Below are 57,671 nucleotides of genomic sequence, written 5' to 3'. Positions count from 1 at the left end.
TTTCAAATACTGATCCCTATTTTCTTCTTCCGGGTAAAAAGCAACTTTTTTCCCGTCTGCAAATCGACACTTTAAATACGTTCCTCTCCAAATTAATAGGTGACTTTGAATTCATTTAAGGATATTTTTTGAAGGTGTTTCTTTATGTATGATGTTATTATTGTAGGTGGCGGCCCATCCGGTGCCTCGGCCGGAAGACGTGCAGGAATACTCGGGCTTAATACATTGCTGCTTGAAAAAGAAGACTTTCCGAGGTACAAGCCCTGCGGAGGAGGGCTTTCGGACCATGCGATTTCTTTTCTTGATTTCGAGTTTCCGGAAGAGGTCATTGAATGGGAAATCACGGGTGCAAGGGTTATTTTCAAAGAGCAGATGATTGAAGCCCACAAGGACCATAGGCTTTCCATTCTTGTTTCCAGGGACGTTTTTGACAATCTCCTGCTCGAAAAAGCAAAAGAAACCGGTATAAAAGTCCATACCCGGGAAAAGGTCCTCAGCTGCAGGGAGACTCCTGAATTTGTGGAGGTAGAAACAAAGGAAAATACCTACCGGGCAAAATTCGTGATTATTTCCGAGGGCTCGCACGGCCTCCTAAAGACCTGTTTACGGCCTGCGGACACGAAAGAAGAGTACGGGGTCTGTGTGGTCGCCGAAGTCCCGGCAGAGGAAAAGGAAATCGAAGAGAGGTTGGGGAAGGCTATTGAACTGCATTTTGGAGTGGCCGGAGGTGGGTACGGCTGGGTCTTTCCACACAAAACTTATTATTCTGTAGGAATTGGCGGAGTCGTTAAAAACCTTCCTCACCCAAAAGAAACCATGCTAGAATTCCTGAAGGAAAATGGTTTTGAGGGTGAATACAAACTTCATGGACACAAGATTCCCTGGGGTGGGATTAAAAGGAAAATAGTCGGTTCGAGAATTCTCCTTTGCGGGGATGCTGCCGGGTTCGTGGATGCTTTTTCCGGGGAGGGGCTCGCTTATGCCATCCGCTCCGGACAACTTGCAGCAGAAGTAATTTCCGGGATCTGCCTGGAATGTGGAAAGGCAAAGGATCTCAAAAAATACGAGTCCCTATGCCAGGCTGAGTTCGGGACACACCTGAAATATTCCCTGATGTTCTCAAAAGTTATGCACCGTTTCCCTGAAAGGACGTTCAGAATTTTCGCCTCCAGCGAGAAAATGGTCGATAAGTACCTTGAGGTTGTGGGTCTAAGTATGGATTATAAGGATTTCCTTCGATGGTCACTCCTGAATTTCAAGTTTAAGTAATGCCCACTCATTAAACTAAATCTAAAACTAAATCTAAAACTAAATCTAAAACTAAATCTAAAACTAAAACTAAATCTAAAACTAAAGCCAAAAATAAAACTAAAAAAGCAGTTTATTAATTTTAGTGCGAGTGAGGTCCGTAAGCTCCCTTCTGTTCCTGCAATGATTCCCGACACCAGGCAGTGAGGGGAACGGTCCTTTAGGACTCTTGCAGTGACGGCATTCGGCTAAGCGTTTCAAAACAAATCGGGTGATTCCGGACTGCTCATATAATCCCGATTTCCAACTTGCACCCACGAGGATTCACCGTTTCATCCGCAGCCCCTGCGACCTCAGCTTTTCGCATCATTGCATTAACAGGGGACGGTTCCGTTTCTGTGCCAGCGCCCGGGCTCTCGCCCGACACCCTTTACAGGTGTTCGTGTGTCCGGAGCGGAGGGGAGACTTTCCTCAGACCCTGGGGTCCGGCAGCCGTCCGACCTCTCTCGCACTTTATTTAATATGGAACTTCTATATACTTTTTGTTAGTATATCTATTTTTTGGCTGTCGGTTGAGTGCCTGTGATCTTTTTTAATGTATTCGGTCTGATCCGCGATATGCTTCCGTGTCCTTCTTATAATATTTGCGTGTTTGACATCTGCCCAAATATTAATATATATGCATTGTAATCGATAATTTGGTTTATTGCTTTAAACCCCTATCCATATTATCAGAAAAAAACGTTATCGTTACTTTAATATGAGACTATAGTTATCATTTTTGTACTTAAGTTCCAGGCTTATTTTTGAAGAGGTAAAATATGAGTGATGATCTGTTCAATCTGCATGTTGGGTATGTCCGTTTTAAAAATCCTATCGCACTGGCTCCGATGGCAGGGATTGCCGACAGTGCGTTTGCCAACAAACATGCAGATGATGCCGGGCTTGTTATACTGGGGGCTTTTAACCTTGACGAAGGTTCCATGAAAGTTGCGTCAGAGCTTGCAGCCCGGGGTAGAAAAGAATTCATTTCCGATGAACCAATGGAGTTTATAAAACAGGAAATTCGGGCGGTTACGTCCGGAAGTGCTGTTGCGGTTAACGTGCGGAGCACTACGCTTGGCCCCCTGATCGAAGCTGCAAAGCTTGTCAAAGAAGAGGGTGCAATCCTCGAGTTAAACGCCCATTGCAGGCAGCCCGAGATGCTTGATGCGGGCCTGGGAGAAGCTCTTCTCCAGGACCTCCCCAGGCTTTCCGAATGGATACGTGCCATCAAGGAAACCGGGGTCGTGCTTTCCGTAAAGGTCCGGGCCAATATCGTGGACGATGTCCAGCTTGCCCGGATTATCGATAAGGCAGGTGCCGATATCATTCACGTTGACGCCATGCTGGAAGGCTTTGGCACTGACCTTGATGCAATCATGACGTACAGGGATTCAACAAGAAAGTTTCTCATAGGCAACAACTCGGTAACGGATTTCGCTGATGCTAAGGATATGTTTTCCTGGGGTGCGGATATGGTTTCGGCTGCCAGGGGAGTTCTGGAAGATCCCGAACTTATCCGGAAACTGGTTGAAAGTGTCACCTCCTACCAGCAGGTCATAGGCTGGTACAACGCCCCGAAGCATGTTTGCAGCAGTGGGGACTTCAGAGGTCTTGCTTTTTGCTGCATGCCCGTGAAACCCTGCCCGGTACATGAAAAATTCCGGAAACTGGGGTACACCGCCGAGGAGTTCGCCAGGACAAAGTTTGAATTTGCGAAAGGTACAATGCTTGAATTCGGGCAGGATACATGTTTCGGAAGCCTTGTGTGGTGCTGCAAGGTTACGAAACCCTGCTGGATCCGGGACGGCGCATTAAATACCCTGGACCTCTCCGATGCCGAGTATATGAAACTCAAGGCACAACTGGCAAAATATATATTGGATCATGCCAAAATCCCGGTAAATGAATCCTGAATACGCTGATCTGCCCGGCTATCCGGCCGGTAGGGGATCTTCTCCCCATGTTTCCGGTCACATTGCCCGCTGTGCCCAGCTTGCTATGCTGCTGGAGGTTTCGGCTTCCCCCAAACCCGGGAACGTGGACAGGGAGCATGATTATTCTGATACTTGTTTTGAACATTTCGTGGCTTCCTCCGTGGGCGTGTACCCTGCCCTCGAACAGGCTGCAAGGAGCAGGGACGGGATCGGTTCTCTCATAAAAGCGGCAGTCTACGAGAGTGCCGCCTGGCAGAATGGAGGCAACACTCATTTCGGGGCTTTTCTTTTACTCATTCCCCTTGCCATGGCTGCAGGGGTTATTCTTGCAGGAAAAAAGCCTGAAAACGGCCTCAAAAAGCTTGAACCAGGGGATTTGGAAAACCTGGTCGATAGGGCTCTTGTTTTTGTCCGGGAGACGGGCTGCGAGGACGCGGTAGAGTTCTACAGGGCTTTCGGGGCTGCAGGTGTCCGGGTAAACAGTGTGGAGGAATTTGACCTTAAAGACACGGAATCCCCCGGGGCTCTTTGTGAAAAGGCCGTAACCCTTTACGACCTCATGGTGATTTCGGAGGGGTACGACATGATCGCAAATGAGTGGACAACAGGTTTCAGGCGCTGTCTTGAGGGAGCAAGAACTATCCTGGGGTTCATGCATGCCCGGAATGGGGATTGCGGAAATCCTTCCCCCGACTGTTCCGGAACCGGGATCAATGAAGCCGTGGTATACTCATTCCTTAAACTGCTTTCCAGGCACAGGGACACCTTTATCCAGACAAAGTTCGATGCCGACACTGCAGACCATGTTTCTTCCAGGGCTCGAGAGATCCTTTCGGAATGGGAGGAAAAAGGATCGGTTTTAGATTCGGTTTCGGATTCAGGATCCGGAAAAAGGGATTTCCTGGCTCTGCTCCCTTCCATAAGGGAATTTGATTCAGAACTGCTTGAAAAAAGGATCAATCCGGGTTCCACCGCAGATATAATTATTGCAGGCCTGTTTATCGCTTTACTCGGAGGACTACGTTTTTGAAGGAATTTAAAAAATCAGGAGATCGCTGTAAACCAGCTATCGACCTCTCTGAATACGGTATTCCGGCAGGTATCTCTGAGACAATCGTAAGTACGGGGCTTGATACCCCCAATGCGGCCCCTATCGGTATTATCAGGAAAAACAAGAAGACCTTTGTCCGGATTTTCAAAGGCAGCCATACCGGGGAAAACCTGGTCCGGGAAAGGGTTCTTGTAGCAAACGTGGTATACGACCCTCTGCTTCTCGTACGCTCCACCTTCTACGACCTCGAATCTTCCGAATTCGATTTTGTGGATATTGGTGGGAAAAAGTTCCCTGTCCTGAAATCGGCGATTTCCTGGGTGGCTTTCAGGTGCACCAACCTCAAGGATACGGAACAGGCCGTGGTATCCGACCTCATCCCGCTCGGGGCGGGCTTTTGTGAGGTTAACAGGAGGGCGATTCCGGCCCCTAACCGCGGCTTTAATGCCGTGCTGGAAGCTACGGTACACGCAACCCGTTACCAGCTTTCAGGGGATGAAAAATACCTGGAATGGATCCGGCACTATGAATCCCTGGCTTCCAAATGCGGAGGCGAAAAAGAGAAGCAGGCTATGGAACTGATTTACGAGGTGCTTGGAATCTGAGGCTCTTGTTTTAGTTCCCGGATTCTCCTCTCTCCTTCTTTGCTCTCTCTAATCTTTTTTTGATTTTTGATTTTCGATTTTTTGATTTTCGATTTTTTGATTTTCGATTTTTTGATTTTCGATTTTTTGATTTTTTTCGCTTTCTGTTTAGAAAATTATATTATCCCCTTTTGGCATGAGTTCTTTACATGAGTTTTCAGAGAATCGCATGGGGCATTACCGGTGCGGGACATTTCTTGGACCGGAGCTACCAGGTCTTCAAGGAGCTCAAGCTCAAAGACAGGGATATTTCCGTGAATACCTATGTCTCAAGGGCTGCCGAGGAAGTCCTGCGGATGTACGGGCTTGAGCAGAAACTAGTTAAGATCTCGGGCGGGGACTACCTGGAAGAGATTTTCCGGGAAAGTGAACAGGGGTCGAGTTCCCCCAAGGTGGGGCGTTTCCTCCTTGAAAGGTACGATGCCCTCTTTATTACGCCTGCGACCTCAAACACGGTTTCGAAGATCGCCTACGGGATTGCAGACTCCCTGGTTACGAACGCCGTTGCCCAGGCTGTGAAAGGCAGGGTCCCGGTCTACGTTGTGCCCGTAGATATCGAGGGTTCTATCGTCTCTGAGATGCCTTACAATATAGACCGGAAGCAGTGCCAGCAATGTGAGGACTGTCCCCCGCGGGATAACTGTCCCCACGGCGCCATCACCGAAAGGAACGGGGCGACGGACCAGATCGATCTCCTGAAGTGCAAGGGCTGCGGGATCTGCAAAGAACTCTGTCCCTATTCCGCGATCAAAGGAGGGCCGGTCGATGTCCTGGTCCGGGACGTGGACATGAAGAACGTCGAAACCGTAAAAAACCTTCAGGGAATCACTGTTCTCGAAAGTCCGGAAGCTATCCTGGAGCTATTTTGAATCAGAAGAATTTTAGCACAGAATGATTTTGGATCAGAAGAATCAAGACCCTCAAAAAAGAAAATAAACGATAAAAATACCAAAATATTTATATATAAATATATTATACTACCCCTCAGTAAAACAAATTAAGTTGATTTTGATTTGTTTGCCAGAGTAAATCTCCACCACCATAATAAAAAACGGATTTCTGCACCACATATTTTATTTTTATTTTTTTCATAGATCTGATGATGAAATCAACTTTTGTTTATTTGAGGGTGGTTTTTAATCAGAAGAAGCTTGAAGGTCCGGGGTTTTCAGTCCTGATGTTTTTACTTTTCGTTGTTGAAAAAAAGGAATAAAGGCTCAGGTGAATTTTCTCACCCGGTCCTTTATTTTATGTTTTTTGCTTGTTCTTACTTGTTTTTACTTTTCTCTTTTCTCTTGTCCTATTTTTTACGCTCCCATTGTTCATTCCCTGTGGGGTGCACAGAGTTCCCCGTTGTTGTACATGTCCAGTATCGTGTACAGGTACTCACCCTGTTCTGCCAGTGGCTCTCCTTCTTCTACTTTCCAGGCGTCTTCCTTTGCCTTCACCCCGCTGCTCACTGGACCGTACTTTTCCATCCATTCATCTGCAGCAGCGACGACGTCGTCAATGCAGGAGTGCGTGTTGCCCGCAAAGATGTTCAGCTTGGTCGAAACAAGAGCCCTGAACATGGTATTGGTTTTGTCCCCGTCGGGAAGTTGCATGTACTCTATTGCTTCTTCTTTTGTGTAGGTCAATCCTCCGATCTCGATTTCATCCACAGGCCATGCCTCAGGATGGTTCTTCCAGTATCCGGGAGTTCCGGTTCCCGGTCCTTCGGTTCCGAAGTAGTGGCTCGGGTCAATGTCCGTTACTGGCATTTCTCCATAATACCCGGTGGCTGTACCGTTGTTTGCATACTGGCCTGCCACTGCAACGCCTGTCGCATTGAAGACCCAGTACTCTCCCGGTTCCAGAATGTCGTCCCCATTGCCCTTGCTGACAGGGTTAGTTATGGCTCCCTGAATGTCATCGCTTATGCTGATGGCTGTCAGGTTCACGTTCCCTGTGTTGGTGATATTATAGGTCCATTCTACTGCATCTCCCACCGAAACTTCGAGCCCGGTAGGCTCGTCGGCGTCAAATCCGTTTGTGGCTTTCTCGATGTCAATTTCAGGGGCTGCCCCGAAGTAGTGGCTCGGGTCAGTATCCGATACCTGCATGCCGTCATAGTTGCCTGTGGCTGTCCCGAGGTTCTCGTACTGTCCTGCAACTGCGACGCCGCTGGCTGTACAGGCCATGGATTCTCCGGGGGCAAGGGTGTCAGTGGGACAGTTGACCTCAACTCCCTGGCTGTCGGTCACAACAATGCCTGTCAGCTGCACGTTTCCTGTATTTGTCACTACATATTCCCAGTTTACGGTGTCTCCAACTGCGAGTACCGGTCCGGTGGGAGTGTCCGCATCTTCACCGTTCGTTGATTTTTCGATGTCGATTGCAGGCATTGGCTCAACATAGTAGTGGCTTGGGTCCTCGTCACTGACATTCATGCCTTCGTAGGTTCCCGTTACATTCCCTATGTTTGCGTATTGTCCAACTTCCGCCGTGCCGGTAGCAGTGCATGTCTCATTTTCTCCAGGCATCAGTTCGGGTATCGTGCATATCTCTCCGAGCTGGTCATCCTGTACAACTATTTCAGTCAGAGGCACGTTTCCTGTGTTTGTTACAACATATTCCCAGGTCACGGTGTCTCCCACTGCAAGTACCGGTCCTGTGGGAGTGTCTGCATCTTCACCGTTCGTTGATTTTTCGATGTCGATTACAGGCATTGGCTCAACATAGTAGTGGCTCGGGTCCTCGTCACTGACAGTCGTTCCGTCGTAGGCTCCCGTTGCATTTCCGATGTTTGCGTACTGCCCAACTTCAGCCGTGCCTGTAGCAGTGCATGTCTGGCTTTCACCCGGCATCAGTTCGGGTATCGTGCAAATCTCTCCGAGCTGGTCATCCTGTACAACTATTTCAGTCAGAGGCACGTTCCCTGTGTTTGTTACGACATATTCCCAGGTTACAGTGTCTCCCACTGCAAGTACCGGTCCTGTGGGCGTGTCCGCATCTTCACCATTCGTTGATTTTTCGATGTCAATTGCAGGCATTGGCTCAACATAGTAATGGCTCGGGTCTTCGTCACTGACAGTCGTTCCGTCGTAGGTTCCCGTTGCATTCCCGATGTTTGCGTACTGTCCGACTTCAGCCGTGCCTGTAGCATTGCATGTCTGGCTGTCTCCGGGCATCAGTTCGGGTATTATGCAGATGGATCCAAGTTTGTCATCAAGCACCTCTATGTCCATCAGAGGCACATTCCCTGTGTTTGTTACTACGTATTCCCAGTTCACGGTGTCTCCAACAGCAAGTATTGGTCCGGTGGGTGTGTCCGCATCTTCACCGTTGGTTGCTTTCTCGATGTCGATTGCAGGTGCTGCCCCGAAGTAGTGGCTCGGGTCTGTGTCTTCTACGGTGACATCTTCATAGACAGCTGTTGCATTCCCGAAGTTTTCGTACTGTCCAGGGGTTGCGTTTCCGTCCATGGTTAGGGTTTCCGTGGCTCCCACCGGGAGGACGGCTATTGTGCCCACGTATCCGAGCACATCGTCATAGACTTCAACGTTTGTCAGTTCCACGTTTCCTGTGTTGTTTACAATGTATTCCCAAGTAACCGGGGCTCCCACCATCACGAAGGGTCCTGTCGGTTCGTCAGCATCGTTCCCGTTGGTATGTTTCTCTATGTCGACTGCAGGTTCTGCCCCGAAGTAGTGGCTCGGGTCCGCGTCAGAAACGGTTGTTTGCCCGTATTCTCCGGTCGTAGTGCCCAGGTTCTCATACTGTCCAGGGATTGCCGTACCTGTGGCGTTACAGGTCATTGATTCTCCCGGGGCAAGTGTGTCAGTCGGGCAGCTTACTGTGACGCCCTGGTCATCGACAACTGCAACGTTTGCCAGGGGCACGTTTCCTGTGTTGGTCACCACATAGGTCCATTCCACAGTTCCGCCTGCCACGATCATGGGTCCGGGTGCTGCGTCTGCGTCCTCCCCGTTAGTGGCTTTCTCGATGTCAATTGCGGGGGTTGCCCCGAAGTAATGGCTCGGGTCTTCGTCTGACACCGGCATGTCTTCATAGTACCCTGTTGCATTACCAAGGTTTGCGTATTGGCCTGCTTCTGCCGTTCCGGTAGCTGTGCATGTTTGATTGTCGCCAGGCATCAGTTCGGGTATCGTGCATATCTCTCCGAGCCTGTCGTCCGTAACAACGATGTTAGTCAGCGGCACGTTCCCCATGTTTGTCACTACATATTCCCAGGTCACGGTGTCTCCCACTGTGAGTACCGGTCCTGTGGGCGTGTCCGCATCGTCACCGTTTGTTGACTTTTCGATGTCTATTGCAGGGACAGGCTCAACATAGTAGTGGCTTGGGTCTTCGTCCGATACCGGCATGTTTTCATAGTAACCGGTTGCGTTACCAAGGTTTGCGTACTGTCCGACTTCAGCTGTGCCTGTAGCAGTGCATGTCTCATTTTCTCCAGGCATCAGTTCGGTTATCGTACAAATTTCTCCGAGCCTGTCGTCCGTGACAACTATGTCAGTCAAAAGCACATTCCCTGTGTTTGTCACTACATATTCCCAGGTAACAGTGTCTCCAACAGCGAGTACTGGTCCTGTTGGCGTGTCTGCATCGTCCCCGTTAGTGGCTTTCTCTATGTCAATTGCAGGTGCTGCCCCGAAGTAGTGGCTCGGGTCCGTGTCTTCTACGGTAACATCTTCATAGACAGCTGTTGCATTCCCGAAGTTTTCGTACTGTCCCGGGGCTGCAATTCCGTCCATGGTAATTGTTTCCGTGGCTTCCACCGGGAGGACGGCTATTGTACCCACGTATCCGAGCACGTCGTCATAGACGTCAACGCTGGCCAGTTCCACGTTTCCTGTATTGCTTACGATGTATTCCCACGTAACCGGAGCCCCGGTCATTATTGCAGGTCCCGGTGCTTCATCGGCATCAAAGCCATTGGTGTGCTTTTCGATGTCAATTGCAGGTGCTGCCCCGAAGTAATGGCTCGGATCCTTATCCGATACCCGCATGTCTTCATAGTACCCGGTTACGGTTCCGAGGTTTGCATACTGTCCTTCTGTTGCAGTCCCTTCTGCCGTGCAGGTCATGGACTCTCCGGGTGCAAGGGTATCAGTCGGACAGCTGACCTCAACTCCCTGGCTGTCGGTCACAACAATACCTGTTAGCTGCACGTTCCCTGTGTTGGTTACGACGTACTCCCAGGTCACAGGCTCGCCAACCGGGATGTATGGGCCTGTGGGTTCATCGGCATCTTCACCGTTAGTGGATTTTTCAATTTCGATTGCAGGCGCTGCCCCAAAGTAGTGGCTTGGATCCGTGTCTGTTACTTCTGTTTGATCATAGTATCCGGTTGCCGTACCGTTGTTTGCATACTGTCCTACTGTTGCAGTCCCTGTTGCGGTACATGTCATTGATTCTCCCGGGGCAAGTGTGTCAGTCGGGCAGTTTACCGTGACTCCCTGGTCATCAACAACGTTAATGTTCTCCAGTGGTACGTTCCCTGTGTTTGTTACAAGGTACGTCCACTCGACTTCATTTCCAACCGGGATGTATGGGCCAGTGGGTTCATCGGCATCTTCTCCGTTAGTGGCTTTCTCGATGTCGATTGCAGGTGCTGCTTCGAATATTCCTGCGTCCCAGGTGGGATCGTTTTCTCCAGGTTCAAGGTTTGTGCAGGCTGCCTGTCCCGTTACGGGATCAGCATCGCTGTCCAGAGTGTCATCTGCACCCTGGTCCTGCGGGCTGAAGACATAGCCTGCCGGAAGCATGAACTCCACATGGTAGTTCCCGGGCACAACTTCGAAGTTATAGTAACCGTTTGAATCCGTGCTTGTGCTGGCAATTGGAGTCGTCCCGTCGCATTCGTAGAGGTTGACGGTTACTCCCGGGATTCCGGGTTCGTTTTCTTCCTGTATCCCGTCCATGTCCAGGTCATTCCAGACAAAGTCCCCTATGTTTGCCCTGAGCAGGTACACCCCGGCATCCAGTGTGAGGTCAGCTTCGCCCGACTCGAGCAATGTGCATGCGGTCTCTCCTGTTGCAGGGTCCGCATCGCTGTCAAGCGCGTCATCAGCTCCCTGGTCCTGCGGGCTGAAATCGTATCCTGCAGGAAGTGCAAACTCTACATAATATTCTCCGGGAGTAAGCCCTGTGAAAAGGTACATCCCGTTTGCATCCGTGGCCGTGGTGGCAAGAGGAGTTGTCCCTTCACATTCGTAGAGGTTTACGGTCACGCCTGCAATGCCCGGTTCGCCGTCATCCTGGATTCCGTCTTCGTCAAGGTCATCCCATACGAAGTCTCCGACGGAAGCCTGCCGGTAAAGGCCTGCGTCCCAGGTAAGGTCGTTTTCACCGGGCTCAAGGGTTGTGCACACGGTCTTTCCTGTTGTGGGGTCTGCGTCATTGTCGAGTGCATCGTCAGTCCCTTCGTCCTGATCTGTGAACTCGTAGCCTTCGGGGGCAATGAATTCTACATAGTAATCCCCGGGACCTGCTGTGAAGCCGTAGTATCCAGTGGCGTCTGTTGTGGTAGTTGTAACGAAGTTATCGGCACAGTCGTAGAGGTTAACGGTAACTCCGGGTATTCCCGGTTCTCCTTCATCCTGGAGACCGTTTCCGTTCAGGTCTTCCCACACAAAGTCGCTGATGGAGGCAAGTTTAATCGATGTTGGGAATCCTGGCAGGAAGTCTTCACCGATCCCCGCATCTTCAAAAGAACCCATAAAAGAGTTAACACTGAAACTGCTCGGGTCAGGATCGCTTCCTGAAGACACCGGCAGAGCGGAGATATTGAGGACGGTGAACTCGATATCCGGTGCTCCTGCAGATGGGCTTGCAAAGAGGCTTCCCGTGTTTGCAGGTAGCGGTGCAGCGAATTGGCCTGCCGGGGGTGTCAGGAAGAGGTTAGCGTGCTGGTTGACAGAGAACCCGGAGGTATCGGCCAGACCGGAAACACCGGCTATTGCATCATATGTTCCGTCTTCGTCGATATCAAGCATCAGTGCAAAGGACTCGGTACCTCCGAAGTCAGGATTATCATTACCTGTGATACCTGCCAACCATGCACTGGTGGCCCCAGGGTCACCGTCCCCGTCGACGTCACCTGCAATTACGTAGGTGTTCATCCCCACGTAAAGGGTATCTGTAGCAGGATCGTAAAACAGGCGGAGATCTTCCATATCATTTCCGCTTGTTGTCCCTGCAGGGGCTGCCGTGGGAACCCCTACATCTATTCCTCCCGGATCAGTAATAGTGAATATGCCTGTTCCGGTAAAGTCTGCCGGGACATCGCCCGTAAATCCCAACCCTGCAGCTGATGGCATACAGAGAAGGAGCGTTATCAAGAGTGTCAAATATGTTAGAGGCCTGATTTTTCTGGGCCTTTTTTGACGATAGCTTACGCTATTCGTGCGGTTCATTTTTCTTAAACCCCTCCGATTTTTTTACCACTAGTTCTCATAGATATGGGGGAGTTTCCGGGTTATCTTCTTTAAATTAATAATTAGTATCTGGTAAAAATACCCGATTTTTATTCTTCAGGTAATCGTAATTTTTGCTGAGATATATACTAAACCCGGAGCTTCATACAGTTTTATCTGTATTCGGCGTCTCCCCCAATCCTAATATTAATTTGTTTTGCAAGTATATAATATTTATTATATCAAAACCGTTTATTCTCTATTATTTATATTATTTGTATTATTTATTTAATTTTTTTGTTTAGATCATCTGAAAAATAATATAATAAACAGAATTTTATTTTTTAAAAACAAATGTAAATAAATTACTATTAATTATGTGCATGGAAATTCAGGGTGTAGTATAGGTCTTGATACGAAGGGGTGGGTTTGAAAGGCAGTCACCCAAAAAACATTCGCAAAAAAAGTCAATAAAAAACAGTTAATTAAAAACTTTCAGCTTCCCGTTTTCAAGCATTCCCATTCTTTCCGACATAAAGCTGACAACGGCTTCGTCATGGGAGATAAGGAGGTAGCCGATTCCCTGCTCAGCCTGAACCTTTTTCAACAGGTGGAGTATCTGGGCCTGGACCGAGACGTCAAGGGCTGAGGTCGGCTCGTCAAGTACAATGTATTCCGGTTCGAGCAGGAGGATCCTACCAAGGGCAAGGCGCTGGAGCTGGCCGCCTGAGAGCTGGGCCGGGTAGCGGGAAAGTACTTCTTCGGGGAGGCCTATGGTCTTTAGCATTTCTTTTGTGCGCCGGATACGCCCGGTTCCCGGGGTGTCGAGCAGCTTCAGGACTTCGAAAATCGAATGCTGAATCCGCTTCCTGGGGTTAAAGGCATCTGTAGGGTCCTGGAACATCATCTGGACGCGGCGGCGGAAAGTTGCGTATTCGACTTTTTTCATCCCGGAAAGCAGGCTCCCCTTGAAATGAATCGTACCCTCAGTGGGACTTTCAAGGCCTGCAATAATTCTTCCGAGCGTGCTCTTTCCTTCCCCTGAGGGGCCCATAAGCCCGAAGGTTTGCCCGGGTTCAAGTTCAAAAGATATGTCCCGGAAAATGCATTTCCCCCCTCCCAGCAGACCGGACCCGTATGTCTTTGAGAGGTTTTCGGCTTTCAGGGACACAAAAAACACCTCACTGCCCTTCCGTTGCTTTCCTTGAGTTCGGGACGTTCCTGCATGCAGCGTTTTTCCTTAAGAGGACATCTCGGATGGAACCTGCAGCCTGCAGGCGGGCTGCTGAGGGGCGGGGACGAACCGGGTATGGGCACAAATCCCCTTTCAGGCAGGCTGTTCAGGAGCCCCCGGGTATAGGGGTGGAGCGGGCTTTCAAAAAGGCTTGAAGGGTCAGCAATCTCGACGATTTCTCCTGCATACATTACGGCGACCCTGTCTGCAAGCCGCCGCACAAAACCGAGGTCGTGGCTTATCAGAAGCAGGGCTGTTTCACTTTTTTCTTTCAGTCCCTTCAGCTCGTTTTCCAGTTCGGCTACGCAGCCCCTGTCTAGCCCTTTGCTGGGTTCGTCTGCTATAAGGAGGACCGGGTCAAGCATGGTTGAAGCCGCAATCAAAAAGCGCTGGTTCATTCCGCCTGAACACCAGGAGGGGTAGTATCCCATGTATTCACGGGGATTTGAAAAACCCACTCGTTTAAGGGCTCTTGCGACTTTTGAGAGATTGGCATTATCCTGTTTTTTCTCTCGTTTTTCTCTCTTCTTCCCCTTTTCTTTTTTCTCTTCCTTTTCCTTCCATCCCATTTCCTGCTTATGAATTCGGAGGGGTTCTGCAAGCTGGTGCCCTATGGAATATACGGGATTTAAAGCAAGAGAAGGGTTCTGGAAAATAATGGAGATTTCTTTCCCCCTAAGCTTTGCCATCTCTTTTTCGCTCAGTTCGAGGAGGTTTTTGCTTCCGAATTCTATTCTCCCCTTAACTCTGGATTCCGGGGGTAGCAGACGCATAATCGCATGTGCGACAACAGATTTCCCACAGCCAGTCTCCCCTACGAGGGCCAGGGTTTCTTTTTCCCTGATAGAAATTGAAAGGCAGGAAACTGCGGTCACGGTTTCGTTTTCATTTTCTTCTTTATTCCCGTTTTTATTTTCTTTTTTATTCTCTGATTTATTCTCGTTTTTGTTCTTGGTTTCATTTCCCTGGAAAGAAACATTGAGGTCTTTTACTTCAAGCAGGGTGTTCATTCCGCATCCACTCCTCTTTTTTCTTTTTCTTTCTCTCTTCCTTCGAACCCGAACCCTATCAGTGCGATGGACATTACACAGAGTGTTATGCAGATCCCCGGAGGCAGGTACCACCACCACATTTCCCTGATAAAGCCACCTCTGGAAAAGGCAAAGGAAAGCATGATTCCCCAGCTTTTCATGCTTATGTCCCCGAGTCCCAGGAAGGAGAGTGAGGCTTCGGAAATCATTGCCGAAGCCGTCGCCAGCATGAACTTGGGGAGCAGGACGTGGAAGAGGTTCGGGAAGATGTCCGAGGTCATGATGTGAAATGAGGAAAAGCCCATGCATCGGGCACTTTTGACATAGCCTGATTCTCTTATCTGCAGGGTTTTTGAGCGGACAACCCTGGCAATTGACTCCCAGGAAAGCAGCCCCAGGACGAGGATCAGGATCCAGATGCTCGGGTGCAGGAAGGCTCCCAGGATTATTATCAGGGGGATTTTCGGGATTATCAGGACAACGTCGGTAAAGCCCATAAGCAGCTCGTCCGGCGTCCCCCTGAAATATCCTGAAAAAAGCCCTATCATGAGCCCTATTAAGGTTGAGATGCAGGCCGAGGCAAAGCCCACCATCATCGAGATTCTGGCCCCGTGAACCAGTTCCGAGAGTATGTCATTTCCGATATCGTTTGTCCCCAGAAGGTGGGCAGTTGATGGTGCTTCATAGGGAATGAAGCGTTCGGTCGGGGGGTAAGGGGCAAAAAGGGCGGGAAAAAGGGCAAGGATGAGGAAAAAAGTAAAGAGAAAAAGTCCTCCTCTATTGAATCTTTTCAGGTTTCTTTCATATTTCCGGAGATCAAGGTTTAAATTAAGGGATAGAAAATCTTTCCATTGCCGGGCACTTTCCAGGATGATATTTTTCTTGATGGCACTTTCCCGTATTTTGTTTTCCTGGATTTTGCTTTCCTGAATGGGGCTTTCCCCTATGTACGCTTCGTCCTGCATCATGCCGGCCTCCTGACTCTAGGGTCGGCAACTGCATACAGCAGGTCCGCAAGCATGTTTGCCAGCAGGACTGCAAGAGCTATTACCAGAAACGATCCCTGGAGGACCGGGTAATCCTTTCCGATTATTGCATCATAGATAAGGGTCCCCATGCCGTTTAAGGAGAAAACGATCTCGGTAAAAAGGGCTCCGCTGAAGAGAAACCCGAAATCAAGGGCAATCAAGGTAATGATCGGAAGGGAAGCATTCTTTATGACGTGCCTGAAAAGAATGGATATGTCATAGAGGCCCTTTGCCCGGGCGTAGAGGGCATAAAGCTGCCCTTTTTCCTGTATGACGCTTCCCCGCATTATCAGGAAGTTCCTGGAGGCGGAAAAGAGGGTCATCACGGTTACCGGCAAGAACATGTGGTGCATAACACTTTCCAGGGTCGGGACGTCATAAAAACCCTTGAAAGGAAAAAGCCCGAGTTTGAAGGCAAAGATCTCCAGGCAAAGCAGGGCAAGGAAGTAGGGTGGCGTGCAGGAAAGTGCAATAAATCCGCAGCATAAGAGGCGGTTTGCCTTCGTTTCGGGTTTCCAGCCCGCGTATGCCCCTAGCAGGGTTCCCAGGGCTGCTCCCAGGAGCACGGATACCCCCACAAAAAGGAGGGTCCAGCCAATCCTATCCCTCAATATCTCGGCAACGGGGCTGTGAAGGTGGTAGGAATAACCCAGGTCAAAGTGGAGGAGGTCTCCGATGTAAGCTGTAAACTGCTCGTAAAGCGGCCTGTCCAGCCCCATCTCGGCTCTCAGTTCCTCCATTACAGCCTCCGAAACGTAGACGTCCTCTCCTATAAGGTTCTTTACGGGGTCCCCCGGCATGAGCCTGGGGAGCGCAAAGTTGAGGGTGACTATGAGGAGAAAGGAGATCGCATATCTGAGCACTTTTTTTGCCACTTCACGCATTTTATCACCTTGCCGTTTTCAAATCTCCTTGCCTTTTTCAAATTGTTTTGTCGTTTTCAAGGTACTGTCATCTGGAAGTTGCACCTTCTTCATACTTGACCTCAGACCTGACTTCATACCTATACGCGTCAAAGAAGATGCAGCTATATGACAAAATAAAAAACATGGGGTCAGGCTCTGCCTCAGACCTCATGTACATTCACGAAGTTTTCCAGGTTATAGGTCCCATAGAGGGGGTCGGCATACCAGCCATCAAATTCCCGGTTGAACGGCGTTACCACGTTGTTCCAGTAGAGGGGAATTGCGGGCAGCTCTTCTGCATAGTAGTCCTGAAGCTCGTGGGCACAGGTTTCAAGCTCGGCAGGGTCCGTTGTTGCCAGGATCTCGTCGCAGAGTTCCAGGAACTCGGGGTCGTCCACGTTGTGCATGACTCCCTGCCCTGTCCTTCTGGAATCGAAGTAGCCGCTTCCCCAGCTTGCGTGCATCAGCATGCCCCAGGGGGTTGAACGGGTGACTGTCAGGTCATAGGCATAGCTGTCCTTGAGGGCAAACCAGGTGTCCTTATCGACTGTCCTCAGCTCAGCGGCAAGACCCACTTCTTCCAGGTATTCCTTGAGCAGTTCTCCTGTGCGGGTATAGTCAGTTCTTATCAGGATTTCAAGTTCGATGTCTTTCCCGTCTTTGCCTTCAAGGATGCCGTTTTCGTTGCTGTCTGCATATCCTGCTTTTTCCAGAGCCGCTCTCGCCTTTTCAGGGCTGTACTCAAGCTTTTCGGTTTCCTTGAAAGCTTCCATGGACGGGGGCACAAAGCCGCGGTTAGGGACGTCTCCGTACCCGAGGATCTCAAGCCTGACGAGCTCCTCGTAATTTATGGCGTAGGAAAGCGCGTCCCTGAATTCAAGGTCCGAGAGGGGGGCTTTCTTCAGGTTCGGGGCTAGGAAGACAAGTCCGATGTTTGTTTTTTCAAGGAAGTCGAAATTCCCGGTCTTTTCAAGCTGTTCGATGTTCGGGTAGGGGTAGGACCCTGCGTACTTGTAATATGTATCTGCATCCCCTTTTTCAAGGGCCAGGGTGGCGACATCCACATTCGAGTAATAATGGACCTCCACGTTTCCGAATGCCGGAGCTTTTCCTTTCCAGTACGGGTTTTTCTCGAAAACAAGTTTTCCGGCATTGAGGTCTATCAGTTTGAGATAGTAGGGCCCGCAGCCCACATAGGGACCTTCGTTTACGTATTCCATGGGGTTCTCTATTGATTCCCATACATGGGCGGGCAGGATATTATAGGTCGCAAATTCCAGGTTGATTCGGGTGTAAGGCTTGTTGAATTTGAGGGTCACGGAGTTGTCGGCATCCGAAACCGTAGAGCTTTCCAAAGTATCGTTGATCCACCTTGCCCAGGGGGTCTCTTTCCCGTAATAGCGGATGGAAAACTCCACGTCTTCAGGGGTTACCTTTTCCCCATCGCTCCAGTAAAGGTCGTCCCGGATGTAAAAGGTCCACTTTGTGTTATTTTCCGAAACCTCATAGCTTTCTGCAAGCTGCCCTACAAGGTGCCCGTCAGCATCCATTTTCATGAGGGGCGGGTTTGAGAGGTGGGCGAAAACCCCAAGGCTGGAATCCCCTATGAAGGATGCGGATTTTATCACGCTTGGGGTCGCTATTTTCAGGACCGAGCCATCGGATTCCGCAGCCTGCTCCAGGTATGAGGCTGCTGCTCCGGCAAGAAACTCCGCTTCAGGCAGTTCTCCTTCTCCTTCTTCTTCTCCCAGGTACAGGACTTTCATGTACAGGATGATGGCATCCGAAAGCTCAGCTTTTGATATCGAGAGGCTTTCTCCCGCATCCCCGGTTCCTGCTGCTCCCGCGGGAAGCACGTTTGCAACGAGCATGAGGATGAGTACGGTGAAGATCATTCCCTGTTTCAATCCCCGTTTTGGTTCTTGCCTCAACCCCTGCTTCAATCCTTTTTTTAATCTCTGTCTTACAGGTTGTTTGATCTCGTCTTTCATCTCACTGCCCCCTCTTTTTTCCGCGTCTCCCATTCCTCGCAACAACAAAAACAGCAGCCAGAACTCCGGCGATCACCGGAAGAATTCCCGCAGGGCTTTTTTCGGCTTCTGCTTTCTGATCTTCCGCAACTTTCGAATCGGGATCTACGGAAACTTCCGCAGCCCGGATCATACCTTCTTCCTGATTCAGGATGTCATTCCACCTGCCTTCGAAAGTCCCGCTTCCTGAGGCCGGGGCTTTTACCCTGTAGACAATTTTCCCGTCGTCAAGCACGGAAAAAACGAGGTCCTGCCCGGACACATCGACCCTTCCGTCTCCGGGATACTCTGTCTCAACGTAGGTGAAACCCTCGGGGATACTTTCCACGATTCCTGCAGCCCTGAGCCCGGAAATTGTGAGGGTAACGTCAAATTCCTCATTCGGCGCCGGATTTTCCGTTGAAAAACTTCTTGTTATACCGCTTTCCTCTGCAAGCGCAGGAAATGTGAGAAGTACAGTAAGTGAAATTATAAATGAAAAAATTATTACCGATCTTAAAATTCTTTTTTTCTCCATTTTATTACACCCGTTAATACTATATGTACAACAAATAGTCAAAAATAATACAAAAGTTCATCTTTTTATGTGTCTGAGTTTTAACAATTTCGTGATATAAACCTTTTGATTTTTTTGTTAAATATGTCCAAAAGCAGATTCATGGTTGACATTTGCACTTTTAAGGTGTAAATAATCCGGGAGAAAATAAGGGAAATTGTCACATCGAATGAAAATTAATTTTTACATTCAGGGATGCAAAAAAAGATTTCAAAATGAGACTTCCAGACCCAGTCTCAAAAATTATTCCAAATGAATTCGTAATAAAAGATTTCAAATAAGTTCTTCCTTATCTCTGTTTCCCCAGCTTAATACCCTGCTTCATGCTTTCCTGCATCTTCTTTGCCAGGGACTCTTCCGAGTGCAAATATAAGAATGCCGGGAGCCCGCTTTTTGATATAAAGTATAGGAGGTTTACGGTTGTCCGGTTGAGTTTGGGGGAGTGGTTTAAAATCCCGCTTGTGGAGACTTTTACCAGGGTGTCTATGGATTTTATCCCGGTAAGGAAGGATTTTCTTTCCTGTCTAGGGCTTTTTTCGAAGATCAGGTCTATCCATTCGTTCATCTCTTCTATCAAAGCCTCCCTGGTCAGGTCTTCAGGGACTATGTAATTTCTTCCTTTTTCGATATTCCCGAAAAATTCCCTGAAACTCTCTCCTTCTGCCAGGGTGTACACCTGCCCGAGCTTTCCGGTATGGGTGTCCGTGGTAGCTGCAACCCCTTTCCCGAACTTTTCCGCAAGGGCTATCGTAAGCTCGTTTTTCGGCTTCAGCTCGTGCATGTTGTACTCAAGCACGGGAAAGAGCTTTGCAAGCTCCATGACCGTTTCAGGATCCGGGTCCTGGTGGAAATCCGCCCAGAAAGGGTGGTTGTACAGGAAAGGCAGCTTGTGCTTTCTCAGGTAGCCCAGGAAGCTCTCCATATTCTGTTCCCTTTCCGCAATCTCCCTGAGTTCGATAAACTCTTCCCTGTCAAAGTCAAAGACGTTCACGTGTACCGTATGCCCTACCTTTTCGGGGTCGTACACCGTCATCTCAGCCCCCGTGACCAGCCTCTCCCGCTCCCAGCCCAGGGCATCGTACGCCCCCACAGTGTCGTGGTCGGTAAAAGTGATGAAGTCCAGCCCCATATCCAGGGCTTTTCGGTAGAGGTTCTCAGGCTTCAGGTCCTCTGCCGGCAGCACGTCAAAGGAACAGGTCGTGTGCACGTGCAGGTCCGCCCATTTCCAGCCCTCAGCCCTGAGCTCCGCTGCCCGCTCAGGTGAAATCATCTTGTCTCTGTAATTCCTTGCCTTACCCCCTAGGCATAGAATCCCGATTTTTTGGAATTATTTAATTACATTTTCATTTCTACCTTAATATATAGGCTTCTTTTCAGGGGTAAGTATTTTATTGAGTGTAGGGAAATATTCAGAGTTTGAATTTTGAGTTATAAGTTAGCTCTAAAGGTCGTTAAATATTAAAAGTACGTCTGAATTTATACTTCTTAAACATTGGGAGATTTTTTTGTGGGATTGCTAAATAAACTTGGAAAAATTGTAGATGTTATTCTGGAAGATGATTCTGAAGAGATTAGTCCAAAAGACGATTATATTGAGAAAATTCCAGAAGATGTTGCCGTAGAAAAAGGAAATCATTTCGAGAAGTATGTTGTAGACCTTTTTGATGACAAATATTATTCTATTGTGGAATGGACAACGGATATGGGAAGAAAACATGACCGTTATGTCGAGTCAGATACCCGGCCGGACCTTACAATGCGTTACATGCTGAAAGACGAATCCTTTTGTATCGAATGCAAATTCAGGTCTGATTTATACCAAGGTAAACTCCAGTGGTCCAACCCCCAGCAGTTAAAACGTTATCAGGCATTTTCCAGAGAAACCGGACTTCCTTTCTTTGTTGTTGTTGGATTGGGAGGGTCTGCTGAAAGGCCTGAAACAATGTTCTGTATCCCGCTTGAGGAAGCGAAATATCCGGGGCTTTATCCCAGTGTGTTTGAGAAGTTTGAGCGCGATCCGGAGAAGAAATTTTTCTGGAAAAACGGGGTTTTGAAGTAATTTTTCAGATCAGAACTTTGTTTTCTGTATTTCTATTTTCATTCCTTCTTTTCTTTTTTGAAAAGGATCGCCAGGCAAGCTGGCTGAGGCTTCTTTTATTTCATTATTTCTTCTACGGTTGCAGGTTCTTCTAAGGTTTCAGGGTTTTGATCTTCTAAACTCCCAAAATTCTGGATATTTTTTTCCGGAATCAGATTAATCTTTTCCCGGCACCACTCAATAAATATATATCACTCCTGAAAGTACCTTATATCCATGACCCTTGAGCCCGTGCATATGCGGAAGATCTCGGAGCTGGCAAAACGGATTGACCGGTCGTTTGAGTATGAGGAGCCGAAGACGGCGGATGATATTTATAAGCTGCTTGAGGAGTTGAAGATAGACGGGAAGGTTATCCTGAGGGCGGTTGACCGGCTTTTCCGGGGGATGGTCAGGACGGCGCTGATGGCGCAGTGCGAGGACCCGTATCCGGTGACTTATGCGTGCGACAGCGGGAGTACGAACCCCAAGACATATGACAGCGGGCTTTTTGTTGATTTTTGTCACTGTGCGCTGGCGGCGACGCCTACGGACCTGGACGTTCAGCGGTACAGGACTATCGTGTGTGCGGCTTATTCTTCTTCCCAGAAGGTGGCAATGCAGTCGACCGAGGGCTGGGAAGAATTTGATGAAGGGATGGGGCGGGCAAAGCTGGTCAGGATTGCACCGGATGAGCTGAAGAAGAAAGCTTCGGATATGGTGCACAGCCTGGCCATGTACCTTGCGGAGTCCGAGCACATCCTTCATATGAAGGACCGGCTGGACCCTGCGGGCTTTTTCATCATGGACGGGCCGATTTATCCGAAGCAGCTCATGTACTGGGTGGTGCTGGGGGACGAGGAAGTCCAGCTCCGCCGGAATGATGATGCCCGGAAGGCTCTCCAGAATTACATTGATATCATGGACCATTTCCTGGAAAAAAGGGTCCCTGTAATCGGGTTCGTGAAAAATCCCCTCGACATGCAGATTATGGACACGGTCCGGAAAAAAGGGGCGGGCTTTGACCTGCCCTGGATGCTCGATACCCAGTTCTTCAGGAACGTCCTCTCCCTGGAAAAAGGTGCTAATGGAGGGTTCGGGCAGGGAACCGAAAATTGCAGGAATGGTAAAACAGGACATGCAAATAACGGTTCCGGAAATGCTTACATCGCTTATACAAACTGGTTCCAGCAGCCCAACAGGTTCTATGAGAAGCTGCTGAACGGGACTTCTCCCCTGGCGGCAGGCGACAAGCTCCGGGACGGGCTCCGGCACAAATTCCCGCCGGAAGATTACGCTTTATGCTTTTTCATGCTCTACGTCCCTTCAAAGGACGTGGTCTTCAAAGTGGAAGCCCCTTACGGGCTTGTAAAAGACGATTTCCTGCGGATGCAGATTACCAAAAAAGTGCTCTTCGACCTCTCTTTGCACGGCTTTCCCCTGACCCTCACGAAAGCAGACCACGTGGCAAAAATCCGGAAGGTGGAGCGGAATGAGATCGATAAATTCTTTGAAAACATGAATCCAGATACCGATTACAATGACCTGCGATGGGGTAATATAAGTGAAGTTTGAAGACGCTGACATCCTGGCTTTTGCCTCTGGCAAGACGAAAAAAACTCCGGCTCCCGATAAGGACGAAGGGGCCGAGAAAAGCACTGGAATGGAACCCAAAACCGGGAGCGAAAATTCCCCGACCGGTTCATATCGAAAAGGCCCGGACACTTTTCCCGAAGACCCTCTGGCTTCCGTCTACGGTGGGGCTGGTGGTACGGGCTCTGGTTCCGGCTCAAGTTCCGGCTCAGGTTCCGATCCGGTCTCAGGTCCCGGTTCCGATCCCGAACCAGCAGATCTGCCCTTCGAGGACTTTGGGGGCTACGATGAAGGCATTGCAACTCCTGCCGCTTCTGCGGACGAAGCTTTCGGGATCGTGACCGCCGGGATCGATCCTCTGGAAATTACCCCCGCCGGGGCAACGATTACCGGCTACATCTCCTCTTTACGGAGAAACGAAATCCGGCTTGGGGCTTACGTAGTCGTTCCGTATGAGGGTGGAGAAAAGCTCTTTGCCAGGGTAGGAAAGCTTCAGTACCGGCAGGAGTTTGCAGTGGACGACGCAACAGAACTCCATTCCCGGCGCATGCTTGGAGGCAGGGCAAGCCCGGTAAATGAGGATGACTACAAGTTTCTGGCTTACCTTGACCCCCTCTGCATCCTTTACCGGAAAGGGCAAGACACCCCTCTCTCCCGCAGGATGGCAGACAGGATCCCCCGCCCGAACACCCCGATCCTGCCTGTCAGGGACCGGCTTGAAGTTCAGACCGGGCTCAATATTCCTGAAGAGGGCATCTTCCTCGGGCACCTGAGCGTCGGGGGAGAGCTTGTAAAGACCCACTCCGAACCCGAAACCGTTGCTTACTACCTGCGAAACGACTACTCCATGGGCGATCCCCTGGTCTTCCGGCACATGCTCGTCTGTGGGAGCACGGGGACAGGAAAGACCTTCCTCACCAAAAACATCCTGCGCCAGTTCATGACCGAAAGCAACCGATACAGGCTCCGGAACTCTCCCGACGACAGGGCAAGGAAAAACCCCTGCCTTGTAATCATGGACCCCCAGGACGAATACTCCCAGATTTTTGAGGACAACGCGACCCTGACCGAGGATGACAGGTTCAGGTTTGAGTCCGAAAAGGTGGCTTATGGCCGGGTCCCCTCCACGAAAGCTTTCGTTGCAAAGGTGGAAGGGCAGACCTATCCGGGAGACAAGTCCAGGGCCGAACAGCACGAGTTTACCATTCCTTTCTCCCTTGTGGAGCACAACTCCTGGCTGATTGCCGCCACCGGGATGTCCGAACTCCAGTACATCGGGCTGGAACTGCTCCTGGGTGACTTCTTCAAATCAAGTGTGCCGCACACCTACCTGAACTTCATCTCCCACATAGACAACGAAGGTACAAGGTCCTATTATGTAGACAGCGGAAAACTCCATGAGGCCTCTTATGATGGGATCGTGCGGAGGGTCAAGAGCCGCTTCTTCTCGAAAGTTTTTGACCAGGCAGCAACCCCGATCACCGAGATACTTGACCGGATCTTCAAGCCCGGACAGATTTCCGTCTTCCCGACCGAATACATCAGCACCCCCCGGATCCGGGACCTTATCGTGCTCACCATCATGAGCCTGATCGTGGACAACAAGCTCGGTACAACCGGGACTGATGCCATCAAGAACACGCCCATCATCCTTTGTCTGGACGAAGCCCACCGTTACCTCTCCCGCGCCGGAGGCGAACATTCCCGGCTGATCATCTCCCGCTTCGCAGACGCAGCCAGGCAGGGGAGAAAAGAAGGGCTCGGGCTTTTCCTGATCACCCAGGACCCCCAGGACATCGACGACACGGTCTTCAAGCAGGTCAACACGAAACTGATCCTGAACCTCAACAATGATGCAGCCATCAGCTCCCTGAAAGTCCCCAAAGAATACGAGAGGAGGATCCCCTACCTCAAGAAGGGTCAGATGGTGGTGCACAGCCCTGACAACAGCGATATCGTGGAAATTATCGGACTCTCAAAATGCGTTGTGAAACACCAGTGATTGTGAAACACCAGTTAAATTCTGAAAAAACTGTCCGCAGGACGAAGAACCAGTAAAAAAGCAGTTTTGGATGAAGCAGTTTCGGATAAATCAACTTTGGTATATAATTTTGGTAGAAGGTTTTGCACATTGCCTGAATGAAAACAGGCATGTGCTTTGTCTTCCTTTTTCGCGTCCTTTTCTCAACGTTTTTTTCGACGCAGCTATTTATTTTTGACTTTTCAGTTTCTCTTTCTTTTTATCTGTTTCAAACCTGGTCGAAAAGGTCTATGTTATCCAGGACGTTCTTTATATTCCAGTAGACGAAATCTTTGTAAGCCTTCGGCTTCGGGATGTCGTAAATCGCCATGCCTCCGACATTCCAGGCGACATTTATGATAAGTTCACTCTTCTGCAGTTCGTCCACGAACTCTTTGAGCTTGCTGAAGTCATCGATTCTCTCTCTCCAGTCCGCAGCCCTGAGTTCGCTGTCCTTGTCCTCCGTGGTCATCTCATATTTCTGCAGGGCAAAAGAATAGGTCTCGAGGAGTTCGATGTTTATGTGTGAGATATTCCTGACAATCGGGGTGCCTTCCCTCATGCTGGCTTTCAGCCTGTCAATGAAGGCAAAGAGTTCAGCAGATTTCAGGGTGTCGTCGGCTAATTTTTCTTTTAAAGCTTTCATCTGTTCTTCCATGGTATTCTACCCCTAGTTAAAAAGGCCCAAATGGCACAAGGTCTCAATGAATGAGAAAGAGTGTAATCCACTCCTCTAAAATAAGATAGTAAGTTTTCTGTATTAAAATTATCCATCATTTATAAAGATAACAGTTAAATATAATTATTTTTATTATGCAGCTCATATATAATGTCGTCCTTTGGAGCTCCAGCTTTATTAAAAAAGTATAAGAAATCTGATGGGATAGCGCGGATTTGAACCGCAGTCCAAGCGTCCCAAACGCTCGAGGATGGACCAAGCTACCCTACTATCCCGCAGAGTACTTGCTCTCAAAGGATATTATCCTTTATATATCTTTCGTTAGAAAACGGGTTTGTTCCCTGCGTTTTTTTGTTCTCTTCAGGACATATGTGTACCTTTACTTCCCCTATCTTTCCCATTTTCTTCTCTTTTTTCTTTCTCGTTTACCTTTCCCTTCTACCTTTCCCGTTTACCTTTCCCTTCTCTCTTTCCTGTCTTCTTTTACCATCTTTTTTCCTGTTTTCTATCATTCCCAGCGGCGGTAGATTTCGTTTTCTATTCCTAGCAGGTCAAGGACTCTTCCGGTCATTATGTCCACAAGGTCTTCGATGGTTTTCGGCCTGGAATAAAAGCCAGGGCAGGCCGGGAGAATGCTTGCCCCTGCCCTTTTGGCTCTGAGCATGTTTTCGAGATGGATTAGGTTCAGCGGGGTTTCCCTGGTCATAAGGATGAGTTTTCGTTCCTCTTTCAGGCAGACGTCCGCAGCCCTGGTCAGGAGAGTGTCCGAAATCCCGTTTGCGACTGCCCCCAGGGTCTTCATACTGCAGGGAGCGATGACCATTCCCCCCGTTACGTGAGACCCGCTGGCAATCGGGGATGAAAAGTCTTTCTGGGCATAGCTCCAGCTTGCCAGTTTTTCTACCTCTCCGGGAGAGTAGTCCGTTTCGATTTCTATGATCTGCTTTGCGGCTTCTGTCAGCACCAGATGGGTTTTTATTTCCTTTTCCGCCAGCACTTCAAGCAGGCGTATTCCGTACTGGACTCCCGAAGCCCCGCTTATCCCTACCGTGATTTCCATTATTTCTTCTCCCCCACTGTGTTGTTTGATCTTTCGTAGAAGGTGATGAAGCTTTTTACCATTTCGTCCGAAACCGATATCGTATCCCTGATTTCTTCCGGGGTAATGTCGTCCAGATGGATCCCGACAATGAACACCGTTGTTTGCCGGGTCGCCTTACTCACATGCCTGGCGCCCTGCAGGGCGATCTGTTCTTCCCGGTGTCCGGGGAGGCTGATCACGGACGAGCTTGCTCTCTGGCTCTTTTCGTCAAAAACTCCTACGGCAACTGCCCCAGCATGCTCTTTTCCGCCCATCAGGGTCAGCAGGTAGTCGTTTCCCAGTTTTTTCGCATCAAGTATGAGTTCGGCTCGGCCTACTTTCCTTGTAATCTGGATCAAAAATCTGCCCCTCCAATCTTTTTCTTTAAGGGAATCTTAACCACAAAAGGTTATTAAGTTTATCAGGGTCTTTGAGGGCCCGGCTTTCAAGAGTCCTTAACTTTCAGATTTTTGAACTTTCAGATTTTCGCTTTCAGATTTCTATTCTATTTCTCTTTCTGAGTTTTGAACTTTCAGGGCTCTGAGAACCCGACTTTCCAGAACCTGGTTGCATAAATCTTTCAAAAAAGTCTGACCTATCCTGTTTTTATCCTGGATGGTTTTATCTCCGGCTTCATGTTCGGTTTTATATTCAGGACTTTCTTAGAGGTCGCTCAGTTTGAACTGTTTTATAGTCTTTTTGACGTCAAAAACTTCTCTTGCAGCTTTGCCAACAGCTTCACAGTGCTCTTTCGGGGTGTAGACTCCCATTCTCCAATTGTCCATGTGGGCTTGCTGCAGGATGGATATGAAATGAGATGCTTCGTTCAGGGGGACCATCCGGCTGTCGGTCTTTATCAGCGCCCGCATTTCCAGCATCTCCGGCATTTTAGGGATGTCAACCAGGATATCTTTCGGGTCCACGCCTGCTAGTTCTGCAATCTCGTTTTCCACCCTGGAGGTCTTGCCGCGGTGTTTGAGCACGCTTTTTCCAACCGCGTCCAGGCCTGCGTAGAGTGCGCGTTTGTAGAGCTGGCGGGAATCCAGCCTTCTTGCAAGTTCTCCCCCGTGTCCCCTGGATTTCCGCATGGCAGCTACAAGGTCAATGTCGTCCATCTGCCTGAGCCCGGCAGGATCCAGTTCCCCGTTTTCTATCATATCTTCAACTGCTGTAGAACACATGGCTTCCGAGATCCTGGTCACGTGATGGTAATAAACGGAAGTGTTCATCCAGAAGCGGGAGACCAGCAGGGACTCTGCGGCTTTCAGCCCTCCCTGGGCCACGACAAGCCTGTTTTCGTAAAACTGCATCTGGTTGATCAGGCGGTTGTAGTCCACGACCCCGAAGGCAACCCCGGTATAGTGGGCGTCCCGGACCAGGTAGTCCATCCTGTCCACGTCAATCTCGCTGCTCAGGATCTGCCCGATTGAGGTCTCTCCTTTGATGTGTTTTGCGAGGTTCCCGGAGGAGAGGCCGTATTTGTCCAGCACATCTTTGATTTCTCCTTTCCCGAGGATTTCCCTCACATCGTCGTGCCTGCGCCGGGTGTATTTGTCGATGATGTTCTCGGTCACATGGGAAAAGGGGCCGTGCCCGACATCGTGCAGAAGGGACGCTGCTCTCAGTTCGTTCTTCTTCTCCTCGTCTACGGTGTTGACGTTTTTCATGAGCATGGAGGCAAGGTGCATAACCCCGAGAGAGTGTTCGAAGCGGGTGTGGTTTGCTCCGGGGTAGACGAGGTTGGAATAGCCAAGCTGTCTGACTCTCCTGAGGCGCTGCATCTGGGGGGTAGCCAGAATTTCCTGGACAATCTCGTCCAGTTCGATATAACCGTGCACGGGATCAAGGACGACCGTCATCATTCTTTAGACAGATGTCATTATATATTGCCGTTTCTATTATTTCTAGTACAATCGGTTTTGCAATCGATTCTTGCCCCGGGCGAAAATGAAGGCGAAACCCGGAAAGCAGATCATTAAATCCAAAAGTTCACTCCATGATTTATCAAGCTTTGAATCCAAAGTTGAACCAATCCAGAAATGGTAACAGGAATAAGGGAATTATCATGATTATATTTTCAGGCGGCACCGGAACTCCTAAACTCCTTGACGGGCTCAGGGAATTTCTCCCTCCCGATGAACTGACCGTTGTTGTGAACACTGCCGAAGACCTCTGGGTCTCGGGAAACCTCATTTCCCCTGATCTGGATACAGTGCTCTACCTCTTCTCAGACCAGATCGACCGGAAAAAGTGGTGGGGAATCGAAAGCGACACTTTCCGGACCCACGAACGCATGCAGGAACTCGGGATAGATGAGGGGATGAAGCTCGGCGACCGGGACCGTTCAACCCATATTATCCGCTCAAACCTGCTCAGGGACGGGGCCACCTTAAGTGAGGCAACCGAAAAGCTCACCTCCCTTTTCAATATCGGGGCAAAAATCCTCCCAATGTCGGATGACCATGTTTCCACTTACATCGAGACCCCGGAAGGAACAATGCATTTCCAGGAATTCTGGGTAGGAAAGCACGGGGAACCCGAGGTTCTTGGGGTGGATATCCGGGGAGTTTCCGAAGCCTCAATCCCGAAAAAAGTGCTCGAAGCCTTTGAAAACGATGAAAAGGTCCTGATAGGCCCGAGCAATCCCATTACGAGCATCGGCCCGATAATCTCTCTGCCCGGGATGAAAGACCTCCTGAAAAAGAAAAAAGTCCTTGCTCTCAGCCCTATAATTGGGAACGCTCCGGTAAGCGGACCTGCAGGCAAACTCATGCAAGCCTGCGGGCTTGAGATCTCCTCTGTCGGAGTTGCGGAATACTACCAGGACTTCCTTGATGCCTTCATCTTCGATGAAAGGGACAGCGCAGACGAGTATGCCTTCGAAAAGATCGGGTGCCGGGCTTCCAGGGCGGATACTCTTATGACTTCGCGGGAAAAGAGCATGGAACTTGCAGAGATTGTGCTGGAAATCTTCGATGAAATGGGCTGAAGCCTGAAAAGGTTCTTTATATCTTATTTTTCACTTTTTCCTTTTCCTTTTCCTTTTTCCCTCTCCCTTTCCCTTTCTTTTCTCTCCTTTCTTTTCTCTCCTTTCTTTTCTCTCCTTTCCTTTTTCCTTCTCCTTTTTTCTCTGGGTTTTGCTCTAGTACTTTTTATTCACATTTCTCTATTTTCTATTTTTTATTTTTTCGCTGTGACATATTTCTGGATAAATTCGTAATGTTTATGTATTACTTTACTAATCATTTGTAACAAATATGCATATTATGTTATTTCTTAATGTGCATATTTGCGAATTTGCTCTAATTTCATATGTGGTCCCTGGTTTCATATCATTTTATGGTTCCAGGATCGTGAGAGTTAATGCTGTGGATTTGACGTTTGAAAATTTGGAGAGTAATTATGAAACAAACGAAAATGCTGCATTTTATGTGCCTTGCTGCACTTGTTTTCTTGTTGTTTGCCCTGCCTGCATCGGCAGGAGATGACGGGTTGATGGCTCAGGTTTTTGATGCTGCCGAAGAAGAACTCGGAGAGCTTGATGCAGAAAATATTCTTGTTGTAACGGACATTGGTTCCCCTGCTGAATCTTATGCTTATCTGAATGATTTCTATTCAGAGTTTTATGGAAACGGGCTCCTTTACACGAAGAATCTTCTGGTAGTCCAGAACTCCAGAAACAGCCCTTTCTGGTTTGCTTTCTTCGATAAGAGTAGTGGAAACTGTGTTTTTATTGAAGTTTCCTATGGAGATTCAGAAGAAATTAACTATCAGGTAACCGAAAATATCAACTTTGAGGAACTTTCCGCTGATGAGGATTCCATAGCTGCGTGGAATGGAAAGATCTCTGAAAAGGTATTCAAGGGCCGTGAATTTGCCATAGTGACCATCACCAACGCCTGGGCGACAGGGAATCTTGATTACGAACTTATGCAGTGCCTGGAACTGCACAATCACTTCTGTCCCGGAGTTTCCAGCGGTTACGTGCTTGCAAACTGGATGGAAGAAAACTATCCGCTTGAAGAAGGGGTAAGTTATACTGTTTTCTCCTGCCCTCAGTGGTGTAAAGATGATGTTTTTGTAAAGCGCTGGGATGCCACCCCTGGAAAGGGAGGTATATGGGTTTCTGAATTGACAGATGAAGAAGTAGAGGCAATTGGAAACTCCCCTGCTGGAATTTTCGTTGTTAAGGATAAGAATGCCGGAACTCTGAAGGCAGTGGCACTCGGATTTGACTTCGATATTGTGAGTGCGCAGTGTGGGGCAAAAGACGGTGATCCTTCATGGATTTCAAAATATCTGATGGACCTCTGGCTTATGGACAGGGAAAACTGGGATGAGGAAGGCCTTGTTACGGAAATTGCAGTCATTGACATTGATAAGGAGGCCCTGAACGAAATGAAAATGGCGGGTGTCAATCCCTATGTAGTCCTCGGGCTGCTCAACTCAACAGGAAATGGCAATTCCTCAGTTGGTAACTTGGAGCTGATGACTCAGGTCTTTGACGTTGCCGAAGCAAAGCTGGGAGTTCTCGGGCCTGAAAACACTCTTATAATCACGGACCTTGGTTCCCCTGCAGATTCTGATGTTTTTCTGGACTACTTCTATTCGGAGTTTTATGATAGGGAGTTACTGTATACGGAGAACCTGCTTGTAGTCCAGAATGCAAGGAACGCCCCTCTCTGGTTTGCTTTCTTTGACAAATCCAGCGGGAACTGCGCTTATATCGAGGTTTCATACGGAGATGAGAATGAGATCAGCTATCAGGTGATCGAAAATATAGACTTTGAGGGCCTTTCCAAAAACCAGAGGACCATAGATGCCTGGAGTGAAAAAGTAAGCTCAAAAGTTTTTGATGGGCGCGAATTTGCCATTCTTACAATCTGTAATGCTTGGGCCACTGGAGATCTTGATTATGAACTCATGCAGTGCTTGGAACTGCACAATCACTTCTGTCCGGGAGTTTCAAGCGGCTATGTACTTGCAAACTGGATGGAAGAGAATTACCCGCTTGAAGAAGGGGTAAGTTATACTGTTTTCTCCTCTCCTCAGTGGTGTAAGGATGATGTTTTCTTAAAGCGCTGGGATGCCACTCCCGGAAAAAGTGGTATCTGGGTCTCTGAATTGAGTGATGAAGAAATTGAGGCAATTAACGACTCCCTTGCTGGAATTTTCGTTGTTAGGGATCGAAATGCCGGAACTCTTAAGGCAGTGGTGCTTGGATATAACTCTGATATTGCGAATGCGCAGTGCAGGGCAAAAGATGGTGATCCCATATGGGTCTCGAAGTATCTAAAAGACGTCTGGCTTATGGATCCGGATAACTGGGAAGGTCTTGTTACGGAAATCGCAGTCATTGATATTGATGGGGATACTCTTACCGATATGGAACTTGCAGATACAAATCCCTATGAAGTTCTTGGACTGCTCAACTCGACAGGGAACACCAGCACCTGAAATGGAGTTTCTGAAATAGGGAGCTGGATTAATACGTCTAAAACAGGGTAATATGCCAGGAACTGATGATTTAAAGCTTTTGAAGTTTTTTTCACCCATTTCTTTTTTACCCTGATTTCTCTTTTATCTTTCGTGGGTTTTAAATATCCCCTTACCTTTAATTACCCCTTACCTTTAATTATCCCTTACCTTTAATTATCCCTTACCTTTAATTATCCCTTACCTTTAATTATCCCTTACCTTTAATTATCCCTTACCTTTAATTATCCCTTACCTTTAATTATCCCTTACCTTTAATTATCCCTTACCTTTAATTATCCCTTACCTTTAATTATCCCTTACCTTTAATTATCCCTTACCTTTAATTATCCCTTACCTTTATTATCCTTATATTTATTAACACTGACTTAATTATTTATTACAAATTCTCCTGCATCCCGGTGTAAATGGAAATAACATTCGGAAAACCAAAGCTATATCAAGTACTTCAATGCTTTCTGAATTCGATTTATCCTTCCCGAAAGCGGGTTTATTCAGCCGTATCCGCATCGAGATGCAGTATCATCTCGGGGGCAGGATCTAATTTCAGGACTTTTTACTTCCCGGAATATTCCGACAGCCAAAAAGAGCTAAGACCATGCTTGAAAGACTGACAAGTTCACTTTTGAATGCTCCTGTAATCAAACGAGGAGAATACAATTACTTCATCCATCCCATTTCGGACGGCGTACCGTCAATTGACCCCCTTCTGGTGGAAGAAATTTCCGATTATATCCTGGAAATTGCCAACACGGACGTGGACACCGTCCTCACGGTTGAAGCCATGGGCATCCCGGTGGCAAATGCCCTGTCCCTGAAAACGGGACTGCCTCTAACTATTGTCCGTAAGCGTCCCTATTTCCTTGAAGGAGAGGTCGAACTTTCCCAGAGTACCGGATACTCGAAAGGGGCACTCTACATCAACGGATTAAAGAAAGGGGATCGGGTCCTGATAGTGGACGATGTTATCAGTACCGGGGGCACTCTCCTTGCCCTGGTTAATGCCCTCAAGAAGATGGGCGTCGAAGTCCTGGACGTTGTCTCGGTTATCGGGCGTGGGGAAGGTTTCCTGAAGTTAAAGGAACTGGGTGTTGAGCCCAAGATTCTCGTCACCATTGATGTTAGCGAGAAAGGTGTGGAGATCAAGGATGTCTGTTGCGATAAGTGAAGCTTTTGATTTCAGGCTTGATTATCTCATCGATGTGATCCGGGACACGGGCGCAAAAGTCGTTGGCTTCCAGTTCCCCGAAGGGCTCAAGCGCAAAGGTCCGGAACTTGCAAGGCTGGTCGAAGAGGCCACAGGTGCGGAAATTCTCATTTCAGGAGACCCCTGTTTCGGGGCTTGCGACCTGGACCTGATCCTGCTTGGGTACGTGGACCTCCTCTTCCATTTCGGGCATGCCGAACTTGAGGACACGAAACTCTCCGAGAAGGTCTACTTCATCGAGGCCCGCTCTGCGGTGGACGTCCTGCCTGTGGTTGAAAAAGCTCTTTTAGAGTTGCGGGGTCAGAGGATCGGGCTGATAAGCACTGTCCAGCATGTCCATAAGCTTCCCGAGGTCTGCAAAGTGCTCGAAGCCCGGGGGAAGACCTGCGTGCTCGAGCGCGGGGATTCCAGGCTTGCCTACCCCGGACAGGTGCTGGGCTGCAATTTTTCGACTGCAAGGGCAGAAGCCTGTGATGAGTACTTATATATAGGAAGTGGGGATTTCCACCCCCTTGGCGTAGCCCTTTCCACAAAAAAGCGCGTTCTTGCTGCAGACCCTTTCTCCGGGGAAGTCCGGGAAGTCGACCCTTCCAGGGTGCTCAGGCAGAGGAGTGCGGTTATCGCCAAATCCCTTGACGCGAAAGTTTTCGGGATAATCGTTTCAAGCAAAAACGGACAGGCAAGAATGGACCTTGCAACTTCCCTTAAAAAGCTTGCAAAAAAGCATGGAAAAGAGGCTCATCTTATCCTGATCGACCTGGTGACGCCCGACCAGATGCTCCAGTTCAAGGTAGGCGCTTTCATAAATACCGCCTGTCCCAGGCTGGCTGTCGATGAGGTCGGACGCTTTCCCGCCCCGATGCTAACTCCCCAGGAGTTTGAGATTGTACTGGGAGTCCGGGAATGGGAAGATCTCGTACTGGATGAAATAACGGAAGAGCCGTTGCAGCTAAAATAGAAACATTGAAGCTGAAACAGAGCCATCGAAGCTGGAACAGAACCTGGATTTTATCCTTAATTTTCAGGTGGATAGGTATATATTTATAATGTATGATGACGCAAAATGAAACAGAGAAAACTTGAAATGCTGCTGGAGGAAATCGAGGGCTTTGCAAAGCCCGAACTCGAGCTTGAGCAGTATCCGACTCCTGCTCTCCTGGCTGCGGAAATCCTGCATTTTGCTTATATGCAGGGGGACCTTGCAACTTCGGTTCAGGACCTGGGCTGCGGGACCGGAATCCTGGCAATAGGGGCAAAGCTCCTGGGAACGGAAAAGACCGTGGGATATGATCTGGACCCAAAAGCTATTGAGCTTGCAAAAAATAATGCTGAAAAGTTAAAAGTAGAGGTCGAATTTGTCTGTTCGGACGTTTCGGAAGTGACCGAACATGTCAAAACAACGCTTATGAACCCTCCTTTCGGGGCCAGGGTCAAAGGCAAGGACAGGCCCTTTCTTTCGGCAGCGTTAAGAACTAGCGAGGTTATATACTCAATCCACAACCGCGGAAGTTTTGCTTTTATCCAAAAGTTCATTAAGCCTGCGGTCATTACACATTCTTACGTTGCAAAGTTTCCCATCAAACGGACTTTTGATTTCCACAAAAAAGAGCGAGAAATTATCGAAGTGGAGATTTACAGGATTGCTGTTCCATAATGCGAAAATCCCTTCTCTTAGCCGTTTTACGGGAATGCGGGTCGAAAATATACAGCATGAATTCATAATATAGAATGCATACGTAGAATGTATACATAGAATGCATACGTAGAGTATTTAATTTGTGCTATAGGATGCATAAAGTCAGATACATTACATCAAATCCACAAAATCATATGGCATCAGATGTGTAATGTGGAGGCATCAGATGCGTTATGTGGAATGCATATCTCTGGGATGCCCATCTCTGAAATATATAATATCTGAAACGTGCATTCTGTCGTGAATGCATATCAATGTGTGCCAGGGTGTTCCGAGACTTATATACGTGCGCCTAACCCGATGCCTGCCGGATACCTACCCGGACGCCGTACCTGCAGAGAAGAGATATTTCAGGCATCGCTGAATTTCCCTTTAAACTCTCATTCAGGAGAGAAATATCATACCGGGAAAGTCACTATTTACTATCATTCGAATGAGGGATTATGATTAGAATCCGAAAAAATAAAACTACAAGAAAAAAATTAACCGGTCCTCAAACCGGAAAGCCAGTTGCCGAGAAAGCGGGGCCAAAAGCCACAGAAAATAAGGAGCAGGGCAAAAAAAGAAGGTTCCCCTACTCAAAAGATTCGAGAGGACAGAAGGATATGAGAGGAAAGAGGGATGTGAGGCCTTCTCCAAGGTTTCCGGAAGAACCCAAAGTAAGGGAAGAGGATCTTGAAAAGGGGGCTTTTGTCTTACCCGGGGAACTTGTCGGGACTACCGAGGAATTCAGGGCAGGAGAAGGTACAACCGTAATTACGGGTGACATCTATTCCAGCGCTACCGGGTACGTATACATTGACAGAAAATCCCGGATTGTCACTGTCCGGCCTTCCACAAACACCCCTAACATAATGAAGGTAGGGGACATCATTTTCGGGAAGATTACGGATGTCCGGGAATCCGGGGCAATGGTTGAGTTTGCAGGGATTGAAGGCAAAGCCGACAGGAAAATTGTTAATGCGACAAGACTTGGAGATATCCATGTTTCTAACGTGCGTGACTCCTATGTCAAGAGGCTTGCTAACGAGTTCAGGCCCCTGGATATCGTTCGGGCCAGGGTTATTGACCTCGATAGACTTCGCCTCACAACAGCCGAGAACTCCCTGGGTGTCATGAAAGCCTACTGCTCAAACTGCAAAGGGGAACTCGTACTAGACAAAGACAGGAAAAAGCTTAAATGCCCCGTCTGCGATAGAACTGAAACCCGTAAACTTGCGGTTGACTACGGGAAGGGAATTAAATAAGTTTTCTTTTCTCTTCCGAACCGTATTTAGGGAAAATTCGTATGATTTATTCACCATTTACAGGTGATCACCTATGGAACTGAACATTCTTTCCAAAACAGATAAAGAGCTGGAAGTCGAATTCAAAGGTGAGACTCACACCCTCCTCAATATGCTTAGAGCAAACCTTGTTGCGGATGAAAGGGTTGAGATCGTCTATTACGACATGAAGCACGTGAGCATCAGCGACCCCATTCTCTTCATTAAGACCGACGGTACGGATCCGATCCAGGTTTTAAGGGATGCAGCCTCAACCCTGGTCTCGGAGTGTGAAGAGTTTACCGAAGTCTTCAGCAAGGCCGTAAACGCTTGAAAGGCTTGAAAAGCCGGGGCTTTTGGCTTATTAGCCTTGCCCCTGATTTTTTCCTGACTATCTTTTCTTCCGGCTACTTTTCCTTTGACTACGTTTCTTTGACCACGTTTCTTTGACCACGTTTCTTTTATTCCGTTTTCTTTTCTTCGGTCTAGTTTTTTCTTCCTTGATCACCTTTCTCTTGACTATTTTTTCCTGTTAGTTAGCCCGTTTTTGTCCGTCGAGCTTTTTCCAACCGGCTTTGGGGCTTTTGCAATACTTTTTTTGCAATACTTTTTTATGAGTGCCCTGTATATCACTAGGTAAATCAGCAGCGTACAGCAGGTACAACCAATTATCAGTTTGTTTCGAGGTATTGGGAAAATGACACTTGACGATTCATATCTTCAGAAATTCGGTTTTATTAAAAGAGATACCCTGGGAAGAATTAACATTGACCCTCTCCAGACCGGAGGGCTACTTACCGAAGCTGCCAAACAGGCTCTCATGGAATGGGGGGACGGGTATTCGGTCTGTGACTATTGCGGCGGGGTGCTTGACCTTGTTAAAAAGCCTCCTATCCAGGAATTCGTGCATGGCGCCCTTCCTGAATTCCTGGGCTGCGACGAAGCCAGGGTTACGAACGGAGCCAGGGAGTCCAAGTTTGCAGTCATGCATTCCATGGGAAAACCCGGGGACTGGCTTGTCCTTGACGGGCTTGCCCACTACTCGTCTTATGTTGCAGCCGAGAGGACAGGCATGAATATCAAAGCTGTCCCCCACTCAGGAAGCCCCGAATACTGCCTGGACCCCGAAGCTTACGGGATAGCGATCGAAGAAGTAATAAGGGATAGCGGAAAGCCCCCTGTCCTTGCTCTTATCACCTACCCTGACGGGAGTTACGGAAACGTTCCTGATGCAAGAAAGATCGCATCCATCTGCCATGACTACGATGTCCCCTTGCTCCTGAACGGGGCTTATGCCGTGGGAAGGATGCCTGTAAACGGAAAAGAAATCGGGGCGGACTTTGTCGTGGGCAGCGGGCACAAGTCCATGGCTGCTTCCGGGCCTGTCGGAGTTCTCGGAGTCCGCGAAGAGTATGCTCCCACCGTCTTCAGAAAATCCGTGCACAATAAAGCCAAGGAAATAGAACTCCTCGGCTGCACGGCCAGGGGTGCCACCATCATGACTATGATCGCTTCTTTCCCCGAAGTCGTAAAACGCGTCCGGAACTGGGACCAGGAAGTTGAAAACGCCCGCTGGTTTTCATCAAGGCTTCAGGAAATGGGCTTTATCCAGCGCGGGCAAAACCCCCATTCCCACGACCTTATGTTCTTCGAAGCGCCCGGTTTCTATGAGATCTCCCAGAAAGTCAAAAAGGGCAGGTACTTCCTCTACAAGGAACTCAAGAGCCGGAAAATCCACGGCATCAAGTCCGGACTCACCAGGTACTTCAAGCTCAGCACCTTCGGGGTTGGCAGGGAAAAGCTCGGTGTTGTTGTTGATTCCTTTGAGGAGATCCTCAAGAAATACGAGGACGTTTGATCCTGTTTTAGGTCGATTCATTTTTGAAGCCCGGGAGCAGTTCCATACGAACGTGCCGAATCCCGGGTAACGTGAATTTTTTGTCTCTTTCTTTTCTTATTTTTGTGGTTTGTGGTTTTTTTTCTCCATTTTGTCATTTTGAATGATATTTTTATTATCCATATCGTCATTTATAATGATAACTTTATTATCTATATCATCATTTATAATGATAACTTTATTATCTATTCATTCATTTACAATGGGAACTCTATCACCTGTACCTTCATTCAGAATGAGACTATTGTCAATCTTGCCATCATTCCTGATGAGAAATATTTTGAAAATATTTTCGGAATTAAGTACTAACGCCGGCAGAGGGTGAATTCTATGGACGCAAGGATATTGAGAGAACTTATACGTGAGCAAAAGGTGGATTTTGAATCCCCGGGACCTGAAGGACTTGTGGAAAGGCTTGTAGAAAGGGACGTCCTTGAAAAGGTTTCGGGACTTTTAAAACTCCCTCATGTTCTGGTTATCTCTGGTATGAGGCGTTCCGGAAAGAGTACTCTTCTAAAGGAGATCCGTAATAATTTTTTTAGGGATGAACAGGTCTACTACCTTAATTTTGAGGATGAGCGCCTTATAGGTTTCAGCGCAGGGGACTTTAATCTTCTTTATGAGACATTTATCGAACTTTTCGGGAAACACCGGATCTTTTTCTTTGATGAAATCCAGAATATTGAGGGCTGGGAACACTTTGTCAGAAGGATGTATGACAGGGGCTTCAAGTTTGTTATTACGGGTTCCAATTCCTCCCTGTTAAGCCGGGAGCTCGGGAGCAAATTGACCGGGCGTTACGTCGGAGTGGAACTTTTTCCCTTTTCATTCGGGGAATTCCTGAAATTCAGAAATATTCCTGTGCCTGAAAAGCCATTAACCGAAGAGAGGGGTTTGATAAGGGGTGCTTTCAATGAATACCTGGAAAAAGGAGGCATCCCTGAGTACCTTCGTTTTGAAAATTCCGAACTCCTGAAGACCCTTTATGACAACATCCTGTACAGGGACATTCTGGTCCGCTACGGGCTCGGTGAAGAAAAGGCTTTCAGGGAACTTGCTCTTTACCTTTTCTCCAACTATACTTCCGAGATCAACTACAGTAAACTCCAAAAACTTCTGGGCCTTGGCAGTGCGAACACGGTCAAAAACTACGTTGGCTATCTGGAAAACTCCTACATGGTCTTCACGATACCCAGGTATGATTATTCCCTGAAAAAGCAGATATATTCTCCCAAAAAAGTATACGTAATCGATTCGGCTTTTATAAACCTAGTATCCTTCAAGTTTTCCCGGGACAGGGGAAAATTGCTGGAAAACCTGGTATTTCTGGAACTCAAAAGGAGATACCGGGAGGTCTATTTTCATAAGGGTAAGCAGGAATGTGATTTCATTGTTACCGAAAATAAGCAGCCTGTGGAAGCCATCCAGGTAAGCGTTTCTCTGGATGATAACAGGGAACGGGAATACGGTGGACTCCTTGAAGCTCTGGAAGCTTATGACCTGGATTCCGGTCTGATCCTGACTGAAAGTGATGAATTTGAAGAGGTTTCCCGGGGCAAAACTATTGTGGTGAAACCAATCTGGAAATGGCTTCTGGAATTATTTTAAACCATGAACCTTAGATAAGCAAAGCTAAAAGAGTTTTGCTTGCGTGTAACCATCGTTTTCCGGTCACATGGAAAAATTCAAAAGATTAAAAGTTGAGCTTTTATTTTTTAAAGCTGGCCTTTCCAGCTTGATTCTTACTTCTTCATCTCAACGTTTTCCAGGAACCCTTCTCCCCTCGGTGTCGGGGAATAGTATGCCGTCCCTTCCTTTTCTTCCTTTTCGATGTAAAGGGCATCTTCGAGCATGCTGAGGTGGAAATTGGCCATGGAACTGTTCAGGTTGAATTCCTCTTTTATTTCTTCATAAGACTTCTTGCCGCTCCCAAGGGTGATCAGGATGTTTCTACGGGTGTTATTCTGGAGAGTCTTTAACCCGAATTTGTGGTCTTCAGTGGGGTTTCGCGTTAACTTTCCTTCCCGCTTCATCCTTTCGATCCATTCTTCTTTTTTCCTGGCGTTTTCTTCCGTGTCCATATCTGATCAGTAATACATTTGCAGGATCAATTATATACATTTTTAATTATTCGAACCGTTCAATGGAGTTTCCGGATTTTTCCTTATTTTTTTCCCTAATTCCCCGGGTTCAATCTGGCTTAATTTATAAATAGCCTGAAGGTTTTTTACTTTCCATGAAGCTAAATCCCGAACTTGAATCCCTGGATACCCTTGCAAAAATCATCCTCACCGCCGCCCGCACCGCCCCGAAAGGCAAGGGCATAGACGACATCGTGACCTGCCTCCTTGACCCTGAAGAAAAAGCCGAACTCGCAGGCAAGATGGAAGAGCTGAGCAAAATCAAAAGCCTCAAATTCCTGCTCCGGGACGCCCGGAACGTAAGGGGTGCAGATGCCATTGTCCTGATCGGCCTGAAGGCTTCGGGAGTGAGCAGCCTGGACTGCGGAGCCTGCGGCTTTGCGACCTGCAAAGAGATGCTCGCGCATGAAAAGGTTCAGAAGGAATTTCTCGGGCCCCAGTGCATGATCAAGTACCTGGACCTCGGGATTGCCGTGGGCTCGGCCGCAGCGAAGGCAAAGGACCTCTGCATCGATAACCGTGTGCTGTATTCTGCCGGGGCTGCAGCCTGCTATTTTAAAATGATAGATGCGGATGTTGCAATGGGGCTTCCGCTGAGTGTGAAAGGAAAGAACATTTTCTTTGACAGGCCTTCCACAAGATAAATTCAGTACTGAATAGGATTAAAAAAGGTTAAAAATAATGAATGGAAGTTAAAACGTTTTTTCTTTTAATTTTTTTTACTCACTCTTTTTTAATTTGCCCCGGAGCATTTTCAGATCCTTTATCTTTTTTCGAGCTTTCTGAATCTAATCCCAGTATCTTTACGTCCAGGTCATCGCTCAATCCCCCTTTGCCAAGGTCGAAAGTGAATTTTAATTCATCCCCTGGTTCCAGGTTAATTCCCTCAAATGCTGATTTATCGTAAACCAATATTATTTCTTTATCTGATACCAGTATATCGGAATACTCTAATTCTCTTTTCTCAAGCCCATCGTCGACATAGACATCCAGATCAATTTCCTTGCTATCCAGCGGATCAATTATGTATCCACCAATATCATCCATGTCTACGATAACCAATACATTCTTAAATTCGTTACCTACTACCCAATACTTTGTTGCACTTGCAGCAGGCAAAAGCATACTTGTTAAGACAAGTAAAACTCCGAAGCAAATTGTTATATTTCTTTTAGTTCCCATTTTCATTTTCCCCTGTGTTTTTCCACCTGGCGTTTTTCTGTTATTTGGGGTTTGAATAATTCTTTCTAATTATATAATTTTTGAAATCATGTTCAGGAATAATTGTTCTGTAAATGTGCCTCTTGATCTCTTTTTTGATGTAATCTCAACTCCCTACTTTTCCTGAATATTTCTATCTTGTAGCCGGAGCTATCAAAAAAGTGAAATATGACTTCGGCATCGTTTCCGGTCTTCTTGAAGATAATAAAAAGGCCTGGCATGAGGATAAAATAGAATAGTTATCAAGCTCGGGAGTTCCATATTTTTTCCTTTTTTATGCACAAAAAATCAATGTGTATTAAGCACAATTTCAATGTTAGTTTTATGTTTCCTGATTCCGGATGTACAATGCCTCTGTTGCATGCGATTTTTTGAATCCCATGGTGGATTCTCTATCCCAAATATATAAAAAAGGAATTTTTTGTTTCCCACCGAATGAACATTATATCCGGGAATTTGGCCCTGACCCTGGTACGTTGGGGCGAAGGCAGGTTCCTCTACATAAAAACGCTGTATCGGCGGATGAGCCACAAAAAAGGTAAATTTAAAAATTGAAGGTAAAAAGAAGAAAATTGATGGTGGAAGTTGAAGGTATAAATTTAAGGTACAAAAGAAAGTTGAAAGTTTCAGGACCTTGTCAGCGTTTTCTGACAGGTATTACTTACTGTCATTACCTGAAATCCTTCGGTTCCTCGAAATATTTGTTTTCCGGAAGAAAACCCTGGATTATTAACCTTTTCCTTAGATGAAATGGATCAATTATTAAAGAAATAGATGAACTAAAAAGCAGTTTAAAGAGGGACAATATCTGCTTTTCACAAAAAAGAAAGGGCACAGGCAATGCCTGAACCCTGAATTTCTTATCCTGCTTCAGTACCTTTCCGGTGCCCAGAAGCAATACCCGTTGTTGTACCAGTCCAGCCACTCGTAGAGCGGTTCACCTTCCTTCCATTCTTTACTGTTTCCTTTTACCTTACTGCCTATTGGATTTTCTTCCATCCATGCATCGGCCTCGGCAATGAAATCAATGCCTGCTTCCTCTGCACATTTATCGTATTCGTTGCCTATCAGCACATTCAGCTTGGCAGCCACAAGAGCAGGGAACATGGTGAAGGTCTTGTCCTTCTTCACCGGATCCATCATGTAATCTATTGCATCATCTCTCGGGTAAATTATTCCTCCTATCTCGATTTCATCCACAGGCCACGCCTCCGGGTGGTTCTTCCAGTATCCCGGAGTTCCGACTCCCGGTGCATCGATGCCAAAGTAGTGGCTCGGATCAGTGTCAGTGGCTGTCATGCCGTCATAGTAGCCTGTTGCAGTTCCGTTGTTTGCGTACTGCCCTACCATTGCAGTACCCGTGGCTGTGCATGTAATCGATTCGCCTGGGTCAAGTGTGTCAGTCGGGCAGCTTACCGTAACTCCTTGGTCATCAGTGACCACGATATTCGTCAGTGTCACGTCCCCTGTGTTCGTGACCACATAGGTCCATTCAATGGGTGCACCAACCACATATGACAAGCCCGGTGGTGCATCTGCATCTTCGCCGTTTGTTGACTTTTCGATATCAATTTCCGGTGCTGCTGCTTCTTCGCCCAGGTAATTGCTCGGGTCTGTGTCTGTTACCGTGATTCCGTCGTAATCTGCGTTTACAGTCCCGTTGTTTGCGTACGGTCCCGATATTGCGGTTCCTGTTGCGTTGTATATCCATATCTCGCCTGGCTGTAGTATGTTGTCTCCGTCGTCCCCTGACTGGTAAACCGGAGTTACTCCCTGGTCATCAGTCACTGTAACGTTTATCAGTGGCACGTTTCCTGTGTTGTTTACCACATATTCCCATGTCACTGTGTCTCCAGCCGTAATCGTTGGTCCCGGTGGTGCATCTGCATCTTCGCCGTTTGTTGACTTTTCGATATCAATTTCTGGAGCTGCTGCTTCTTCGCCCAGGTAATTGCTCGGGTCTGTGTCTGTTACCGTGATTCCGTCGTAATCTGCGTTTACAGTCCCGTTGTTTGCGTACGGTCCCGATATTGCGGTTCCTGTTGCGTTGTATATCCATATCTCGCCTGGCTGTAGTATGTTGTCTCCGTCGTCCCCTGACTGGTAAACCGGAGTTACTCCCTGGTCATCAGTCACTGTAACGTTTATCAGTGGCACGTTTCCTGTGTTGTTTACCACATATTCCCATGTCACTGTGTCTCCAGCCGTAATCGTTGGTCCCGGTGGTGCATCTGCATCTTCGCCGTTTGTTGACTTTTCGATATCAATTTCCGGTGCTGCTGCTTCTTCGCCCAGGTAATTACTCGGGTCTGTGTCTGTTACAGTCATTCCATCGTAATCTGCGTTTACAGTCCCGTTGTTTGCGTACGGCTCCGATATTGCGGTTCCTGTTACGTTGTATATCCATATCTCGCCCGGCTGTAGTATATTGTCTCCGTCGTCCCCTGACTGGTAAACCGGAGTTACTCCCTGGTCATCAGTCACTATAACGTTTATCAGTGGCACGTTTCCTGTGTTGTTCACCACATATTCCCAGGTGACGGTGTCTCCAGCCGTAATCGTTGGTCCCGGTGGTGCATCTGCATCTTCGCCGTTTGTTGACTTTTCGATATCAATTTCTGGAGCTGCTGCTTCTTCGCCCAGGTAATTGCTCGGGTCTGTGTCTGTTACCGTGATTCCGTCGTAATCTGCGTTTACACTTGACTTTCAAAGATGCATGATTTTCCGTCATCAAGCGACTATATTTGTGTAGGCCTAAGAAATGAATGATCCTAATGATAGCGTTTTTATTGAGATGGCAGGTATTTTCCCAGGTTCAAGAAAGAGAATAATGATGCTTGCTTTGTGCTCATCTCCTCCATAATTATTTTACTTTCATTTGATTTTTTTTCCTGGACAACCGCCAGCCTTATTTCCGACAAATTTTCAATGAGTTTCCTCATAGATAATCCATATCTTTTGGTTTCCCAGGCTAAATATCTGTAGAAAAGTAAGCCAATTATGGACAGAAACACATGAACTCTAATATTTTCGTCTTTATGGTGATAAACAGGTCCTACAGGGACAAGCAAGTGATCGTTCAATAGCTTAAAATCATCCTCTATAGCGCCTTTGTTGTTGTATGTCTGCACAATTTTTTTGGTATGCCACTGATGTTTATCTGTAAACAGTAGATTTTTTCCAAATGATTTTTCACACTTGTTTTCATTTTCCTCATCAATCCAGAACTTTAACTGGGGCTTTTTCTTACCTTCCGGAACATCAGTTATTTCATATTTCACTTCAGTCCTGTACTTTTTGATAATTATGTCAGCAACCTCTTTTTCCACGCTGCTTCTGTTTCTTGCTTTTCCTCTGTTGCTTTCCAGTCTCTTCTGTAGATCCTCCAAATTCTCAATTATTTTTGATTTATTTGATTCATAAGTTCTTTTTTGAAGTTTGTAAGTTCCTTCGTTGTAGGTTATCACGGTTGTAAACTCGGTCCCGTAAAACTGGTGCGTTGTCCGAAATCCATAAATTTTATTGTCTTTTGAAGTCTCATATAAATGTTTAAATTTGGAGAGGGGAATATCAAGCAGCTCTTCGGCCTGATTTGCTTTTACAGCCCCTACAAAATTCATCTTTGAAGTTACCTTCTCAATGTTGTCCTTAGAGTTGTTTCCTTTATCAAAAACAAGAACAAGGTCTTCCGAACAAATATTCAACTCAGACAGACGAGTTATTATTTTGTCTATTAGGCCTGAAAATTCCTCTGAATCATGAACATTTCCAGGATATGTTTCGTGAATAAAAGGGATGTTATAATCATTTGCAGCCAGTGCTACAGACACCTGATTTTTGTCTTTACGATGCTTTTTGTTATACCCTTTATGAAGAAGTTCACTTTTTTCATCATGATTGGTAGCATAGGTAAACCAGTTTGATTCATCCACAAATAGTACAGAGGGAGTCAACCCCTTTTTTACAAGAACTTGGCACAGATCGTCCTCGATTTTTTTCATTGTGTCAGAATCGATGTAGCTCATTTGATTCAAGAAATTCTGACAACTTAATCTGTGTGGAAAGTTCCACATAAAAGCTAAGGTGGATTTATTGAACCATTCTTCGATACCGTTTTCACTTAGAACTCCATGACTTTTTCCTATAATATCAAGTAAAAGATATTCCCCTACACTCAAACCATCTATTGACTTTTTTTCAGTGTGACTGTTTACGATATCAACAAATCCAAATTCTTCATTCACATGAAGAAGTGCGGCAACTTTGCCGTATTCAAAGGATCTAAGTTTAATATAGGGCAATGATTCACACAGGTTTTTCATCTCAAGTATCTTTTCTGCGTTGCCCAGATAGACCTGAAAAATAGTTTTCACTTTTCCATTAACTCTACCAGTTTTAACAATATACCAGTATGATTTACCGTTGATTAATTTCTGTTTTAAAAAAACCATATAGTTTATTTAGGCATTACATATATAAATACTTTTTGAAAAAAACAATATCAATAGACTTTTTAAAGTGAATTAGATACTTAGGCTCTACAAACGCATTTTTTGAACACGTTCTCTTGCTATTGATTTTTGTGGAAAATCAAGGGGAAAATCGCGTTTCTTTGAAAGCTGAGTTACAGTCCCGTTGTTTGCGTACGGTCCCGATATTGCGGTTCCTGTTGCGTTGTATATCCATATCTCGCCTGGCTGTAGTATATTGTCTCCGTCGTCCCCTGACTGGTAAACCGGAGTTACTCCCTGGTCATCAGTCACTGTAACGTTTATCAGTGGCACGTTTCCTGTGTTGTTCACCACATATTCCCATGTGACTGTTTCTCCAGCCGTAATTGTCGGTCCCGGTGGTGCATCTGCATCTTCCCCGTTTGTTGACTTTTCGATATCAATTTCCGGTGCTGCTGGTAATCCTGCACAGAAAGTACCGTCATTACGGGTGGAAACGGGTGCTGACCAGGAGTTGAGAATCGATGGACCCGCACCTCCCAGATCACTCACGTCGATTTCGTAGATTGTGCCTGTATTCTGATACAGGAAGATGGTCCCCCGTACGGAGTCATACCAGGCTGCACCAAATGCAGTGGTAGGGCCAAAACCGACATCATAGTCGGTTCGAACGCCAGTTGCAGGGTTTAGTACCGAGAGCTGGCTGTTGGAATTGAGACTTGTCCCCCACTGGTCGCCGCCGTAGAGCAGCCCGTCATTCGGGTTGTAGGCCCAGTCGTTGACCCAGGCATTGTCCCCGGTGATGGAGACAATGGTCACGGGGGGCAGCGGGTTTGGTGGCCCTGCCCAGCTTCCCAGATCGAGCTTGTAGAGGTTCAGGTTGTATCCGAGTGTAGTCTGTGGATCATCACTTCTCGCGCCGAATGTGATGTACATGGTGTTGCCGTCGGCTGAGATGTCCCCTGCGTCGAACCGTGTTTGTACTCCCGTCGGCAGGCCCGGTGGAAGTCCGAGACCTTCGATGTTGCCGTTGGCATCTATCCGAATAATCTGGACAATCCCGTCACCATACCCGGTTCCCTGGAGCTGGGCGGCGTAGAGCAGTCCGTCTGTCGACCGATACCCAAGGTTGTTGTATTCGATTGTGGCGGTGGGAAGGATCTGGGTTAGTGTAGCCGACCCGTCCGTCAGGGTGACATTGTAGAGATTTGCTAGTTGGTCCTGGACGACGAATGCCTTGCCGTCGCAGGTGAATGGCTCCTGTGCCGAAGCAGCCCCGGGCATCATAGCTAGAAGGGCTACCATGGCTAAGAAAAAGATTATTTTTCTGGATGTAATCATGTTATTGATATCTCCTTTTAGTTTTTGGAAATTGAAATTTCTTATTGATGTCTCTGATTTGCTGTTGAAATTTTCTGTATGGAAAAAGACTGATATCCATCTAGAATCAGTAATAATCGCGGTTTTCCTGTGTTTGGAAAATGCAATATTTTTTTCAAAGTTTTGTCTTGCAAATATGGCTTAGGAATGGTGAAAATATAACTTCAGATTTTCATATCGGGAATTGCTCTATACTCATACAGGTTGTGTTTTTGTTGGTGGAGACGTTTGGTGTGTGCATTCAAACCACGGAAAGACACGGAAAATCACGGAAAAAGAACGGGTGGAAGACGGCAATTAAGGTTGATATGGCGTTTTGTTCACAATGAGTTTTGAATCGATTATTTAAAGTCCCGGAGTACTCATCGGCCGTCAGGCCGGCTTCCGTGTCCTTTCGTGTGTTCCGTGGTTAAGGGATCGTAAACAAAAATACTTGATGTTATCTTTGACTTATCCCTTAAAGCCACTAAAGACCCAGAATAAATTGCTGCATTTCGTGTATTTTTGTTTTAACCACCCCCGAATTTTTCCCCCTATGATAATTGGTCTGTGACGCTACCCATTTTCATTCCATATAATAATATAATTTTGGAATTTATCTTCAGTATTTTATATTCTGATATGACGTCTAATGATTCCTTTTTTAAGGAATATTCAACCCCAAAATTATTCAATGAATTTCAACTTAACAGTGTGAACCGTTGAAAAATTCACGACCCTTCATGATGTCATTTTTATTTTTATAAAGATCCCAATTAGACCGAAATTGAAGAAAAAAGGAAAAATTTGAAGGGTCACGAGTTTAAAATTCTCTCGTTTATATACATCCATGTAGATACATTTAAAAACTGGAACACAATCGACCTGTATTTCTAAAGTTCTTGTGGATTAACTTCATTCTTGGGGTAGCATGTAGTTTTTGGACTTCAGAAAGATACCAGATAACTAATTAAATTAAAAAACAATTCACAAGTTTCAATGGATGATCAAGTACCTTGAACTTTGGGAAGTTTAGGTTTTGATATGGCAAAGTTTTTCCGAATCAACAGAAGGATCTTGAAAAGCGAAAGTAAAAAGAGAAGGTAAAATGAAAAAGTAGAAAAGAAGAAAATAGAAAGGTTCAGGCTTCTGGTCTGTTTTTAAGCTTTTAAACTTTCACCTGAAATCCTTCAATCCTTCAAAATCCAGGGTTGCAAAGTAGTCCTCGATGGTCTCGGCTCTCCGGATCTGCACGACGCTTCCATCTTCCCTGAGGAGGAGTTCGGCTGAGCGGAGTTTTCCGTTGTAGTTGAAACCCATGGCATGCCCGTGGGCGCCGGCGTCGTGGATTGCCAGGATGTCGCCTATTTCGATTTCCGGGAGTATCCGGTCGATTGCAAACTTGTCGTTGTTTTCGCAAAGGGAACCGGTTACGTCATATTTGTGGACAGGGGGTTCGTTTTCTTTCCCGAGCACGCTTATATGGTGGTATGCTCCGTAGAGTCCCGGGCGCATGAGGTTTGCCATGCAGGAGTCCATCCCTACGTAGTCCTTGTAGGTGCTTTTGAGGTGCCTGACCTGGGAGATGAGGTAGCCGTAGGGTCCTGTTATGACCCTCCCGCATTCGATATAGATCTTGAGAGGAGCGAGCCCGTTTGCGGTGATTGTGGCGTCGTAGGCTTCTTTTGCGCCTTTTGCAATGACATCGAAGGAGACCGGTTCCTGGTCGGGCCTGTAGGGGATGCCGATCCCGCCGCCGAGGTTTACGAACTCGAACTGGATTCCGAGTTCCTTTGAGATTTCCACGATGAGCTCGAAGAGGATCCTGGCGGTTTCCACGAAGTATTTGGGGTCAAGCTCGTTCGAGGCGACCATTGTGTGCATCCCGAAGCGTTTTACGCCCTTGTCCCTGAGGGTCCTGTACCCTTCGAAGAGCTGTTCCCGGGTAAAACCGTACTTGGCTTCTTCGGGTTTTCCGATGATGGCGTTTCCTTCCTTCAGGGGGCCGGGGTTGTACCTGAAGCAGACGATTTCCGGGAGCCCGGCGTGTGCTTCCAGGTAGGGGATGTGGCTGATGTCGTCCAGGTTAATGTAGCCGCCCATTTCTTTTGCCTTTACGAACTCCTCGGCAGGGGTGTCGTTGGAACTGAACATGATGTCGTCCCCTGTCATTCCCGCCTTTTCCGCCAAAATCAGCTCGGGTAGGGAACTGCAGTCCGCCCCGAAGCCTTCTTCCTTGAGGATTTTCAGGATATAGGGATTTGGAAGGGCCTTTACGGCAAAGAATTCCTTGAAGCCGGGGACGTCCCTGAAAGCTTTCTTCATCTTCCGGGCGTTTTCCCGAATGGCCTTTTCATCGTAAATGTGGAAAGGGGTCGGGTATTTTTCAATAATTTTTTGCATCTCTTCTTTAGTGAACGGCAGGGCCTTTGAAACCATTATCATAACCTTTTGTCGAATTTTTCTGTCCTGACAGACTTTTCTGTCTGCTGGACTTTTACTTATTATCGAATTTTCCTGCTTATTGGACCTGTACCCATTTGAATTTTTGTTCCCTTATTACCTTTTCCCCGATTTTCGGGGATAAACTCCACTATATATTCATGAAGTTTCAATGTACCACTATTTACCTTTACCAAAAACTATTTGAACAAAAAACGACATGTAAAGCAAATACCGACATATTGAGCGACCGTGGTTTAGTGGCTATGACCTGAGCTTCCCAAGCTTAGAACCCGGGTTCGAATCCCGGCGGTCGCATCATTAGTTTTTTTCTAAACTTCTTTCCTATGAACTTCTTTCCTAAAATGAGAACAGAATCTTTTTATCTTTAATCCGAAAGCTCAAGCGGAACTTTTTTCCTGTAAACCATTCCCTGGAATATAGCCACAAGGTCCCCTTCATCATCGGTGACGTTTACGGTGCAGGTGGCGAGTTTGGGGTTTATCGATGTCTCCTTCGCCTCGGCTGTGAGAGTTCCCTTTGTTCCGGCTTTTACATAGGAGATATTTGCATTGATTCCGACTGCAGCATTCCCGTATGCGTTTGAGGCTGCGGCAAAAGCAAGGTCGGCAAGGGTGAATATTGCCCCTCCCTGTACGGCTCTTAAAGCATTAAGGTGCTTTTCCTCGATTTCCATCCTGGTTTTTGCATATCCGGGGGAAACTTCCAGCAGTTCTATTCCCGAATGTGCGGCAAAATTATCTTTTTTAAAAAATTGTTTTAGATTTTCCATGGGGTAGCTCCTGAAGTTTTAGTAAAGTTATGCTTTATTTTAAATGTTCTCTGTTAAAGTTATGCCTGACTAATTGTATTTTGAGATCGTTGGGATCGCGGAAATGTTGGAGATTTCCCGGGAGTTACGGAAAATTAGGTAAAAGTATTTTTTGTTCTGAAAAGTATTTCCTGTGCTGAAGTCAAAACACAGCTAATAAAAAAGAGAGAAAGGGTCTTAAAGCCCTCTCTGGTCAGGGTGGTGTGATACAGAAGTCAAACTTGATGTTACTCAACGCTGCTGTACCGCTGTTGTTGTCACTGGTCACGGTGAATGCGTAGGTGTAGGTTCCGTCTCCGTTATCCGTCTTGCTGACGAAATCTATGGTGAAACCATTGGCGTCTGTGGCTGATCCTCCTACAGGAAGAGTGGTAGTAACTTCCCCTGTCCCTGCCTTTGTTGTCACGTTGACCGAACTCACGTCTTTGTCGGTACGGATCTTGAATGTGTCGGTTTCAACGGCTCCGTCTTCTCCAAGGTTATCTTCTCCTCCGGTGCTGTTGGTTGCTCCTTCGAACTTGATGGTGCAGCCGGGGGTATCCCTGACCACATCATAAGTGATCTCTTCTCCATCCCTATCGACGTTGTAGTTATCACCTTCTCCTGCTCCGTCCAGAGGAATTTCTCCATCCCCTGCAGTGCCGCCGCTCTGCACCGTGTAGGGGAAGTACATACCCCAGTTTCCTTTATCTACGAATCTGGTGCCTGCACCCCAGGCGGTCTCTTCCGTAACTTCAACACAGTCCTGCAGGGACTGTACGGCGTTCAGGTCGTACCCGTCGGCGGCGTTGTTATGCAGGCCGGGATCGGTGGTGTCAACGATTTTGATGTACCTTGCTTCTTCCAGGTCTCCCAGGTCGAATTCGGCAATAGTGTGGATGTTAAAGTCCGGGTCTCTCTGGGTGTTGTCGGCTTCGCCAAGGTATGTCCAGGCTCCACCATCCGGACTTGCATAGACTGCAACTTTTTCAACCGGGTAGGTCCCCCAGGTGTCTTCGATGATCTTCAGGTCATTGCCTTCACCGTTCCTGATTGGACATGCGAATTCAACGGTGATATTGCCACCAAGCCCGAGGCTGAAGAAATTGCTTTCTTCCTGTCCGGTTTCATATACCAGGCCCTGTTCAGGAACAGAACGTGCGGCTAAGACTGCGGTTCCGTCCTTTTTAAGTCCCTGGTTATAATCAATAACCGTGGATGCGTAATAGGGTGCTTCTGTAATAACTTCGGTTTTTATTACAACCGCATGTGTAGCTATTTCCAGGTCGTCCCCGATATTTGCTCCTTCTTCGGATAGGTCCACTTTGTAGGTGTAGCTATCAACACAGTCGTGTTCCATGGAATACTCAAACTGGCCGGGAATGGGATTTCCTTTACTTGTCGTTGGTATCTCTTCCCCCGGAGTTGCTACATGCAGGTGTGTTTCGGTCAGGCACCAGTCCTCATCGGTGTCATACGTAACGTAGAGGTAGTTCCCGTCGTTCCATACCTTCACATCACCGGCATCCATATTCTGTCCTGCTATCAAGTCAATCGTGTACGGATCTGACTCGGTATGTGCCATCGCCATAATAGGCAATAAAGCCAGAGCTACCGCTAAAGCTGTTATGTAACTTTTTTTCAAATCGTTATCCCCTTATGTACTTTTTTTGGTTTTTCGTCAAAATCAGATCAGGGTATGAATCCGGCTATTGTCTAGCTTAACAAACCGTTCTCCCCCTCATCAGCCTGTTTATATTATCCTCGAATGTATTTAAACATTATTATATTATTATTTTTATATTGTGTGCCCGAAATAAATTTCAAATTTAGATGACTATAAATGATATTTCTCGGCAGGTAAAAATGTAAAAATGGTACCACTTTTGCGTTCTATTGGAGTTCATTTTCTCCCGGAATTCTTTCAAGGACATCTATATTGGCAAAAGGAGAAGGACATTTTATCGTGAAAAAATTTTCATAACTATTAACTATTAAATTGTATGAAATTTAAAGGTGCAGTGGAGACACAGTGAGTTCTACTAAGCAATATTTCCTCACATTTCTCTATCTCAACATTAAAAATCCGCTGCTGGTTAAATTTTACATGTCGTACAGTTTTCATAATACCTGCCACACCTCAAGTATATCTGGCTTTTTCCAAAATATGTGCCGGGTTCTCCATGGCTCGGCAAGCCAAAATAAATTAAAAAAGATATCCCTGGAGGCTTCTCGTTTTTGAATCCTCCAGTTGAATTCACGGGTGAAATCTAACTTATGGTCCAGGCTGCCAGCTGATATTCCCGCCTTCCGGATCTTCCAGGCAGTCAGCTGACGATATTTTTCCAGTGATTTTTCCAGTGATTTTTCCAGTGATTTTTTTCATGTTGTCTCAATTACATGGTGCTAGCAAACAAAGTCAAAAAAATTATGACCAGAATCGCGAGCACCACAAGTACTTTTTGTGTGAGCGGGTCCCTGAATCCTGTCGCTTGCATAATTTCTCCCCTGTTTCCGTTTATGTTTTGAAAGTTCTTCAGGTCATTTAGTAACAGACTTGTTCGTCTCATATTTCCTCCGGATGTTAGAAATATGAACAACAGTTGACGTTTGACCGGTACGGACTCCACCAGCCATACTTTTCGAAAAACCGGGATGAAAAAGCCGGGGCTTATTCATTGCCACATGCACCGGAACTAAGTCGGCTTGAGGGGAAGTTGGTGGTATTTCGGGTTTTGAATGGCTGTGACACAGTAGACTGTAAGCCGTTTCGGTGAGAGTTGCAACGAATAGTACTTTGATCGGGGCAGACGCCGAAAAGAGGGCACTGTTTCCGGAAGCCTGCAGGTCAAAGTAAGCTCCAATTTTCCCGGATAAAAAATTGAATGTAGCAGGGTAAAGCCCGAGCTTCAATGCCTCAAACAGGTCCTTACGCAACAATCCTGCAAAAAATAGAAATGTACCTGTCGATAGCATTAGTAAAAAAACCTGTAATTTGTGAAATACCATCGTCATCTCCCCTATATAACGATTATTAATTACATATTACTTAAAAAATTCGTAACCAATTATTTTAATTAGTTACGGAACAGTCGCAGGACAGTTTCGGAACAGTTTGAGAGGTTCAGAGGCATTCTCGGAGCATAAAACATAATTGGTGCTTTTATTTCCTTTTGTTTCTTCCGGAAAATGACCTATTTTTCTTTTTAAATGACCTCTCCCTAATATATAATATTAAGTTAGAAATGAAAATCTTTATTAAGATTGTTTTTCTATATACTTTGGTATTTAATGAACAACATGCGCAGAAATTGTTAAGCTCGATTTTTTTTGCTCTGATTAAAAAATTCAAAAGCTGGTAAATGGGATGTTTGGCTCGAAAAAATGTGGATTTTTGAGCTCTAATCCTGATTGGGATTTTCTCAAAAAGGTGTAAAAATGAAAATTAGAACAGTACTCACAGTGGTTTTGCTGGTTATGTTAGTAGTTTCTGCACCAGTCTCGGCTGTAAAGCCTGAGGACCGAGATTGTATAAATAACCAGTTTGCAGGGTTTAACCCGTTTATCGGGTTGGGAATTTCCTACATACCATCTGTATTTGCGGTTTTAGAGTTCTATCAAACTGTAACTGAAGATAAGAGAATAGGCATTGTTTGTGACGATGTGGCAAAATATAGAGTTAAGATAAATGTTGGACCCGGGGAATATGACAGCATAATTCTTACCAACTATGTGAGGGAGACAGGCCCCTGGAAAAGCAGGGCAAATCAGAATTTAATAATCCTGCCCGGGCAGTCATTAACTGAAAGCTTCTATTCTGACATGGCTATATACTATGCCCGGGAGGGATACAGTGTATACGTCCTGGATAGGCGAGAAACAAATGTCCCGGTAACAGAGACTGATTTCAGTTACATGGCAAACTGGACTGTCGATGAATACCTGAATGACACATATTACGGTGTCGCAGTATCAAGAATCCACACAGCTCTTCTGAATAATAACAATAATAACGGCAATAATCGCAATTCTATTGATAATTCTATTGATAATTCTATTGATAATTCTATTGATAATTCTATTGATAATTCTATTGATAATTATAATTATAACAATAATCTCATCTATAATACACCTGCAGAAATGGTAGAGGTCACGGCAATAGGGCATAGTCACGGGGCGTTGATTCTTACCGCTTACGAGGCAAGTGAATACGACGATTTGTTCCTGGGTGGTGTTGATAAGGTGGTGCCTGTTGAGATTATCATCAAATACGATCCCGCATTTCCGGAACTGATACAGGCGCAGGCACTGCAATTTGAGGAGATTTCCGAAAAGATGGAAAATGGAACGTATAACAGTGACAATATGGGTGGCATGATGCAGCTGGCCTATCTGGCTTCCTCAGATCCCGATGCCGAATCTCCCGTTCAGCCAGGGCTTACGAACAGGCAGGTCTTCAGGCTTATGGCCAGCCAGACATACATGTTCACTGCATACCCCTATACCCCGGATTACCACTACTGGAGCGGGGACCTTGACGGGCTCTATTACGTTGACGAAAACCGCGTGCTCAGCGCAGCTCTGGCTGGAGGAGCGGTTCCGTATGCTCCAATAAATCTGGACCTTTATATGGCCGGTTTAATGGGCAATGTGGACGGATACGAAATTGATTCTTCCGGAGTTGACTCCCCGCTGCTTTATGTCGGACTCGGGGGCGGTTTTGGGAATTACGGTTCCTGGTGGTACGAAAACGAGGTCGGAAAAACAAATAAGAAGGTTTCATCCATAATCTGGAATGACCAGGGGCACGGCAGTATAGCGCTTGACTACAATTCTCCCGAGTTGTGGTCAGAGATTAATTGCTGGCTGGAGGACAACTGAACCGGATTGCTGGCTGGAAAGCAACTGAAAAATAAGAGATAATGAATTGAGCTTTCCACTTTCAATCAGTTCATATTATTCAGAATATTCAGAAACAACCTGAATTGCCTTTTCTTAACATTTTTGTCCACTGTTTCTCCCAAAAATAGAAGCGGTCAATAATAGATCATAGGCCAGATCACATGCCACAGGCTATAATCGGTAAGTCTCCAGACCACCGGGGCCAGGAATCCGTATTTCCGGAAAAGGGTAATTGGGATCAGGTTTCCGGCAAATATGAAGATGAAGAGCCCTGCTCCAAAAACCGTGCTTGTAAGAATTCCCATCCTGTACATTCCCATTATTTGCGTTACCGGTTCCCATAAACTTGCCAGGACGGCGACCACTACAAAAACCTCGTCCTGAAGTTTTCCTTTCAGGAGGACATTTGAGATAAACCAGACCAGAAAAACGATTGGGATAAGGTGATAGATAATCTCAAGGAAGATCCCTCCGCTTAGATAAACGGGGATGGAAAAGGGAAAGGGCACATGGATATTGGGCAGGTTCATTGCCAGGCCAACCAGGATCTCTATTATGGCAAAAGCGATTCCCAGGAGGACAGGATACAAAAACCGCTCTTTGTTTGAGATCTTTTCGTCCCGGATGTCCGGAAAACCGGTTTTCCCAGCCAGTTTCATCGCAATAAAACCGAAAACTGCTGCCGGGATTATTGCTTCCCAGGTTCCGGCCCAGTTTTCTACAATAAAATGGTCGACTCCCAGGTATGTCCAGACAGCTTTTCCAAGCAGCATTAATGAGACGAGGGCCAGGAAGGTCCTGTCAGACTTCGAAATTCTGTCTACAGTCCGTTTATCCACAATGTGATTTTTGTTAGAAACTTCTACATAAAGGTATCTGCCGGAATTCTTCAGTCGCCTTCAAGAAGGCGAATATTTTACTTCCCGGGGGGCAACCGGCAGGTCAAAGGCCTGATCTCCCAACCATTTCCACAGCTTTGTATATCAGGTATTCCCGGTGTTTCGGGTCCTTAATTCTCCAGGCGACTCTCAAAAGGCCGTAGCTCATGTAGAGGGGGAGCACCTGCTTTATCCGTCGGTATTCCTTTTCATCCCGGCTGTAATTGCGGAGGAAGCGTTTGATGTGAGGGATGGACGCATGGGCCGAGCCTTTCCGGGCGAAATGGTGGAATACTTCGGCGCAGAGGATTCCCAGGTCATGGACACAATGTCCGTGTTTGCTAGCCAGTTCGAGGTCTATAGCATAGGGTTTGCCCCTGTGGAAAAGGTAGTTTGCAGGGGTTGCATCGTGGTGGATAAGACAGCCGTGCCTTGTATCCAGGAGGGGGTTTGTCTGCCATTTTTCGAGCCTTTGATCATACCGTTTCCTGGTAGAACTGCGAAGAGGCATCCGGTTCAGGATGTTCCGGATTTTTGCAAATTCTTTTTCTTTTTCGTAATGGTTCTGTGTATTCCTGTGGAGTTTTCGCAGGAGACGGGCTATATCCTTCAGTTTTTTATCCAGGTTTTTTTCCCTTTTCAGGTACCAGGAAAAGGGTTTTCCCGGGATGTACTCGGTTACGAGCACGCAGTCGAAATGGGCGTTTGTTGCAATCGGGTGTGGAATCTCTATTATTTTTTCAAGCTTCTTGAGTTTGTAATACTCGTTCAGCATGGCTTTTTTGGTGTCATAGTTTTTTATTTTCCCCGTTGGTTTTGCAAGGAATTTCGCAATAACACTGACCCCTTCTCCCTCAAACTCATATCTGCAGACCCTGTGGGACGCAGGCCTGATCCTGAACTCGCGGATGTTACAGTTTTTATTCCGTATCCTGTGCCCCTGTACACTGACCAGCCAATCCCTGAAGGAATTTCCCGGTTTCAGCTTTCTAACGTACTCCTGAGAAATACAACCCCCCCATAAATCAGGAATCCAGTTTTTACCTTTTATCGGTCTGGTTTAAGTATTTTTTAATTTTCAGCCGGAACCTTTTGTGGACAAATATCCCCATAACAATTACTGTCATTGTAAGTGCTAAGATTCTGCTGAGATTTGATTCGAAATCGGTGCCTATCATCACGGCATGCACGGAAACCAATAAAAAAGCCAGATAATTGAGGTAGTGGACCTTTCGCCAGTTCCTGTATTTTTTCCTGTAAACCGCAACGCCTGCTGCGAGGAGGAAAAGGTAAAATGCCGGCCTTCCTGCCAGTTCCAGGAAATCACT

At 46.9% G+C, this 57,671-nt stretch carries 44 protein-coding genes, 2 tRNA genes and 1 other RNA gene (2 of these 47 running past the window's edge); 21 read left to right on the top strand and 26 right to left on the bottom strand.

Annotation, left to right across the window (positions count from 1 at the left end):
* Together MSMTP_RS14985 and MSMTP_RS14980 are read left to right on the top strand one after the other, a co-directional pair.
* Nucleotides 1–13: the 3' end of a DUF116 domain-containing protein gene (locus MSMTP_RS14985; RefSeq protein ID WP_048181046.1), read on the top strand. Its footprint begins 608 nt before the window's first position; the window shows 13 of its 621 coding nt (coding positions 609–621); its start codon lies off the left edge, out of view; its stop codon occupies nt 11–13.
* Between the two features lie 131 nt (nt 14–144).
* Nucleotides 145–1,269 carry a geranylgeranyl reductase family protein gene (locus MSMTP_RS14980; protein ID WP_048181041.1) on the top strand — a complete coding sequence of 375 codons (1,125 nt, stop codon included), beginning with the start codon at nt 145–147 and terminating at the stop codon, nt 1,267–1,269.
* Nucleotides 1,270–1,397: 128 nt separating this feature from the next.
* On the opposite strand, the gene rnpB is transcribed toward MSMTP_RS14980, so the two are convergent.
* Nucleotides 1,398–1,756: RNase P RNA component (gene rnpB / locus MSMTP_RS18210), an RNA gene on the bottom strand.
* A 313-nt stretch (nt 1,757–2,069) separates the two neighbouring features.
* Between rnpB and MSMTP_RS14975 the strand changes: the two genes are divergently transcribed.
* The 4 genes from MSMTP_RS14975 (at nt 2,070) to MSMTP_RS14960 (ending at nt 5,791) form a co-directional block, all read left to right on the top strand.
* Entirely contained in the window at nt 2,070–3,206 is a 1,137-nt protein-coding gene (locus MSMTP_RS14975) for a methanogenesis marker 9 domain-containing protein (protein ID WP_048181040.1), read from the top strand.
* Nucleotides 3,196–4,257 (top strand): triphosphoribosyl-dephospho-CoA synthase, encoded by a 1,062-nt coding sequence (locus tag MSMTP_RS14970; RefSeq protein WP_048181036.1) that lies wholly within the window; start codon nt 3,196–3,198, stop codon nt 4,255–4,257. Before MSMTP_RS14975 ends, MSMTP_RS14970 begins: the two co-directional genes overlap by 11 nt.
* On the top strand, nt 4,254–4,883 hold the full coding sequence (locus MSMTP_RS14965; RefSeq protein ID WP_048181034.1) for a DUF447 domain-containing protein: 630 nt from the start codon (nt 4,254–4,256) through the stop codon (nt 4,881–4,883). The genes MSMTP_RS14970 and MSMTP_RS14965 overlap by 4 nt, the downstream gene beginning before the upstream one ends.
* Before the next feature lie 236 nt (nt 4,884–5,119).
* Entirely contained in the window at nt 5,120–5,791 is a 672-nt protein-coding gene (locus MSMTP_RS14960; protein ID WP_369799648.1) for a dihydromethanopterin reductase (acceptor), read from the top strand.
* 453 nt (nt 5,792–6,244) lie between these two features.
* Here the strand turns inward: MSMTP_RS14960 and MSMTP_RS14955 are convergent, their stop codons facing one another.
* From MSMTP_RS14955 to MSMTP_RS14920, 8 genes are all read right to left on the bottom strand, one after another.
* Complete coding sequence (locus MSMTP_RS14955) at nt 6,245–12,226, bottom strand: SdrD B-like domain-containing protein (protein ID WP_048181029.1); 5,982 nt, start codon at nt 12,224–12,226, stop codon at nt 6,245–6,247.
* 595 nt (nt 12,227–12,821) lie between these two features.
* Complete coding sequence (locus MSMTP_RS14950) at nt 12,822–13,511, bottom strand: ABC transporter ATP-binding protein (RefSeq protein ID WP_231582813.1); 690 nt, start codon at nt 13,509–13,511, stop codon at nt 12,822–12,824.
* Nucleotides 13,502–14,584 carry an ABC transporter ATP-binding protein gene (locus MSMTP_RS14945; protein WP_082090652.1) on the bottom strand — a complete coding sequence of 361 codons (1,083 nt, stop codon included), beginning with the start codon at nt 14,582–14,584 and terminating at the stop codon, nt 13,502–13,504. Before MSMTP_RS14945 ends, MSMTP_RS14950 begins: the two co-directional genes overlap by 10 nt.
* A complete protein-coding gene (locus MSMTP_RS14940; RefSeq protein ID WP_231582812.1) occupies nt 14,581–15,573 on the bottom strand; it encodes an ABC transporter permease in 993 nt (330 codons plus the stop codon). The genes MSMTP_RS14945 and MSMTP_RS14940 overlap by 4 nt, the downstream gene beginning before the upstream one ends.
* Nucleotides 15,570–16,517 (bottom strand): ABC transporter permease, encoded by a 948-nt coding sequence (locus MSMTP_RS14935; protein WP_048181023.1) that lies wholly within the window; start codon nt 16,515–16,517, stop codon nt 15,570–15,572. The genes MSMTP_RS14940 and MSMTP_RS14935 overlap by 4 nt, the downstream gene beginning before the upstream one ends.
* Nucleotides 16,518–16,699: 182 nt before the next feature.
* A complete protein-coding gene (locus MSMTP_RS14930) occupies nt 16,700–18,562 on the bottom strand; it encodes an ABC transporter substrate-binding protein (protein WP_231582811.1) in 1,863 nt (620 codons plus the stop codon).
* The gene (locus tag MSMTP_RS14925; RefSeq protein ID WP_052718424.1) at nt 18,531–19,085 is read right to left on the bottom strand and encodes a hypothetical protein; all 555 of its coding nucleotides are present in this window, start codon (nt 19,083–19,085) and stop codon (nt 18,531–18,533) included. Before MSMTP_RS14925 ends, MSMTP_RS14930 begins: the two co-directional genes overlap by 32 nt.
* 328 nt (nt 19,086–19,413) lie before the next feature.
* Nucleotides 19,414–20,394, bottom strand: a complete 981-nt coding sequence (locus tag MSMTP_RS14920; protein ID WP_048181021.1) for a PHP domain-containing protein — start codon at nt 20,392–20,394, stop codon at nt 19,414–19,416.
* Nucleotides 20,395–20,631: 237 nt separating this feature from the next.
* Here MSMTP_RS14920 and MSMTP_RS14915 point away from each other — a divergent pair, with 237 nt between their 5' ends.
* From MSMTP_RS14915 to MSMTP_RS14905, 3 genes are all read left to right on the top strand, one after another.
* Nucleotides 20,632–21,183, top strand: coding sequence for a hypothetical protein (locus MSMTP_RS14915; protein ID WP_048181019.1), 552 nt, complete (start codon nt 20,632–20,634; stop codon nt 21,181–21,183).
* A 255-nt stretch (nt 21,184–21,438) separates the two neighbouring features.
* A complete protein-coding gene (locus MSMTP_RS14910; RefSeq protein ID WP_048181017.1) occupies nt 21,439–22,776 on the top strand; it encodes a DNA double-strand break repair nuclease NurA in 1,338 nt (445 codons plus the stop codon).
* A complete protein-coding gene (locus MSMTP_RS14905; protein ID WP_048181014.1) occupies nt 22,766–24,796 on the top strand; it encodes an ATP-binding protein in 2,031 nt (676 codons plus the stop codon). Before MSMTP_RS14910 ends, MSMTP_RS14905 begins: the two co-directional genes overlap by 11 nt.
* A 247-nt stretch (nt 24,797–25,043) precedes the next feature.
* Here MSMTP_RS14905 and MSMTP_RS14900 read toward each other — a convergent pair whose 3' ends face one another.
* The 5 genes from MSMTP_RS14900 to MSMTP_RS14880 all read right to left on the bottom strand — a co-directional run bounded on the left by MSMTP_RS14900 (nt 25,044) and on the right by MSMTP_RS14880 (nt 28,433).
* On the bottom strand, nt 25,044–25,472 hold the full coding sequence (locus MSMTP_RS14900; RefSeq protein ID WP_048181012.1) for a hypothetical protein: 429 nt from the start codon (nt 25,470–25,472) through the stop codon (nt 25,044–25,046).
* Nucleotides 25,473–25,693: 221 nt separating this feature from the next.
* Nucleotides 25,694–25,768: transfer RNA gene (locus MSMTP_RS14895), tRNA-Pro, on the bottom strand.
* Between the two features lie 233 nt (nt 25,769–26,001).
* Nucleotides 26,002–26,553 carry a UbiX family flavin prenyltransferase gene (locus tag MSMTP_RS14890; RefSeq protein WP_048181010.1) on the bottom strand — a complete coding sequence of 184 codons (552 nt, stop codon included), beginning with the start codon at nt 26,551–26,553 and terminating at the stop codon, nt 26,002–26,004.
* Nucleotides 26,553–26,933, bottom strand: coding sequence for a hypothetical protein (locus tag MSMTP_RS14885; protein WP_048181008.1), 381 nt, complete (start codon nt 26,931–26,933; stop codon nt 26,553–26,555). Before MSMTP_RS14885 ends, MSMTP_RS14890 begins: the two co-directional genes overlap by 1 nt.
* 303 nt (nt 26,934–27,236) lie before the next feature.
* Complete coding sequence (locus MSMTP_RS14880; RefSeq protein ID WP_048181006.1) at nt 27,237–28,433, bottom strand: HD domain-containing protein; 1,197 nt, start codon at nt 28,431–28,433, stop codon at nt 27,237–27,239.
* A gap of 206 nt (nt 28,434–28,639) precedes the next feature.
* Here MSMTP_RS14880 and cofD point away from each other — a divergent pair, with 206 nt between their 5' ends.
* From cofD to MSMTP_RS14830, 9 genes are all read left to right on the top strand, one after another.
* Nucleotides 28,640–29,563 (top strand): 2-phospho-L-lactate transferase, encoded by a 924-nt coding sequence (cofD, locus tag MSMTP_RS14875; RefSeq protein ID WP_048181003.1) that lies wholly within the window; start codon nt 28,640–28,642, stop codon nt 29,561–29,563.
* A 413-nt stretch (nt 29,564–29,976) separates the two neighbouring features.
* Nucleotides 29,977–32,031, top strand: a complete 2,055-nt coding sequence (locus tag MSMTP_RS14870; protein ID WP_048181000.1) for an FmdE family protein — start codon at nt 29,977–29,979, stop codon at nt 32,029–32,031.
* A gap of 637 nt (nt 32,032–32,668) precedes the next feature.
* On the top strand, nt 32,669–33,238 hold the full coding sequence (gene hpt / locus MSMTP_RS14865; RefSeq protein WP_048180997.1) for a hypoxanthine/guanine phosphoribosyltransferase: 570 nt from the start codon (nt 32,669–32,671) through the stop codon (nt 33,236–33,238).
* Complete coding sequence (gene dph2 / locus MSMTP_RS14860; RefSeq protein ID WP_048180994.1) at nt 33,219–34,235, top strand: diphthamide biosynthesis enzyme Dph2; 1,017 nt, start codon at nt 33,219–33,221, stop codon at nt 34,233–34,235. Before hpt ends, dph2 begins: the two co-directional genes overlap by 20 nt.
* A 105-nt stretch (nt 34,236–34,340) precedes the next feature.
* A complete protein-coding gene (locus tag MSMTP_RS14855; RefSeq protein ID WP_048180991.1) occupies nt 34,341–34,931 on the top strand; it encodes an METTL5 family protein in 591 nt (196 codons plus the stop codon).
* A gap of 647 nt (nt 34,932–35,578) precedes the next feature.
* Nucleotides 35,579–36,220 carry an exosome complex RNA-binding protein Csl4 gene (locus MSMTP_RS14850; protein WP_231582810.1) on the top strand — a complete coding sequence of 214 codons (642 nt, stop codon included), beginning with the start codon at nt 35,579–35,581 and terminating at the stop codon, nt 36,218–36,220.
* Nucleotides 36,221–36,293: 73 nt separating this feature from the next.
* On the top strand, nt 36,294–36,572 hold the full coding sequence (locus MSMTP_RS14845) for a DNA-directed RNA polymerase subunit L (RefSeq protein ID WP_048180985.1): 279 nt from the start codon (nt 36,294–36,296) through the stop codon (nt 36,570–36,572).
* A 363-nt stretch (nt 36,573–36,935) separates the two neighbouring features.
* Complete coding sequence (gene pscS, locus MSMTP_RS14840; RefSeq protein ID WP_048180982.1) at nt 36,936–38,096, top strand: O-phospho-L-seryl-tRNA:Cys-tRNA synthase; 1,161 nt, start codon at nt 36,936–36,938, stop codon at nt 38,094–38,096.
* 369 nt (nt 38,097–38,465) lie between these two features.
* Nucleotides 38,466–39,743, top strand: a complete 1,278-nt coding sequence (locus tag MSMTP_RS14830) for an ATP-binding protein (protein WP_082090651.1) — start codon at nt 38,466–38,468, stop codon at nt 39,741–39,743.
* Nucleotides 39,744–39,877: 134 nt separating this feature from the next.
* Here the strand turns inward: MSMTP_RS14830 and MSMTP_RS14825 are convergent, their stop codons facing one another.
* Nucleotides 39,878–40,216 (bottom strand): winged helix-turn-helix domain-containing protein, encoded by a 339-nt coding sequence (locus MSMTP_RS14825; protein ID WP_048180975.1) that lies wholly within the window; start codon nt 40,214–40,216, stop codon nt 39,878–39,880.
* A gap of 155 nt (nt 40,217–40,371) precedes the next feature.
* Here MSMTP_RS14825 and MSMTP_RS14820 point away from each other — a divergent pair, with 155 nt between their 5' ends.
* On the top strand, nt 40,372–40,920 hold the full coding sequence (locus tag MSMTP_RS14820; RefSeq protein ID WP_048180973.1) for a ferredoxin domain-containing protein: 549 nt from the start codon (nt 40,372–40,374) through the stop codon (nt 40,918–40,920).
* Nucleotides 40,921–40,999: 79 nt separating this feature from the next.
* Here MSMTP_RS14820 and MSMTP_RS14815 read toward each other — a convergent pair whose 3' ends face one another.
* The 5 genes from MSMTP_RS14815 to MSMTP_RS14785 form a co-directional block, all read right to left on the bottom strand.
* Nucleotides 41,000–41,458 (bottom strand): hypothetical protein, encoded by a 459-nt coding sequence (locus MSMTP_RS14815; protein WP_048180969.1) that lies wholly within the window; start codon nt 41,456–41,458, stop codon nt 41,000–41,002.
* A 909-nt stretch (nt 41,459–42,367) separates the two neighbouring features.
* A complete protein-coding gene (locus MSMTP_RS14805) occupies nt 42,368–44,056 on the bottom strand; it encodes a hypothetical protein (RefSeq protein ID WP_369799647.1) in 1,689 nt (562 codons plus the stop codon).
* 227 nt (nt 44,057–44,283) lie between these two features.
* Nucleotides 44,284–45,948 carry an IS1634 family transposase gene (locus MSMTP_RS14800; RefSeq protein WP_048180962.1) on the bottom strand — a complete coding sequence of 555 codons (1,665 nt, stop codon included), beginning with the start codon at nt 45,946–45,948 and terminating at the stop codon, nt 44,284–44,286.
* Between the two features lie 87 nt (nt 45,949–46,035).
* Nucleotides 46,036–47,289: a DUF6923 family protein gene (locus tag MSMTP_RS14795; RefSeq protein WP_082090649.1), complete on the bottom strand. Its 1,254-nt coding sequence runs from the start codon at nt 47,287–47,289 to the stop codon at nt 46,036–46,038.
* A 1,194-nt stretch (nt 47,290–48,483) separates the two neighbouring features.
* Nucleotides 48,484–49,746 (bottom strand): diaminopimelate decarboxylase, encoded by a 1,263-nt coding sequence (locus tag MSMTP_RS14785; protein WP_048183747.1) that lies wholly within the window; start codon nt 49,744–49,746, stop codon nt 48,484–48,486.
* A 249-nt stretch (nt 49,747–49,995) separates the two neighbouring features.
* On the opposite strand from MSMTP_RS14785, the gene MSMTP_RS14780 reads away from it, so the two are divergent.
* Nucleotides 49,996–50,067 (top strand) — tRNA-Gly (locus MSMTP_RS14780).
* Nucleotides 50,068–50,137: 70 nt separating this feature from the next.
* Here MSMTP_RS14780 and MSMTP_RS14775 read toward each other — a convergent pair.
* From MSMTP_RS14775 to MSMTP_RS14765, 3 genes are all read right to left on the bottom strand, one after another.
* Nucleotides 50,138–50,542, bottom strand: a complete 405-nt coding sequence (locus tag MSMTP_RS14775) for a PaaI family thioesterase (RefSeq protein WP_048180951.1) — start codon at nt 50,540–50,542, stop codon at nt 50,138–50,140.
* Between the two features lie 232 nt (nt 50,543–50,774).
* The gene (locus MSMTP_RS14770; protein ID WP_156153858.1) at nt 50,775–52,205 is read right to left on the bottom strand and encodes a hypothetical protein; all 1,431 of its coding nucleotides are present in this window, start codon (nt 52,203–52,205) and stop codon (nt 50,775–50,777) included.
* Nucleotides 52,206–53,101: 896 nt separating this feature from the next.
* Entirely contained in the window at nt 53,102–53,569 is a 468-nt protein-coding gene (locus tag MSMTP_RS14765; RefSeq protein ID WP_048180945.1) for a hypothetical protein, read from the bottom strand.
* 429 nt (nt 53,570–53,998) lie between these two features.
* Here MSMTP_RS14765 and MSMTP_RS18150 point away from each other — a divergent pair, with 429 nt between their 5' ends.
* Nucleotides 53,999–55,444, top strand: coding sequence for a hypothetical protein (locus MSMTP_RS18150; RefSeq protein ID WP_052718423.1), 1,446 nt, complete (start codon nt 53,999–54,001; stop codon nt 55,442–55,444).
* Nucleotides 55,445–55,599: 155 nt separating this feature from the next.
* Here MSMTP_RS18150 and MSMTP_RS14745 read toward each other — a convergent pair whose 3' ends face one another.
* The 3 genes from MSMTP_RS14745 to MSMTP_RS14735 form a co-directional block, all read right to left on the bottom strand.
* Nucleotides 55,600–56,304, bottom strand: a complete 705-nt coding sequence (locus MSMTP_RS14745; protein ID WP_048180939.1) for a hypothetical protein — start codon at nt 56,302–56,304, stop codon at nt 55,600–55,602.
* A 103-nt stretch (nt 56,305–56,407) separates the two neighbouring features.
* Complete coding sequence (locus MSMTP_RS14740) at nt 56,408–57,145, bottom strand: phosphotransferase (RefSeq protein WP_369799646.1); 738 nt, start codon at nt 57,143–57,145, stop codon at nt 56,408–56,410.
* A 238-nt stretch (nt 57,146–57,383) separates the two neighbouring features.
* Nucleotides 57,384–57,671, bottom strand: the 3' portion of a protein-coding gene (locus MSMTP_RS14735; RefSeq protein ID WP_231582807.1) for a ferric reductase-like transmembrane domain-containing protein. Its footprint extends 198 nt past the window's final position; the window shows 288 of its 486 coding nt (coding positions 199–486); the start codon falls outside the window, past its right edge — the gene reads right to left on this strand; its stop codon occupies nt 57,384–57,386.

It is taken from the genome of Methanosarcina sp. MTP4, assembly GCF_000970045.1.
GTDB lineage: Archaea > Halobacteriota > Methanosarcinia > Methanosarcinales > Methanosarcinaceae > MTP4.
The sequence above is the reverse complement of the archived record's forward strand: the minus strand, read 5'-3'. Positions and strand labels throughout refer to the sequence as shown.

Coding starts and splice junctions, on each gene's coding strand:
- MSMTP_RS14980 (WP_048181041.1), top strand. CDS start 145: ATGTATGATGTTATTATTGTAGGTGGCGGCCCATCCGGTGCCTCGGCC.
- MSMTP_RS14975 (WP_048181040.1), top strand. CDS start 2,070: ATGAGTGATGATCTGTTCAATCTGCATGTTGGGTATGTCCGTTTTAAA.
- MSMTP_RS14970 (WP_048181036.1), top strand. CDS start 3,196: ATGAATCCTGAATACGCTGATCTGCCCGGCTATCCGGCCGGTAGGGGA.
- MSMTP_RS14945 (WP_082090652.1), bottom strand. CDS start 14,584: ATGAACACCCTGCTTGAAGTAAAAGACCTCAATGTTTCTTTCCAGGGA.
- MSMTP_RS14940 (WP_231582812.1), bottom strand. CDS start 15,573: ATGATGCAGGACGAAGCGTACATAGGGGAAAGCCCCATTCAGGAAAGC.
- MSMTP_RS14935 (WP_048181023.1), bottom strand. CDS start 16,517: ATGCGTGAAGTGGCAAAAAAAGTGCTCAGATATGCGATCTCCTTTCTC.
- MSMTP_RS14930 (WP_231582811.1), bottom strand. CDS start 18,562: ATGGGAGACGCGGAAAAAAGAGGGGGCAGTGAGATGAAAGACGAGATC.
- MSMTP_RS14925 (WP_052718424.1), bottom strand. CDS start 19,085: ATGGAGAAAAAAAGAATTTTAAGATCGGTAATAATTTTTTCATTTATA.
- MSMTP_RS14920 (WP_048181021.1), bottom strand. CDS start 20,394: ATGATTTCACCTGAGCGGGCAGCGGAGCTCAGGGCTGAGGGCTGGAAA.
- MSMTP_RS14910 (WP_048181017.1), top strand. CDS start 21,439: ATGACCCTTGAGCCCGTGCATATGCGGAAGATCTCGGAGCTGGCAAAA.
- MSMTP_RS14900 (WP_048181012.1), bottom strand. CDS start 25,472: ATGGAAGAACAGATGAAAGCTTTAAAAGAAAAATTAGCCGACGACACC.
- MSMTP_RS14890 (WP_048181010.1), bottom strand. CDS start 26,553: ATGGAAATCACGGTAGGGATAAGCGGGGCTTCGGGAGTCCAGTACGGA.
- MSMTP_RS14880 (WP_048181006.1), bottom strand. CDS start 28,433: ATGACGGTCGTCCTTGATCCCGTGCACGGTTATATCGAACTGGACGAG.
- cofD (WP_048181003.1), top strand. CDS start 28,640: ATGATTATATTTTCAGGCGGCACCGGAACTCCTAAACTCCTTGACGGG.
- MSMTP_RS14870 (WP_048181000.1), top strand. CDS start 29,977: ATGAAACAAACGAAAATGCTGCATTTTATGTGCCTTGCTGCACTTGTT.
- hpt (WP_048180997.1), top strand. CDS start 32,669: ATGCTTGAAAGACTGACAAGTTCACTTTTGAATGCTCCTGTAATCAAA.
- dph2 (WP_048180994.1), top strand. CDS start 33,219: ATGTCTGTTGCGATAAGTGAAGCTTTTGATTTCAGGCTTGATTATCTC.
- MSMTP_RS14855 (WP_048180991.1), top strand. CDS start 34,341: ATGAAACAGAGAAAACTTGAAATGCTGCTGGAGGAAATCGAGGGCTTT.
- MSMTP_RS14850 (WP_231582810.1), top strand. CDS start 35,579: ATGAGAGGAAAGAGGGATGTGAGGCCTTCTCCAAGGTTTCCGGAAGAA.
- MSMTP_RS14845 (WP_048180985.1), top strand. CDS start 36,294: ATGGAACTGAACATTCTTTCCAAAACAGATAAAGAGCTGGAAGTCGAA.
- pscS (WP_048180982.1), top strand. CDS start 36,936: ATGACACTTGACGATTCATATCTTCAGAAATTCGGTTTTATTAAAAGA.
- MSMTP_RS14830 (WP_082090651.1), top strand. CDS start 38,466: ATGGACGCAAGGATATTGAGAGAACTTATACGTGAGCAAAAGGTGGAT.
- MSMTP_RS14825 (WP_048180975.1), bottom strand. CDS start 40,216: ATGGACACGGAAGAAAACGCCAGGAAAAAAGAAGAATGGATCGAAAGG.
- MSMTP_RS14820 (WP_048180973.1), top strand. CDS start 40,372: ATGAAGCTAAATCCCGAACTTGAATCCCTGGATACCCTTGCAAAAATC.
- MSMTP_RS14815 (WP_048180969.1), bottom strand. CDS start 41,458: ATGGGAACTAAAAGAAATATAACAATTTGCTTCGGAGTTTTACTTGTC.
- MSMTP_RS14800 (WP_048180962.1), bottom strand. CDS start 45,948: ATGGTTTTTTTAAAACAGAAATTAATCAACGGTAAATCATACTGGTAT.
- MSMTP_RS14795 (WP_082090649.1), bottom strand. CDS start 47,289: ATGATTACATCCAGAAAAATAATCTTTTTCTTAGCCATGGTAGCCCTT.
- MSMTP_RS14785 (WP_048183747.1), bottom strand. CDS start 49,746: ATGGTTTCAAAGGCCCTGCCGTTCACTAAAGAAGAGATGCAAAAAATT.
- MSMTP_RS14775 (WP_048180951.1), bottom strand. CDS start 50,542: ATGGAAAATCTAAAACAATTTTTTAAAAAAGATAATTTTGCCGCACAT.
- MSMTP_RS14765 (WP_048180945.1), bottom strand. CDS start 53,569: ATGGTATTTCACAAATTACAGGTTTTTTTACTAATGCTATCGACAGGT.
- MSMTP_RS18150 (WP_052718423.1), top strand. CDS start 53,999: ATGAAAATTAGAACAGTACTCACAGTGGTTTTGCTGGTTATGTTAGTA.